The organism is Burkholderia sp. Bp8994 (genome assembly GCF_003853805.1).
GTDB lineage: Bacteria > Pseudomonadota > Gammaproteobacteria > Burkholderiales > Burkholderiaceae > Burkholderia.
Map to the genome: position 1 here is coordinate 1 of NZ_QTQH01000019.1, position 55,752 is coordinate 55,752.

Annotated in this window: 58 protein-coding genes and 1 riboswitch (1 of these 59 only partly in view); of the genes, 51 read left to right on the top strand and 7 right to left on the bottom strand. The window is 66.9% G+C overall.

Features of this window, described 5'->3' with window-relative positions; translation table 11 throughout:
- The 3 genes from ccsA to msrQ form a co-directional block, all read left to right on the top strand.
- Positions 1-180 (top strand): cytochrome c biogenesis protein CcsA (ccsA, locus tag DIE04_RS20990; RefSeq protein ID WP_171928181.1); only part of this gene is annotated, 180 nt, incomplete at its 5' end.
- A 158-nt stretch (positions 181-338) separates the two neighbouring features.
- The gene (gene msrP / locus DIE04_RS20995; RefSeq protein ID WP_124522256.1) at positions 339-1,334 is read left to right on the top strand and encodes a protein-methionine-sulfoxide reductase catalytic subunit MsrP; all 996 of its coding nucleotides are present in this window, start codon (positions 339-341) and stop codon (positions 1,332-1,334) included.
- 20 nt (positions 1,335-1,354) lie between these two features.
- Positions 1,355-2,044: a protein-methionine-sulfoxide reductase heme-binding subunit MsrQ gene (gene msrQ / locus DIE04_RS21000; protein WP_124522254.1), complete on the top strand. Its 690-nt coding sequence runs from the start codon at positions 1,355-1,357 to the stop codon at positions 2,042-2,044.
- 85 nt (positions 2,045-2,129) lie between these two features.
- Here the strand turns inward: msrQ and lptM are convergent, their stop codons facing one another.
- A complete protein-coding gene (gene lptM / locus DIE04_RS21005) occupies positions 2,130-2,411 on the bottom strand; it encodes an LPS translocon maturation chaperone LptM (RefSeq protein ID WP_124522252.1) in 282 nt (93 codons plus the stop codon).
- A gap of 36 nt (positions 2,412-2,447) precedes the next feature.
- Here lptM and cyaY point away from each other — a divergent pair, with 36 nt between their 5' ends.
- Positions 2,448-2,774, top strand: a complete 327-nt coding sequence (cyaY, locus tag DIE04_RS21010; protein ID WP_124487840.1) for an iron donor protein CyaY — start codon at positions 2,448-2,450, stop codon at positions 2,772-2,774.
- Positions 2,775-2,874: 100 nt separating this feature from the next.
- Here cyaY and DIE04_RS21015 read toward each other — a convergent pair whose 3' ends face one another.
- The gene (locus DIE04_RS21015; protein WP_082088581.1) at positions 2,875-5,262 is read right to left on the bottom strand and encodes a penicillin-binding protein 1A; all 2,388 of its coding nucleotides are present in this window, start codon (positions 5,260-5,262) and stop codon (positions 2,875-2,877) included.
- A 226-nt stretch (positions 5,263-5,488) separates the two neighbouring features.
- Between DIE04_RS21015 and DIE04_RS21020 the strand changes: the two genes are divergently transcribed.
- The 12 genes from DIE04_RS21020 (at position 5,489) to ugpQ (ending at position 17,637) form a co-directional block, all read left to right on the top strand.
- Complete coding sequence (locus DIE04_RS21020; protein ID WP_124522250.1) at positions 5,489-6,412, top strand: competence protein ComA; 924 nt, start codon at positions 5,489-5,491, stop codon at positions 6,410-6,412.
- On the top strand, positions 6,409-7,044 hold the full coding sequence (locus DIE04_RS21025; RefSeq protein WP_124487842.1) for a fimbrial protein: 636 nt from the start codon (positions 6,409-6,411) through the stop codon (positions 7,042-7,044). The genes DIE04_RS21020 and DIE04_RS21025 overlap by 4 nt, the downstream gene beginning before the upstream one ends.
- A complete protein-coding gene (locus DIE04_RS21030) occupies positions 7,041-7,907 on the top strand; it encodes a pilus assembly protein (RefSeq protein ID WP_124522248.1) in 867 nt (288 codons plus the stop codon). Before DIE04_RS21025 ends, DIE04_RS21030 begins: the two co-directional genes overlap by 4 nt.
- On the top strand, positions 7,904-9,556 hold the full coding sequence (locus DIE04_RS21035; RefSeq protein WP_124522246.1) for a type IV pilus secretin PilQ: 1,653 nt from the start codon (positions 7,904-7,906) through the stop codon (positions 9,554-9,556). The genes DIE04_RS21030 and DIE04_RS21035 overlap by 4 nt, the downstream gene beginning before the upstream one ends.
- Positions 9,557-9,596: 40 nt before the next feature.
- Positions 9,597-10,151, top strand: a complete 555-nt coding sequence (locus tag DIE04_RS21040) for a shikimate kinase (RefSeq protein WP_082088580.1) — start codon at positions 9,597-9,599, stop codon at positions 10,149-10,151.
- Positions 10,148-11,227: a 3-dehydroquinate synthase gene (aroB, locus tag DIE04_RS21045; protein WP_044845981.1), complete on the top strand. Its 1,080-nt coding sequence runs from the start codon at positions 10,148-10,150 to the stop codon at positions 11,225-11,227. Before DIE04_RS21040 ends, aroB begins: the two co-directional genes overlap by 4 nt.
- A 41-nt stretch (positions 11,228-11,268) precedes the next feature.
- Positions 11,269-12,477: a deoxyguanosinetriphosphate triphosphohydrolase gene (locus tag DIE04_RS21050; protein ID WP_044845980.1), complete on the top strand. Its 1,209-nt coding sequence runs from the start codon at positions 11,269-11,271 to the stop codon at positions 12,475-12,477.
- Between the two features lie 90 nt (positions 12,478-12,567).
- On the top strand, positions 12,568-13,902 hold the full coding sequence (ugpB, locus tag DIE04_RS21055; RefSeq protein ID WP_124522244.1) for a sn-glycerol-3-phosphate ABC transporter substrate-binding protein UgpB: 1,335 nt from the start codon (positions 12,568-12,570) through the stop codon (positions 13,900-13,902).
- Positions 13,903-14,000: 98 nt separating this feature from the next.
- Positions 14,001-14,885: a sn-glycerol-3-phosphate ABC transporter permease UgpA gene (ugpA, locus tag DIE04_RS21060; protein WP_044845978.1), complete on the top strand. Its 885-nt coding sequence runs from the start codon at positions 14,001-14,003 to the stop codon at positions 14,883-14,885.
- Positions 14,882-15,727: a sn-glycerol-3-phosphate ABC transporter permease UgpE gene (ugpE, locus tag DIE04_RS21065; protein ID WP_044845977.1), complete on the top strand. Its 846-nt coding sequence runs from the start codon at positions 14,882-14,884 to the stop codon at positions 15,725-15,727. The genes ugpA and ugpE overlap by 4 nt, the downstream gene beginning before the upstream one ends.
- 31 nt (positions 15,728-15,758) lie before the next feature.
- Entirely contained in the window at positions 15,759-16,844 is a 1,086-nt protein-coding gene (locus DIE04_RS21070; RefSeq protein WP_124487847.1) for a sn-glycerol-3-phosphate import ATP-binding protein UgpC, read from the top strand.
- Positions 16,845-16,872: 28 nt separating this feature from the next.
- Positions 16,873-17,637: a glycerophosphodiester phosphodiesterase gene (gene ugpQ, locus DIE04_RS21075; protein WP_124522260.1), complete on the top strand. Its 765-nt coding sequence runs from the start codon at positions 16,873-16,875 to the stop codon at positions 17,635-17,637.
- A gap of 163 nt (positions 17,638-17,800) precedes the next feature.
- Here the strand turns inward: ugpQ and DIE04_RS21080 are convergent, their stop codons facing one another.
- Positions 17,801-18,526 carry an OmpW family protein gene (locus DIE04_RS21080; protein ID WP_044845975.1) on the bottom strand — a complete coding sequence of 242 codons (726 nt, stop codon included), beginning with the start codon at positions 18,524-18,526 and terminating at the stop codon, positions 17,801-17,803.
- 193 nt (positions 18,527-18,719) lie between these two features.
- On the opposite strand from DIE04_RS21080, the gene DIE04_RS21085 reads away from it, so the two are divergent.
- The 3 genes from DIE04_RS21085 to DIE04_RS21100 all read left to right on the top strand — a co-directional run bounded on the left by DIE04_RS21085 (position 18,720) and on the right by DIE04_RS21100 (position 25,978).
- Positions 18,720-19,433, top strand: coding sequence for a transposase (locus tag DIE04_RS21085; RefSeq protein ID WP_006752972.1), 714 nt, complete (start codon positions 18,720-18,722; stop codon positions 19,431-19,433).
- Between the two features lie 289 nt (positions 19,434-19,722).
- The gene (locus DIE04_RS21095; protein ID WP_044845974.1) at positions 19,723-24,426 is read left to right on the top strand and encodes a glutamate synthase-related protein; all 4,704 of its coding nucleotides are present in this window, start codon (positions 19,723-19,725) and stop codon (positions 24,424-24,426) included.
- 85 nt (positions 24,427-24,511) lie between these two features.
- A complete protein-coding gene (locus tag DIE04_RS21100; protein WP_044845973.1) occupies positions 24,512-25,978 on the top strand; it encodes a glutamate synthase subunit beta in 1,467 nt (488 codons plus the stop codon).
- A 268-nt stretch (positions 25,979-26,246) separates the two neighbouring features.
- Here DIE04_RS21100 and DIE04_RS21105 read toward each other — a convergent pair whose 3' ends face one another.
- A complete protein-coding gene (locus tag DIE04_RS21105) occupies positions 26,247-26,621 on the bottom strand; it encodes a hypothetical protein (RefSeq protein WP_124487848.1) in 375 nt (124 codons plus the stop codon).
- Positions 26,622-26,680: 59 nt separating this feature from the next.
- Positions 26,681-28,006, bottom strand: coding sequence for a lipid II-degrading bacteriocin (locus tag DIE04_RS21110; RefSeq protein ID WP_260426266.1), 1,326 nt, complete (start codon positions 28,004-28,006; stop codon positions 26,681-26,683).
- 230 nt (positions 28,007-28,236) lie between these two features.
- On the opposite strand from DIE04_RS21110, the gene DIE04_RS21115 reads away from it, so the two are divergent.
- Positions 28,237-29,727, top strand: a complete 1,491-nt coding sequence (locus DIE04_RS21115) for a sodium:alanine symporter family protein (RefSeq protein ID WP_124573262.1) — start codon at positions 28,237-28,239, stop codon at positions 29,725-29,727.
- Positions 29,724-30,272 carry an RNA 2',3'-cyclic phosphodiesterase gene (thpR, locus tag DIE04_RS21120; protein ID WP_124522238.1) on the top strand — a complete coding sequence of 183 codons (549 nt, stop codon included), beginning with the start codon at positions 29,724-29,726 and terminating at the stop codon, positions 30,270-30,272. Before DIE04_RS21115 ends, thpR begins: the two co-directional genes overlap by 4 nt.
- Before the next feature lie 73 nt (positions 30,273-30,345).
- Here the strand turns inward: thpR and DIE04_RS21125 are convergent, their stop codons facing one another.
- Positions 30,346-32,115, bottom strand: a complete 1,770-nt coding sequence (locus DIE04_RS21125; protein WP_124522236.1) for an ABC transporter ATP-binding protein/permease — start codon at positions 32,113-32,115, stop codon at positions 30,346-30,348.
- Between the two features lie 268 nt (positions 32,116-32,383).
- Positions 32,384-32,507: riboswitch (TPP riboswitch) on the top strand.
- A gap of 234 nt (positions 32,508-32,741) precedes the next feature.
- On the opposite strand from DIE04_RS21125, the gene DIE04_RS21130 reads away from it, so the two are divergent.
- From DIE04_RS21130 to tatC, 29 genes are all read left to right on the top strand, one after another.
- Entirely contained in the window at positions 32,742-33,878 is a 1,137-nt protein-coding gene (locus tag DIE04_RS21130; RefSeq protein ID WP_124487852.1) for an FAD-dependent oxidoreductase, read from the top strand.
- A gap of 32 nt (positions 33,879-33,910) precedes the next feature.
- Positions 33,911-34,108 (top strand): sulfur carrier protein ThiS, encoded by a 198-nt coding sequence (thiS, locus tag DIE04_RS21135; RefSeq protein ID WP_014898319.1) that lies wholly within the window; start codon positions 33,911-33,913, stop codon positions 34,106-34,108.
- A gap of 38 nt (positions 34,109-34,146) precedes the next feature.
- Complete coding sequence (locus tag DIE04_RS21140) at positions 34,147-34,962, top strand: thiazole synthase (RefSeq protein WP_039322226.1); 816 nt, start codon at positions 34,147-34,149, stop codon at positions 34,960-34,962.
- Complete coding sequence (gene thiE / locus DIE04_RS21145) at positions 34,959-36,083, top strand: thiamine phosphate synthase (protein WP_124522234.1); 1,125 nt, start codon at positions 34,959-34,961, stop codon at positions 36,081-36,083. The genes DIE04_RS21140 and thiE overlap by 4 nt, the downstream gene beginning before the upstream one ends.
- Positions 36,084-36,167: 84 nt before the next feature.
- Positions 36,168-36,989, top strand: a complete 822-nt coding sequence (locus tag DIE04_RS21150) for an ABC transporter ATP-binding protein (RefSeq protein ID WP_044845966.1) — start codon at positions 36,168-36,170, stop codon at positions 36,987-36,989.
- Entirely contained in the window at positions 36,986-37,753 is a 768-nt protein-coding gene (gene mlaE, locus DIE04_RS21155) for a lipid asymmetry maintenance ABC transporter permease subunit MlaE (protein WP_006762098.1), read from the top strand. The genes DIE04_RS21150 and mlaE overlap by 4 nt, the downstream gene beginning before the upstream one ends.
- Before the next feature lie 24 nt (positions 37,754-37,777).
- Positions 37,778-38,338, top strand: a complete 561-nt coding sequence (gene mlaD / locus DIE04_RS21160; protein ID WP_124487854.1) for an outer membrane lipid asymmetry maintenance protein MlaD — start codon at positions 37,778-37,780, stop codon at positions 38,336-38,338.
- 32 nt (positions 38,339-38,370) lie between these two features.
- Positions 38,371-39,336, top strand: a complete 966-nt coding sequence (locus DIE04_RS21165) for a VacJ family lipoprotein (RefSeq protein ID WP_044845963.1) — start codon at positions 38,371-38,373, stop codon at positions 39,334-39,336.
- Between the two features lie 110 nt (positions 39,337-39,446).
- A complete protein-coding gene (locus tag DIE04_RS21170) occupies positions 39,447-40,076 on the top strand; it encodes a phospholipid-binding protein MlaC (protein ID WP_044846000.1) in 630 nt (209 codons plus the stop codon).
- Positions 40,073-40,348 (top strand): lipid asymmetry maintenance protein MlaB, encoded by a 276-nt coding sequence (locus tag DIE04_RS21175; protein WP_044845962.1) that lies wholly within the window; start codon positions 40,073-40,075, stop codon positions 40,346-40,348. The genes DIE04_RS21170 and DIE04_RS21175 overlap by 4 nt, the downstream gene beginning before the upstream one ends.
- A 192-nt stretch (positions 40,349-40,540) precedes the next feature.
- Complete coding sequence (locus DIE04_RS21180) at positions 40,541-41,467, top strand: ABC transporter ATP-binding protein (protein WP_124522232.1); 927 nt, start codon at positions 40,541-40,543, stop codon at positions 41,465-41,467.
- On the top strand, positions 41,464-42,219 hold the full coding sequence (locus DIE04_RS21185; protein WP_044845960.1) for an ABC transporter permease: 756 nt from the start codon (positions 41,464-41,466) through the stop codon (positions 42,217-42,219). Before DIE04_RS21180 ends, DIE04_RS21185 begins: the two co-directional genes overlap by 4 nt.
- A 50-nt stretch (positions 42,220-42,269) precedes the next feature.
- Entirely contained in the window at positions 42,270-42,509 is a 240-nt protein-coding gene (locus tag DIE04_RS21190; RefSeq protein WP_006477131.1) for a BolA family protein, read from the top strand.
- 14 nt (positions 42,510-42,523) lie between these two features.
- Entirely contained in the window at positions 42,524-43,873 is a 1,350-nt protein-coding gene (murA, locus tag DIE04_RS21195) for a UDP-N-acetylglucosamine 1-carboxyvinyltransferase (protein ID WP_124522231.1), read from the top strand.
- Complete coding sequence (gene hisG, locus DIE04_RS21200) at positions 43,870-44,523, top strand: ATP phosphoribosyltransferase (protein WP_006751807.1); 654 nt, start codon at positions 43,870-43,872, stop codon at positions 44,521-44,523. The genes murA and hisG overlap by 4 nt, the downstream gene beginning before the upstream one ends.
- Before the next feature lie 24 nt (positions 44,524-44,547).
- Positions 44,548-45,864, top strand: a complete 1,317-nt coding sequence (gene hisD / locus DIE04_RS21205; protein ID WP_124522230.1) for a histidinol dehydrogenase — start codon at positions 44,548-44,550, stop codon at positions 45,862-45,864.
- A gap of 122 nt (positions 45,865-45,986) precedes the next feature.
- Positions 45,987-47,060: a histidinol-phosphate transaminase gene (hisC, locus tag DIE04_RS21210; RefSeq protein ID WP_124522229.1), complete on the top strand. Its 1,074-nt coding sequence runs from the start codon at positions 45,987-45,989 to the stop codon at positions 47,058-47,060.
- Positions 47,061-47,125: 65 nt separating this feature from the next.
- The gene (hisB, locus tag DIE04_RS21215) at positions 47,126-47,713 is read left to right on the top strand and encodes an imidazoleglycerol-phosphate dehydratase HisB (protein WP_006751804.1); all 588 of its coding nucleotides are present in this window, start codon (positions 47,126-47,128) and stop codon (positions 47,711-47,713) included.
- Between the two features lie 62 nt (positions 47,714-47,775).
- The gene (locus DIE04_RS21220; protein ID WP_044845956.1) at positions 47,776-48,396 is read left to right on the top strand and encodes a YchE family NAAT transporter; all 621 of its coding nucleotides are present in this window, start codon (positions 47,776-47,778) and stop codon (positions 48,394-48,396) included.
- A complete protein-coding gene (gene hisH / locus DIE04_RS21225; RefSeq protein WP_044845955.1) occupies positions 48,393-49,034 on the top strand; it encodes an imidazole glycerol phosphate synthase subunit HisH in 642 nt (213 codons plus the stop codon). Before DIE04_RS21220 ends, hisH begins: the two co-directional genes overlap by 4 nt.
- A 163-nt stretch (positions 49,035-49,197) precedes the next feature.
- Complete coding sequence (hisA, locus tag DIE04_RS21230; protein ID WP_034183653.1) at positions 49,198-49,953, top strand: 1-(5-phosphoribosyl)-5-[(5-phosphoribosylamino)methylideneamino]imidazole-4-carboxamide isomerase; 756 nt, start codon at positions 49,198-49,200, stop codon at positions 49,951-49,953.
- 104 nt (positions 49,954-50,057) lie between these two features.
- Positions 50,058-50,831 carry an imidazole glycerol phosphate synthase subunit HisF gene (hisF, locus tag DIE04_RS21235; protein WP_044845999.1) on the top strand — a complete coding sequence of 258 codons (774 nt, stop codon included), beginning with the start codon at positions 50,058-50,060 and terminating at the stop codon, positions 50,829-50,831.
- Complete coding sequence (hisI, locus tag DIE04_RS21240) at positions 50,831-51,247, top strand: phosphoribosyl-AMP cyclohydrolase (RefSeq protein WP_124522228.1); 417 nt, start codon at positions 50,831-50,833, stop codon at positions 51,245-51,247. The genes hisF and hisI overlap by 1 nt, the downstream gene beginning before the upstream one ends.
- Complete coding sequence (locus tag DIE04_RS21245) at positions 51,244-51,609, top strand: phosphoribosyl-ATP diphosphatase (RefSeq protein ID WP_044845953.1); 366 nt, start codon at positions 51,244-51,246, stop codon at positions 51,607-51,609. Before hisI ends, DIE04_RS21245 begins: the two co-directional genes overlap by 4 nt.
- 71 nt (positions 51,610-51,680) lie before the next feature.
- Complete coding sequence (locus DIE04_RS21250; RefSeq protein ID WP_124487859.1) at positions 51,681-52,073, top strand: hypothetical protein; 393 nt, start codon at positions 51,681-51,683, stop codon at positions 52,071-52,073.
- A 29-nt stretch (positions 52,074-52,102) separates the two neighbouring features.
- Complete coding sequence (locus DIE04_RS21255; protein WP_044845951.1) at positions 52,103-52,468, top strand: histidine triad nucleotide-binding protein; 366 nt, start codon at positions 52,103-52,105, stop codon at positions 52,466-52,468.
- A gap of 93 nt (positions 52,469-52,561) precedes the next feature.
- A complete protein-coding gene (gene tatA / locus DIE04_RS21260) occupies positions 52,562-52,792 on the top strand; it encodes a Sec-independent protein translocase subunit TatA (protein ID WP_044845950.1) in 231 nt (76 codons plus the stop codon).
- Between the two features lie 26 nt (positions 52,793-52,818).
- Positions 52,819-53,349, top strand: a complete 531-nt coding sequence (gene tatB, locus DIE04_RS21265; RefSeq protein ID WP_044845949.1) for a Sec-independent protein translocase protein TatB — start codon at positions 52,819-52,821, stop codon at positions 53,347-53,349.
- 41 nt (positions 53,350-53,390) lie between these two features.
- Positions 53,391-54,173 (top strand): twin-arginine translocase subunit TatC, encoded by a 783-nt coding sequence (gene tatC, locus DIE04_RS21270; protein WP_044845948.1) that lies wholly within the window; start codon positions 53,391-53,393, stop codon positions 54,171-54,173.
- Positions 54,174-54,415: 242 nt separating this feature from the next.
- Here the strand turns inward: tatC and DIE04_RS21275 are convergent, their stop codons facing one another.
- Positions 54,416-55,621 (bottom strand): Do family serine endopeptidase, encoded by a 1,206-nt coding sequence (locus DIE04_RS21275; protein WP_044845947.1) that lies wholly within the window; start codon positions 55,619-55,621, stop codon positions 54,416-54,418.
- Positions 55,622-55,642: 21 nt separating this feature from the next.
- Between DIE04_RS21275 and DIE04_RS21280 the strand changes: the two genes are divergently transcribed.
- Positions 55,643-55,752, top strand: partial view of a Nif3-like dinuclear metal center hexameric protein gene (locus DIE04_RS21280; protein ID WP_044845946.1) — the beginning only. It continues 637 nt past the right edge of the window; only the first 110 of its 747 coding nucleotides appear in the window; the start codon lies at positions 55,643-55,645; its stop codon lies beyond the right edge, outside the window.

The window sequence follows — 55,752 nt, forward strand, 5'->3', positions numbered from 1 at the left end:
GAAACCTGGGCGCTGATCGTGTGGCTCAACTACGCGGCCTGGCTGCACATGCGCCTGATGAAGGGCCTGCGCGGCGCCGTTGCCGCCTGGTGGGCGCTCACCGGCCTGCTCGTGACGACGTTCGCGTTCCTCGGTGTCAACATGTTCCTGTCCGGGCTGCACAGCTACGGCAAGCTGTAAGATTTCCGACGCGGGTCCGACAAAAGACCGCCGGCGCACTGCGTGCCCGGCGGTTTTCTTTTGTAACGGGCGGGCGGTCCGGGCGTCGAACGGCGCAGGATGGGTCGGGTCGAACGCTCATGAAGCGTGCGCGCCGCGCATGCAGGAGGAGCAGCACGATGTGGATCAAACACCCTTTGCGCACCGTACTGACCGGCGGTGACATCGCGCAGAGCCAGATTACGCCGCGCGCGGTGTTCGAGAACCGGCGGCGCGTCTTGCAGGCCGCCGGCCTGGCGGCGGCGGGCGGATTGCTCGGCGGCAGCGGCGCGGCGTTCGCCGCCTATGCGTCGCCCGACGCGCGGGCCGCGAAGCTCGTGGCGAAAACCAACCCGAAGTTCGTTGCGGCCGACCGGGTCACGCCGTTCAAGGACATCACGTCCTACAACAACTTCTACGAATTCGGCACCGACAAGGGCGACCCGGCGCAGAACGCCGGCACGCTGCGGTCGCGCCCGTGGCGCGTGAGCGTCGAAGGCGAGGTGCTGCACCCGAAGGTGTTCGATCTCGACGAACTGCTGAAGCTCGCGCCGCTCGAAGAGCGCGTGTACCGGCTGCGTTGCGTCGAAGGCTGGTCGATGGTGGTCCCGTGGATCGGCGTGCCGCTGTCCGAGCTGATCAAGCGCGTGCAACCGACCGGCAACGCGAAGTACGTGCAGTTCGTCACGCTGGCCGATCCGTCGCAGATGCCGGGGCTGTCGACGCCGGTGCTCGACTGGCCGTACTCGGAAGGGCTGCGGATGGACGAGGCGATGAATCCGCTGACGCTGCTGACGATGGGCGTGTACGGCCAGGTGTTGCCGAACCAGAACGGCGCGCCGGTGCGGATCGTCGTGCCGTGGAAGTACGGCTTCAAGAGTGCGAAGTCGCTCGTGAAGATCCGCTTCGTCGACAAGCAGCCGAAAACGAGCTGGAACACGTACGCGTCGAACGAATACGGCTTCTATTCGAACGTGAACCCGAACGTCGATCACCCGCGCTGGAGCCAGGCGACCGAGCGCCGGATCGGCGAGGACGGCTTCTTCACGCCGAAGCGCAAGACGCTGATGTTCAACGGCTACGGCGATCTCGTCGCGTCGATGTATCAGGGCATGGACCTGAAGAAGAACTTCTGAGTGCGCCGGTGAGAAACGACATGCCTCCTTCGACGCTGACGCCCGCGCGCGCGTCCGGCACGCGCACGGCTGCCGCCGGCAGTTCCCGGGGCGGCGCAGCGCGTGCTGCCGCGCCGCGCTGGCTTGCCCCCGCCAAGGTGCTGGTTTTCGCGGCCGGACTCTATCCGCTCACCCGTCTCGTGCTGTTCGGGCTGACCGACCGGCTCGGCGCGAACCCGGTCGAATTCATCACGCGTTCGACGGGCCTCTGGACGCTGGTGATGCTCTGCCTCACGCTCGGCGTCACACCGCTTCGGCGCGTGACGGGCGTTCCCGCGTTGCTGCGCTTTCGCCGGATGATCGGCCTGTTCGCGTTCTTTTACGCGACGCTGCATTTCACGACGTATCTGTGGTTCGACAAGTGGTTCGACGTGCTTGCGATCCTGACGGACGTCGGCAAGCGTCCGTTCATCACGGTCGGCTTCGCCGCGTTCGTGCTGCTGATTCCGCTGGCCGCGACCTCGCCGCGCGCGATGGTGCGCCGGCTCGGCCGTCACTGGGCGACGCTGCATCGCGCGATCTATGTGATCGCGCTGTTCGGCGTGCTGCATTTCTGGTGGATGAGGGCCGGCAAGCACAATCTCGCGCAGCCGAAGCTCTACGCGGTGATCGTTGCGGTGCTGCTCGGCTGGCGCCTGCTCGAATGGGGCTGGCGGCGCATCCGCGCGTGACGAGGCGGGCCCGGAAAAACAAAAGGCGATGACAGGCAGTCATCGCCTTGGTCGCGAAGGAAGCCGCGCGAGCGGCGGCGCGCGCTTACTGCGTGGCGGCCGGGCCGGATGCCGGCGTCACGGCCTTCGATGCATCGCTCGACAGCTCCGGTGACAGCGTGAGCGGCGTGCCGGAAGAATCGGGAATGCTGTCGGACGACGCGTTTTCATCGGTCGGCGTGACGTCGGACGGCGCCGTGTCCTGCTGCTGGATGGGCTTCGCCGGCAACGGGGGCACGGTGGGCAGATAGAGCGGACCGCGTTGACCGCAGCCGGCAAGAATCGCCAAAGCCGCTACAATCGCGCTCATCCGGAAAACGACTCGCATGATCGTCCCTGAACAATTTAACCGATAGAGTTTAGCATGTCCGATACTGAATACCTGGCCCGTGCCGAGGCCGTGCTGGCGGCCGTCGAGCGTACCGTGGATGCCGCGAACGACGGCGATCACGACATCGATCTGGAGCGCAACGGCAGCGTGCTGACGCTGACGTTCGAGAACGGCTCGAAGATCATCGTCAACCTCCAGCCGCCGATGAAGGAGCTGTGGATCGCCGCGAAGGCGGGCGGGTTCCATTACCGTTTCGTGGACGGCGAATGGCGCGATACGCGCACCGGCACCGAGTTCTTCGCGGCGCTCACCGAGTACGCGACGCAGCAGGCCGGCCTGCCGATCACGTTCGGCGCGTAACGCGTCCGGCGCTTGCTTGGCCGGGCGGCCGATACGCCGGATCGAAGCACAACGAAAAAGCGCCCCGCAGGGCGCTTTTTTCATGCTCGGGCCGTTCGTGTCAGTGGCCGCGGAACAGGTTCATGATGTCCTGCTTCTCCTGTTCGTCGACATGCGGCACCGCTTCGTCGGTGCTCTGCACCGCCGGCGCCTGCGGCACGCCGACCGTCGACACGAAGCCGTGCCCCGGCGTGAAGTCGGTGAAGTACAACTCGCTGCCGAGCGCCTGGACGTCGTCCGGCATCGTCGGCTTGAACTCCGGCACGCCCTTCAGCGCCGCGCCCATATAGTCGATCCAGACCGGCAACGACAGGCCGCCGCCGGTTTCGCGATCGCCGAGGCTGCGCGGGTTGTCGTAACCGATCCACGCGATCGCCGCGAGCGTGTGCTGGTAGCCGGCGAACCACGCGTCGTGCGAGTCGTTCGTCGTGCCGGTCTTGCCTGCGAGGTCGGTGCGCTTCAGCACGTTGGTGCGCGCGCCCGTGCCGCGCTGCGCGACGCTCTGCAGCAGGCTGTTCATCACGTATGCGTTGCGCGCGTCGATCGCGCGCGGCGCGTTTTGCTCGGCGATGAGCGGCTGCGCGCGGGCGACGACAGCGCCGTTCGGATCGGTCACTTCGGCGATCAGGTACGGATTCACGCGGAAGCCGCCGTTCGCGAACACCGAGTACGCGCCGGCCATCTGCAGCGGCGTGACCTGGCCCGCGCCGAGCGCCATCGGCAGGTAGGCCGGATGACGGTCGGCGTCGAAGCCGAAGCGCGTGATGTACTGCTGCGCGTACTTCGTGCCGATGTGGTTCAGGATCCGGATCGACACGAGGTTGCGCGAGCGCTGCAGCGCGGTGCGCATCGACATCGGGCCTTCGAAGCCGCCGCCGTAGTTCTTCGGTTCCCACGGCTGGCCGCCGGTTTCCGCTGCGCTGAAATACAGTGGGCCGTCGTTGATCACCGTGGCCGGACCGAGGCCCTTGTCGAGCGACGCCGAGTAGATGAACGGCTTGAACGACGAACCCGGTTGCCGCCACGCCTGCGTGACGTGGTTGAACTTGTTCTTGTTGTAGTCGAAGCCGCCGACCAGCGAGCGGATCGCGCCGTCCTGCGGAACGATCGAGATGAACGCGCCTTCGACCTGCGGCAACTGCGTGATCGACCACTTCCCGGCGTCGTTCTTCACGACCCGGACGATCGCGCCCGGGCGGATGCGGCGGTTCGGCTGCGCGCCGGCCGACAGCGCGCCCGACGCGAAGCGCAGGTTGTCGCCTTCGATCGTCGCGCTGCTGCCGTCGATGAAGGCGATGGTGATCTGGCGCGGGGTGGCTGCGGTGACGACCGCCGCGATCAGCTCGCCGTTGTCGGGGTGTTCGAGCAGCGCATCGTCGATCGCCTGCTCGCGATCGTCGGCGCCGGCCGGCAATTCGATGAAGCCTTCCGGCCCGCGATAGCCGTGGCGGCGCTCGTAATCCATGATGCCCTTGCGCAGCGAGGTGTAGGCAACCTGCTGGTCGGCGGAATCGATCGTCGTGACGACGTTGAAGCCGCGCGTGTAGGTTTCCTCGCGGTACTGCGCGTACATCATTTGTCGGACCATTTCCGCGACGTACTCGGCGTGCACGCTGAACTCGCGGCCCGCACCCTTGACGGCGAGCGGCTGCGCGACGGCTTGGTCGTACTGCTCGCGCGTGATGAAGTTCAGCTCGAGCATCCGCTGCAGGATGTATTCCTGGCGCACCTTCGCGCGCTTCGGATTGACGACCGGGTTGTACGCGGATGGCGCTTTCGGCAGCCCCGCGAGCATCGCCGCTTCGGCGAGCGTGATGTCCTTCAGGTCCTTGCCGAAATAGACCCGCGCGGCGCTCGCGAAGCCGTACGCACGCTGGCCGAGATAGATCTGATTCATGTAGACCTCGAGAATCTGATCCTTCGTCAGCGCGCGCTCGATCCGGTAGGCCAGCAGCATCTCGTAGATCTTGCGCGTGTAGGTCTTTTCGCTCGACAGGAAGAAGTTGCGCGCGACCTGCATCGTGATCGTGCTCGCGCCCTGCGACGCATGGCCATTCGTCAGTGCGACGAAGCCGGCGCGGGCGATGCCGGTGAGGTCGACGCCGCCGTGATCGTAGAAGCGTGCGTCCTCGATCGCGAGGATCGCCTTCTTGAGCGAGTCGGGCACGTCCTTGAAATGGACGATGTCGCGGCGTTCCTCGCCGAATTCGCCGATCAGCACGTGATCGGACGTATAGATGCGCAGCGGTACCTTCGGACGATAGTCGGTCAGCGCGTCGAGCGACGGCATGTTCGGCCACGCGACGACGAGCGCGTAGCCGAGCACGAGGCCGCCGGCCACGACGAGGGCCACGCACATCGCGGCGAGGCCGATCAGGACTTTCAGCCACCAGGACCGCTTCTTCGGCTCGGGCGCGGGAGGCGGGGACGTAGGAGACGTGGATTGCATAGGCATACCGGAAAACAGTCCCGCGATTATAGCTGCCCGGTAAGACCGGCCCTGACGCGGGGGGCGGCGGCCGGAAACCGGCTGATCGCGGTGCCGCCGGCATAGTGTCCGCGAGGTCGCCCCGTGCCACAACTGGCCGTCCGGCCGACTGTCGGGCACACGCGCCGCTTTGCAGAATCAGGCCTCGGAAACGCGGCGTGGGCCGCAACGATCGCGGGAGGCTGGGATGGCAGGACGATGGGCGGCGCGGTTCGCGCCGGGCAGGCACCGTTCGACGGGCATCGACGTCGGGGCGGACGAGGTGAGGGTGGCCGTGCTGAGCCGGCGCGGGCGGGCCCTGGAGGTGCGGGTCGAAGGACTCGAGCGGGAGCCGGTCGGATTGCAGGACGGGCCGGAGGAGGCGCGCTGGGCCGCGGTCGCACGCGCGCTGGCGGCGGCCGTGTCGCGATTGTCGGCGGCGGGCGTGCGCTGCGACACGCGCGGCGTGATGGCGCTGCGCGACGACGAAATGCGGACCGCGACGCTCGACCTGGCCGGGCGCGACGACGTCGCGGACGCCGCCCGGCAAGCCGCTGAACGGATCTCGGGGCTGCCGCCCGACAGTCTCGCGTTCGACTGGCGGCAGGACGACGGCGCGTGCCCGGGCGAGGTCGAGGTCGCCGTGGCGCCGCAGGCATTGCTCGAACGGCGGATCGACGTGGCCGCGCAGGCCGGCGTCGACCTGACGGCCGTCGACGGCGAGTCGGCCGCCGCGCTGCGCGCGTTGCGCTATGCCGCGCAGTTCGAACCCGACGCCCACGGCCCGTACGCCGCATTCTGGTTCTGCGACACGGGCGTACGCGGTTGGCGGGTCGACGGTGCGATCGCCGTACCGGTGCTCGCGGTGTCCGGCGACGTGCAGGCGGCGTTCCCCGACGCATTGCGCCAGTGCGTGTTCGAGCCGGTGCGCTGTGTGCTCGTGGCCGGCGACGCGCGCAGCATCGCCCGCTGCGGTACGTCGGCCGCCGATATCGGCGATGCGCTCGGCGTGGCCGCGGTGCCGTTCGACTGCACCGGATGGGACGGGCTGCCGGGCGCGCTCGCCGGAACGCAGGGCGGTCCGGCGTTTGCCCTCGCGATCGGGCTGGCGCTGCGCGGGGTGTGGGAATGATGGCCGATGTGGGGTTCGGGCGAACTGCCGCCGGCCACGCCGTGCTCGGCGGCTTCAATCTGCTGCCGTACCGTGAGCGGCTGGCGCAGGCGTTGCGGCGGCGCCGTGCCGCGCAGTGCGGGGCGGCGGTCGTGCTCGGCGTGCTCGGGGCCTGCGTTTGGACGGGTGCGGCGACGGCGTGGCGATGGCGCATGGATGCGGAGCGTACGCGTGTGGAGGCGCGGCTGCGGCAATTGCAGCCACGGATCGATGCCGCACGGCGCGCCGCCGGCGTGGCTGCCGACCTCGCGCGACGCGATGCACGGGCGGTCGTGCTTGCCGCGCCTTACCGGCGTGTCGCCGGGCTGCTCGCGACGCTGGCCCAGGTGCGCGACGACACCGTCCGGCTCGACGCATTGCGCACGACTGCGTCCGGCGCCGTGCTCGACGCGCGCACGACGAGTTACCGGGCGGCCGCGCGGTGGCTCGCACGGATTGCGGTCGAGCAGCGTGACTGGCGATTCGATGTCGGTGCGCTGACACCTGCTTCGGCCACGCCGGTCACGGGTTCGGCCGTGCCGTTCCGGTTTTCCGTGCAGGTGCGTTGGCACGACGCGCCGCCGCGGCAGAACGCAGCGGGAGGCGACGCATGACGGCGATCACGCATCGGTCCATGCCAGCCGGTGCCGGGCGGCGCGGCCGCATGGCGCGGATGTCGCCGGCTGCGGCGCATGCCATCGGCTGCGTGGCGGCGTTCGCGTGCGTGACGATGGGCACCATTCATCTGATGGATGCCGTCGACGCGAGCGGCCTCGCACGCAGTCGCGCGTTGCTGGCAACGGCACAAGTGCGTGCCGCCGACGCACAGCGGCTGCTCGCGACCGCGCCACGGCGCGACCCGGACCCGGCTGCCGGGCACGCCTCCAGCGTGCCGAGTGCGTCGGGGTGGCCCGCACTGATGCTCGAACTGGCGGACCTGGCCGGCGCGAGCGGACTGCGGATCGTGTCGATCGAGCCGCGGCGCACTGACGAAGCGGCGCCGGATGGCCGACGCACGGTGCGGATCGTCGCGGACGGCGGCTTTCCGGCGTTACTGCGGCTGATCGGCGGGCTGGCGAGTTTTCCCGCGCTGGTGGTGCCGTCGAGGCTGCATATTGAGCGCAAACCGCCCGCGTTGCGGGTGGACATGACGATCGACGTGCTTCCGGCGCTGTCGGGGGCTCGTGTTCCCGATGGCACGGTGCGGCTGCTTGCCGGCGTGCCGAGCGACGATCCATTCGGCGGCGATGGCTTGCCCGCGCAGGCCGACGATGCGACGCCGCGCCTGGCCGGCACGATTCGCGACGTACGCGCCGGGCTCGCGCTATTCGACGCGGGCGATGGCGCATTCGCGACCGTTGCGCCGGGCGAAGCGTTCGGGATGTCACGCGTGGTGAGCGTCGATGCCGGTGCGGTGACGCTTGCGACAGCTGATGGCGCGCGCCGGTTCGTCATGGATGACGGAGGTCGCCCATGACGAAGTACGGATGGCGGGCGATCGCATTCTGGGTCGGATCGGGCGTGGCCGCGGCACACGCGGCGCTGCCGCCGTTGCCCCTGTTGCCGCCTTTGCCGCCGGCCGGCTGGCCGATCGCATCGATGCAGGCGCATGCCCAGGACACACCGCTGCCGCAGGGCGCGCCCGACGGTGCGGACGGCGCAGCGCCCGCGCATGACGGCCCGCCGCCGTTCGATCGGGCAGTGCGCGCGGCGCTTCAAGCGGACACAACCGCACCGGTGCTCCGGCTGGAAGGGCCGCCGATTCCATTGCCGCCGCCGACGCGCATGAGCGACGCCGCGGCGCGGCACCCCGGCGATGCGGATGACGCGCGGCGGATCTCGCTGAATCTGCAAGGCGCCGGGCTCGCTGCCGCGTTCGACGCGCTCGCGCGATTCACCGGGCTGAACATCATCGTCGGCGAGCAGGTGCGCGGCACCGTGACGTTACGTCTGAACAATGTCCGCTGGCGCGATGCGTTCGACACGTTGCTCGACACGCACGGGCTGGCGATGTCCCGGCGCGGCAACGTGATCTGGGTCACGCCGGCGGCCGAGCTCGCCGCGCGCGAGCGCGAGCGCTTCGAAACGCATGCACGCGCGGCCGAGCTGGAGCCGCTCGCGAGCCGGACCTTCGCGCTGCATTACCCGCGCGCGCAGGACGTGCAGCGGCTGCTGGCCGGAGCGACCGGCCAGCGTCTGCTGTCGAAACGCGGCGCCGCGGCGGCCGACCCGCGCACGAACCTGTTGTTCGTCACCGATCTGGCGCCGCGCATCGCGCAGATCGCGGGCTTGATCGACGCGATCGACCGGCCATCGCGGCAGGTCCGGATCGAGGCGCGGATCGTAGAAGGCGAGCAAGGCTTCTCGCGCAACCTCGGCGCACGTGTCGCGCTGCGCGCGCAGGGACGGGCGCCCGCGGCCGACGGCGCGGCATTCGCGACGGACACGCGCAACGCGCTCGACCTGGCCGCACGACCGCTCGGCGGCTTCGAGGCGGCGACGGCCGGCTTCACGTTGTTCGCCGCGCCGCTCAGCCGCGTGCTCGACGTTGAATTGAGCGCGCTCGAGGCGCAGGGGCGGGGCCAGATCGTTTCCAGCCCGCGCGTTGTGACGGCCGACCGCGTGAAGGCGATCGTCGAACAGGGCTCGGAGCTGCCGTACCAGGCGAAGGTCGGCAACGGCGTGAGCGGCGTGCAGTTCCGCCGCGCGACGCTGAAGCTCGAGGTCGAGCCGCAGATCACGCCCGACGGACGCGTCGTGCTGGACCTGGACGTGACGAAGGACAGCATCGGCGAGCCGACGGCGGCCGGCCCGGCGATTCATACGAAGCACGTCCAGACACGCGTCGAGGTCGAGGACGGCGGAACGGTCGCGATCGGCGGGATTTACGAGCAGTTGAACCGGGACGATGTGACGCGGGTGCCGCTCTTGGGCAAAATACCGGTACTGGGCGCGCTTTTCCGGCACCGCGCACGGCGCGACCAGCGCAGCGAACTGGTCGTCTTCATCACGCCGACGGTCGTCGGCGCGCGTTGCGAAACGGCCGGCGCGGGCGACGCGGATGCGGGAAAAACGGGGCCGGAAGCTGGCGGCGCAGGCTCGACAAGGCAGCCGCTTTGCCAGTAAGCTGCGCCACACACCAGCAAGATTCAAGCAGAGGAAGCCGTTGCAAGCGCGGGACCCACATGCAAACGTATTTTTCGTCGGCCTTATGGGAGCGGGTAAGACCACCGTGGGCCGGGCGGTCGCGCGCCGGCTCGACAGGACGTTCTTCGACTCCGACCACGAAATCGAGGCCCGCACGGGTGCGCGCATTCCGGTGATCTTCGAGATGGAGGGCGAGGCCGGGTTTCGCGACCGCGAATCGCAGGTGATCGCCGATCTCACGCAGCGCGAGAACATCGTGCTTGCGACGGGCGGCGGCGCGGTGCTGCGGCCCGAGAATCGCGACTGCCTGAAAAGCAGCGGCATCGTCATCTATCTGCGCGCCAATCCGCACGATCTGTGGCTGCGCACCCGCAAGGACAAGAACCGCCCGCTGTTGCAGACCGACGATCCGAAGGCGCGTCTCGAAGCGCTCTACGAAGTGCGCGACCCGCTGTACCGCGAGTGCGCGGACTTCATCATCGAGACCGGCCGCCCGTCGGTCAACGGCCTCGTCAACATGGTGCTGATGCAACTCGAACTGGCAGGCGTCATCGCCAAGCCGCTACAAGCATGATTACCGTCAACGTCGATCTGGGCGAGCGCGCCTACCCGATTCATATTGGTGCCGGCCTGATCGGCCGCACCGAGCTGTTCGCCCCTCACATCACCGGTTCGTCGGTCACGATCGTCACGAACACGACGGTCGATCCGCTCTACGGCGACGTGCTGCGCGCGGCGCTCGCGCCGCTCGGCAAGCGCGTGTCGACGGTCGTGCTGCCGGACGGCGAGGCCTACAAGAACTGGGAAACGCTGAACCTGATCTTCGACGGCCTGCTGACCGAGCGCGCCGACCGCAAGACGACGCTCGTCGCACTCGGCGGCGGCGTGATCGGCGACATGACCGGCTTCGCCGCTGCGTGCTACATGCGCGGCGTGCCGTTCATCCAGGTGCCGACGACGCTGCTGTCGCAAGTCGATTCGTCGGTCGGCGGCAAGACGGGCATCAACCACCCGCTCGGCAAGAACATGATCGGTGCGTTCTACCAGCCGCAGGCCGTGATCGCCGATATCGGCGCGCTGACCACGTTGCCCGATCGCGAGCTGGCGGCCGGCGTGGCCGAGGTCATCAAGACGGGCGCGATCGCCGATGCGGCATTCTTCGACTGGATCGAGGCGAACGTCGAGGCGCTGAACCGCCGCGAGCCGGCCGCGCTCGCGCATGCGGTGAAGCGCTCGTGCGAGATCAAGGCGAGCGTGGTCGCAGCCGACGAACGCGAAGGCGGGCTGCGTGCGATCCTGAATTTCGGCCATACGTTCGGCCATGCGATCGAGGCCGGGCTCGGTTATGGCGAGTGGCTGCACGGCGAAGCGGTCGGCTGCGGGATGGTGATGGCGGGCGACCTGTCGGTGCGGCTCGGCCTGCTCGACGAAGCGTCGCGGCAGCGGCTCGACGCGGTGATCGCCGCCGCACATCTGCCGGTGCGCGGGCCGGCACTCGGCGATGCGCGCTACATGGACCTGATGCGCGTCGACAAGAAGGCTGAAGCCGGAGCGATCAAGTTCATCCTGCTGAAGCGATTCGGCGATACGCTGATCACCCAGGCGCCCGACGAAGCCGTGTTCGCTACGCTGGCGCAGACGACCCGGTAACGGCGCCCCGGATGCCCCGGCGCCCCTGACATGGAGGAGACGTGAGCGAGACATCCAGCAGCAAACCGACCCGAGCCGGCCGCGCATCTGCCGCGGCGCTGGCCGAGCCGCCGACGCTGGCGGCGCTGGAAGCCCATCTCGCTCCGTATGCCGCCCACGCGTCGCAGTCGCGCGGCCGCCGCCATCAGGAAACCCCGCCGGCGGCGCGCACCGAATTCCAGCGTGACCGCGACCGCATCGTTCATTCGACCGCGTTCCGCCGGCTCGAATACAAGACGCAGGTCTTCGTCAATCACGAAGGCGACCTGTTTCGCACCCGCCTCACGCACAGCCTCGAAGTCGCGCAGATCGCGCGTTCGGTCGCGCGCAACCTGCGCCTGAACGAGGATCTCGTCGAAGCGATCTCGCTCGCGCACGATCTCGGTCATACGCCGTTCGGCCATGCCGGGCAGGACGCGCTGAATGCGTGCATGCGCGAGCACGGCGGCTTCGAGCACAACCTGCAGAGCCTGGCGGTGGTCGACGAACTCGAGGAGCACTACGGCGCGTTCAATGGCCTGAACCTGTGCTTCGAGACGCGCGAAGGCATCCTCAAGCACTGTTCGCGCGAGAACGCCCGCAAGCTCGGCGCACTCGGCGAGCGTTTCCTGCAAGGCCGCCAGCCGTCGCTGGAAGCGCAGCTCGCGAACATTGCGGACGAAATCGCGTACAACAACCACGACGTCGACGACGGCCTGCGCTCCGGCCTGATCACGATCGAGCAGCTCGCCGAAGTCGAGCTGTGGCAGCGCCACTACGACGCGGCGCTCGCCGAATTCCCGCATCTCGAAGGCCGCCGCCTCGTGCACGAGACGGTGCGCCGCATCATCAACACGCTGATCGTCGACCTGATCGACGAGACCACGCGCAATCTCGCCCGTGTCGCGCCCGCGTCGCTCGACGACGTGCGCGCCGCGCCGCCGCTCGTCGCGCACAGCGAGCCGATCGCCGCGCAGGCGGCGGCCCTCAAGCGTTTCCTGTTCAAGAACCTGTATCGCCACTACAAGGTGATGCGCATGGCGAACAAGGCGCAGCGCGTCGTCACCGGGTTGTTCGACGCGTTCATCGACGATCCGCGCCTGCTGCCGCCGCCGTACCAGTCGGACGACGAAGCGCAGCAGCCGCGCCTCGTCGCGCACTACATCGCCGGCATGACCGACCGCTTCGCGCTGAAGGAATACCAGCGCCTGTTCGTCATCAACGACAACTGACTGTCACAAACGATCACTAGACTTCGCCGGTTCAATGGCGACGGGAATGTTGCACACGCTGTTGGTAACGTTTTCACAGGAGAGAGATCGATGAAGAAGAAGCCCGCGGGGACAATGGTTCGCTCGATCGCGCTGGGCGGCGCGCTCATGTTCGGTGTGCAGCATGCGGCGTTCGCCGCGACGGAGATCCAGTTCTGGCATGCGATGGAGTCGGCGCTCGGTGAGCGCGTCAACGAGCTCGCCACGCAGTTCAACGCATCGCAGAGCGACTACAAGATCGTGCCGGTCTTCAAGGGCACGTACGACCAGGCACTCGCGGCGGGCATCGCCGCCTATCGCAGCGGCAACGCGCCGGCGATCCTCCAGGTCTATGAAGTCGGCACCGCGACGATGATGCAGGCGAAGAAGGCTGTCGTGCCGGTCTACGACGTGTTCAAGCAGGCCGGCGTGCCGCTCGACGAAAAGGCGTTCGTACCGACCATCGCGAGCTACTACAGCGACGCGAAGACGGGCCATCTCGTGTCGATGCCGTTCAACAGCTCGACGCCGGTGCTGTACTACAACAAGGACGCGTTCAAGAAGGCCGGGCTCGACCCGAACCAGCCGCCGAAGACGTGGGCCGACGTGCAGGCCGCCGCGGAGAAGCTGCGCAAATCCGGGATGACGTGCGGCTTCACGACCGGCTGGCAGGGCTGGATCCAGCTCGAGAACTACAGCGCGTGGCATGCGCTGCCGTTCGCGAGCCGCAATAACGGCTTCGACGGCGCCGACGCGGCGCTCGAATTCAACAAGCCGCAGCAGGTCGCGCACATCGCGTTCCTGCAACAGATGCAGAAGGACGGCACGTTCACGTACGCGGGCCGCAAGGACGAGGCATCGGCGAAGTTCTACAGCGGCGACTGCGGGATCCTGACGACGTCGTCGGGCGCGCTCGCGAACGTGCAGAAGTTCGCGAAGTTCAGCTACGGCACGGGCATGATGCCGTACGACGCGAACGTGAAGGGCGCGCCGCAGAACGCGATCATCGGCGGCGCGAGCCTGTGGGTGCTGGCCGGCAAGGATCCGGCGACCTACAAGGGCGTCGCGAAGTTCCTCGCATTCCTGGCCTCGCCGCCGATCGCCGCGAAGTGGCACCAGGAAACCGGCTACCTGCCGGTCACGACGGCTGCGTACGACCTCACGCGCCAGCAGGGCTTCTATGCGAAGAACCCGAGCGCGGAAACCGCGATCAAGCAGATGATGAACAAGCCGCCGCTGCCGTATACGAAGGGGCTGCGCCTCGGCAACATGCCGCAGATCCGCACGGTCGTCGACGAAGAGCTGGAGCAGGTCTGGGCGGAGAAGAAGTCGCCGAAGGAGGCGCTCGACTCGGCGGCGTCGCGCGGCGACGAGCTGCTGCGCCGCTTCGAGAAGTCGGGCGGCTGAGCCTGCATCGCGTTCGTGCCGCCGGCCGCTGCATCGCGTATGCGCGCGTGCGGGCCGGCGGCACGGTTCCCTTCCCGTTTCGCCTCCGGACACCCGCGATGCAATCCCGTTCCCGTTTCGGCGCGAGCCTGCTGCCGTACCTGCTGATCGCGCCGCAGCTCGCGATCACCGCCGTGTTCTTCCTGTGGCCGGCCGGCGTCGCGCTGTGGCAGTCGACGCAGATGCAGGACGCGTTCGGCACGTCGAGTGAATTCGTCGGCTTCGCGAACTTCACGCACCTGTTCGCCGACCCGCTGTACCTCGACTCGTTCCGCACGACGCTGGTGTTCAGCTCGCTCGTCACGGTCAGCGGGCTCGTCGTGTCGCTGCTGCTCGCCGCCTGCGCCGACCGAGTGATCCGCGGCGCGCGCGTATACCGCACGCTGCTGATCTGGCCGTATGCGGTCGCGCCGACGATCGCGGCCGTGCTGTGGGCGTTCCTGTTCAACCCGAGCATCGGCCTCGTCACCTATGCGCTCGCGAAGGGCGGCATCGTGTGGAATCACGCGCTGAACGGCGGCCAGGCGATGTTCCTCGTCGTGCTCGCGTCGGTATGGAAGCAGGTGAGCTACAACTTCCTGTTCTTCTACGCAGGACTGCAGGCGATTCCGCGCTCGCTGATCGAGGCGGCGGCGATCGACGGTGCCGGGCCGGTGCGGCGCTTCTTCCACATCGTGCTGCCGCTGCTGTCGCCGACGAGCTTCTTCCTGCTGGTCGTGAACCTCGTCTACGCGTTCTTCGACACCTTCCCGGTGATCGACGCGGCCACCGCCGGCGGCCCCGCGCAGAGCACGAAGACGCTGATCTACAAGATCTTCACGGAAGGCTTCCAGGGGCTCGACATCGGCAGCTCGGGTGCGCAGTCGGTCGTGCTGATGATCATCGTCGTCGGCCTGACGGTGATCCAGTTCCGCTTCGTCGAACGCAGGGTGCAATACGCATGATCGAAAATCGCAAGGGCTTCGACCTGTTCTGCCACGCGGTGCTGATCGCGGGCGTCGTGCTGATCGTGTTCCCCGTGTACGTCGCGTTCTGCGCGGCGACCATGAACGCGCAGGAAGTGTTCACGATCCCGCTGTCGCTGGTGCCTAGCACGCACCTGCTGGAGAACGTCGCCTATATCTGGGGGCACGGCAGCGGCGGCACGACGGCGCCGTTCGGCCGGCTGCTCGTCAACAGCTTCGTGATGGCGCTCGCGATCGCGGTCGGCAAGATCGCGGTGTCGATCCTGTCCGCGTACGCGATCGTCTACTTCCGCTTCCCGTTCCGCAACACGGCGTTCTGGCTGATCTTCATCACGCTGATGCTGCCGGTCGAGGTGCGGATCTTCCCGACCGTGCAGGTCGTGTCGACGCTCCACATGACGAACACCTACGCGGGGCTCTCGCTGCCGCTGATCGCATCGGCGACCGCGACGTTCCTGTTCCGCCAGTTCTTCATGACGCTGCCCGACGAGCTGATGGACGCCGCGCGCATCGACGGCGCGGGGCCGCTGCGCTTCTTCCGGGACGTCGTGCTGCCGCTGTCGAAGACGAGCATCGCGGCGCTGTTCGTGATCACGTTCATCTACGGCTGGAACCAGTATCTGTGGCCGATCCTGATCACGACGGAGGCGTCGCTGTCGACGGCGGTGGTGGGCATCAAGACGATGATCGCGAGCGGCGACGCCGCGACCGAATGGCAATACGTAATGGCGGCGACGCTGCTGGCGATGATTCCGCCGCTCGTCGTCGTGCTGGCGATGCAGCGCTGGTTCGTGCGCGGCCTCGTCGATTCCGAGAAATAACCACGGACGGCAACCGGGAGAAGGACCAAGTATGGCTGCGCTGAGCTTGAAGGGCGTCAGGAAATCCTACGACGGCAAGCAGCACGTGCTGCATGGCATCGACGTGGAGATCGCCGACGGCGAATTCATCGTGCTGGTCGGCCCGTCGGGCTGCGGCAAGTCGACGCTGCTGCGGATGATCGCGGGGCTCGAGACGGTGACGGACGGCGAGATCGCGATCGGTGAGCGCGTGGTCAACGCGCTGGAGCCGAAGGATCGCGACATCGCGATGGTGTTCCAGAACTACGCGCTGTATCCGCACATGACGGTCGCGCAGAACATGGGCTACGGGCTGAAGATCCGCGGCATCGAGCGCGCGACGATCGACGCGCGGGTCGCTGCCGCCGCGAAGATCCTCGAGCTCGAGCCGCTGCTCGCGCGGCGGCCGCGCGAACTGTCGGGCGGCCAGCGGCAGCGCGTCGCGATGGGGCGCGCGATCGTGCGCGAGCCGTCGGTATTCCTGTTCGACGAGCCGCTGTCGAACCTCGACGCGAAGTTGCGCGTGCAGATGCGGCTCGAGATCCAGCGGCTGCATGCGCGGCTCGCGACCACGAGCGTGTACGTGACGCACGACCAGATCGAGGCGATGACGCTCGCGCAGCGCGTGATCGTGATGAACCGCGGCTATGCGGAGCAGATCGGCGCGCCGGTCGACGTGTACGAGAAGCCGGCGACGGTGTTCGTCGCGGGCTTCATCGGCTCGCCGGCGATGAACCTGATGCACGGCCGGCTGTCGGAGGATGGCGCGACGTTTACGGTCGCGGGCGGCGGCCCGGCGCTGCCGGTCGCCGGCGCGCCCGGCATCGGCACCGCGATCGCCACCGGGCGCGACTGGGTGCTCGGCGTGCGGCCGGAGCACATGACGCCGCAGCCGGGCGTCGCGCAGGCGACGCTGCCGGTCGACTCGTGCGAGCTGCTCGGCGCGGACAACCTCGCGCACGGCCGCTGGGGCAACCACGACGTCGCGGTGCGGCTGCCGCACGCGGATCGTCCCGCGCGCGGCACGGCGCTGGGTGCCGCGCTGCCCGCGCACCGGCTGCATTTCTTCGATCCCGAGACCGGCAAGCGGGCCGGCTGATCCTGACGAACCCGTTGCGAGGCGCATGATGACTTCCCGAACCGACTGGCCCTATCCGCGCGTCGTCGCCCATCGCGGCGGCGGCACGCTCGCACCGGAGAACACGCTCGCCGCGTTCGACGAGGGCGCGCGGCGCGGTCACCGGATGGTCGAGTTCGACGCGAAGCTATCCGCCGACGACGTGACGTTCCTCCTGCACGACGACACGGTCGACCGCACGTCGAACGGCCGCGGCCCGGCGGCGGGCATGCGTTATGCGGCGCTGGCCGCGCTCGACGCCGGTGCCTGGTTCGACGCGCGTTTCGCGGGCGAGCGGATGCCGACGCTCGAGGCGGCGGCGGCGCGCTGCGTCGCGCACGGGCTGGCGGCGAACGTCGAGATCAAGCCGTGCCCGGGCCGCGAGCGCGACACGGGGCAGCGGGTCGCGGCCGATGCGGCCGCGTACTGGCATGGCGCGGCGGTGCCGCCGCTCTTGTCGTCGTTCTCGTTCGAGGCGCTGCAACAGGCGCGCGCGAGCGCACCGGCACTGCCGCGCGGGATGCTGTACGAGGCGGTACCGGACGACTGGCACGCGCAGGTCGTCGGTGCGCTCGGCTGCGTATCGTTGCACGCAAGCCACAAGGAGCTCGACGAACCGCTCGTGCGCGCGATCAAGGCGGCCGGCCTGCGGATCCTGGTGTACACGGTCAACGACCTCGCCCGGGCGCGCGAACTCGCGCGCTGGGGCGTCGATGCGGTCTGCACGGACCGGATCGACCTGATCGCCGCCGATGCGCTGGACGACATCGCGTAGCGACCGGTCCCGCGCGATGCTGGTGGCGGGAAAACCCTGAGGCAAAAAAACGACGCCCCGGCGGGTTTCCGCCGGGGCGTTTTCCATCGTGGAGACGTTACGTCACGAAAAATCGGCTACAAATTGCAGCAGGATTAACCATTCCCCAAATATTCGACTACGCTTAGAAGCGGTAGCCGATGTTCAGGTACGTGACGATCGGATTGAGCGAGATCTTCGCTTTCGACGTTTCGGTCAGGGTGCCGACCGGCGTCCGGCGGGCCGTCGTGAAGGTCGCGGTGACGCTGATCGGGATGTACGAGATCGACAGGCCGCCGAACCAGTGTTTCGTGAAGTTGTACGTGAAGCCGGCGTTGAACACGGGCGCCCACTGGTTGCTGGTCGTCGCGCTGGTCGGGCCGCCGAGCACGCCGTTCTCGAAGCTGCTGTTCGTGATCTTTGCGCCGGTGAACCACGTATATGTCGCGCCGACGCCGACATACGGACGGAACTTCGCGTTGGCGTCGTTGAAGTGGTAGCGCAGCAATACGGCGGGGCTCCACTGGTACGCACGGCCGAGTACGCCGAAGTTTTCGAACCGACCCTTGCCGGTAATGTCGAACTTCGGCGGTATCCCCATCACGAGCTCGGTGGAGATATGGTCGGTGACGAAGTAGCCCGCTGCGAGACCGAGCGTATCGGCGTCGTTGATGCCGGCGCCGGTGTTGGGAATCGATTGGTTGATGGGCGTGCCGCCGACGCCGTAGACGAACAGCGGGTCGCTGCTGTCCTGCGGCGAAAAGTGCAGCCAGCCGGTGCTGACGTAGAAATCACCTGCGGATTGTGCGTGTGCCGTACCGCCCGCGAATGCGAGCGCCACGGCCCCCGTAATGGCCAGTTTTCGTTTCATTGTGTCTCCTCCGATCAAAGGCGTGCTCATTATGACGACTGCGTTTAAAACCAAACAAGCTCGCAAGTTAGAGCTTTCTCCCTAGGATTCGCACGACCGTACGCTTCCGCGCCCCGCCAGGACAGGCATTCTACGCAGGTGCGCATTTTCGGACCTTCGGGTATTTCCTAACGCGTTCAAACGGACATTCAGCATGGCACGGTTAGCACGACTCTACGTTCCCGACCAGCCGCAGCACGTGATACTGCGCGGCCTGGATCAGCAACCCGCGTTTGTCGACGACCAGGACTACGAACTCTTCATCGATTGTCTGAAGGCCGCGGCACGCGATCACCATCTTTCGGTGCATGCCTACGTGCTGCTGCCGCGTCAGGTGCAGCTCCTCGTGACGCCGAGCGACGAGGCGAGCCTGCCGAAGGCGATGCAGGCGGTGGGCCGCCGCTACGTCGCGCATTTCAACCGGCGCTATTCGCGGCGCGGCACCCTGTGGGAAGGCCGCTATCGCGCGACCGTGATCGAAGGCGAGCGCTATTTCCTGCTCGCGAGCCGCGTGGTCGAGATGAGCCCGGTGCGCGCGCAGCTGGTCGCGACGCCCGACGCCTATCGCTGGTCGAGCTACCGGCACCACGTCGGGCTCACCGTCGACAGCCTGATCACCGACCATCCGCTCTACTGGGCGCTCGGCAACACGCCGTTCGACCGTCAGCGCGCGTACAAGGAGCTGTGCGAGCAGCCGCTCGACGAGCGGCAGGCCGATCAGCTCCAGCAGGCGACACTCAAGGGCTGGGTGCTCGGCGGCGAGAACTACCGCGAGTGGGCGGCGCGCACGGCGAACCGCCGCGTGTCGCCGCTGCCGCGCGGACGCCCCAGAAAGGTGCGTGAAAACACGCCGCCGATCCAGCAGTAACGCGGGAAAGGCGGATCACGAGGCGGCGCCGCGGGTGCCGCTTCTTTTTGCACCAAAATGATACGGCCCCAATAAAACAGCACCAGATCCGAGCATCTGTTTAAATGGGGTTCTATCAAGCGGTTTTTGTTGCTATTCCTTTGATTCGTCGCGTATATTCCGAATTCCGGTGGCCCGGGTGAAGCTCGCCCAACCACTGTCGGCCGTGCCGTCTCCCGTCGGGAGCGGGATCGACGGCAACAAAAAAATGGTTCAACGGCCCTCGAGGCCCCTTTACGACGGTGTCCCCATGAACGACCACCAGCAGCCGCTCGCCGCGGTGCCCGCCGCACAAGGTCTGTACGACCCGCAAAACGAACACGACGCCTGCGGCGTCGGCTTTGTCGCTCACATCAAGGGCAAGAAGAGCCACGAGATCATTCAGCAGGGTCTGAAGATCCTCGAGAACCTCGATCACCGCGGTGCGGTCGGTGCCGATCCGCTGATGGGCGACGGCGCCGGCATCCTGATCCAGATTCCGGACGCGTTCTATCGCGAGGAAATGTCGAAGCAGGGCGTGACGCTGCCGCCGGCCGGCGAATATGGGGTCGGCATGATCTTCCTGCCGAAGGAAAATGCATCGCGTCTCGCGTGCGAGCAGGAGCTCGAGCGGACGGTGCGGGCAGAAGGGCAGGTCGTGCTCGGCTGGCGCGACGTGCCGGTCGACCATACGATGCCGATCTCGCCGACGGTCAAGGCGAGCGAGCCGCTGATCCGCCAGATCTTCATCGGCCGCGGCAAGGACATCATGGTGACGGACGCGCTCGAGCGGAAGCTGTACGTGATCCGCAAGACCGCGAGCCACCGCATCCAGGCGCTGAAGCTCAAGCACGGCAAGGAATACTTCGTGCCGTCGATGTCGGCGCGCACGATCGTCTACAAGGGGCTGCTGCTGGCGGGCCAGGTCGGCGTGTACTACCGCGACCTGCAGGACGCGCGCGTCGTGTCGGCGCTCGCGCTCGTGCACCAGCGCTTCTCGACCAACACGTTCCCGGCCTGGGAGCTGGCGCACCCGTACCGGATGATCGCGCACAACGGCGAGATCAACACCGTCAAGGGCAACGTGAACTGGCTGAACGCGCGTACCGGCGCGATCGCGTCGCACGTGCTCGGCGACGACCTGCCGAAGCTGTGGCCGCTGATCTACCCGGGCCAGTCGGACACCGCATCGTTCGACAACTGTCTCGAACTGCTGGTGATGGCCGGCTACCCGCTCGTGCACGCGGTGATGATGATGATCCCGGAAGCCTGGGAACAGCACACGCTGATGGACGAGAATCGCCGCGCGTTCTACGAATACCACGCCGCGATGATGGAGCCGTGGGACGGCCCCGCCGCGATCGCGTTTACCGACGGCCGCCAGATCGGCGCGACGCTCGACCGTAACGGCCTGCGCCCGGCGCGCTACATCGTGACCGACGACGACCTCGTCATCATGGCGTCGGAAGCCGGCACGCTGCAGATCCCCGAATCGAAGATCGTCAAGAAGTGGCGCCTGCAGCCGGGCAAGATGTTCCTGATCGACATGGAACACGGCCGCATCATCGACGACAAGGAGCTCAAGGACAACCTCGCGAACGCGAAGCCGTACAAGAGCTGGATCGACGCCGTGCGCATCAAGCTCGACGAGATCGAGCCGAAGGCCGAGGACGTCGCGGCCGGCCGCACGCAGGGCGCCGCGCTGCTCGACCGCCAGCAGGCGTTCGGCTATACGCAGGAAGACCTGAAGTTCCTGATGGCGCCGATGGCGCAGCAGGGCGAAGAGGCCGTCGGCTCGATGGGCAACGACTCGCCGCTCGCGGTGATGTCGAACAAGAACAAGACGCTCTATCACTACTTCAAGCAGCTGTTCGCGCAGGTCACGAACCCGCCGATCGACCCGATCCGCGAGAACATGGTGATGTCGCTCGTGTCGTTCATCGGCCCGAAGCCGAACCTGCTCGACACGAACAACATCAACCCGCCGATGCGTCTCGAAGTGTCGCAGCCGGTGCTCGACTTCAAGGACATCGCGAAGATCCGCGCGATCGACCAGTACACGGGCGGCAAGTTCAGCGCGTACGAACTGAACATCTGCTACCCGGTCGCATGGGGCAAGGAAGGCATCGAGGCGCGCCTCGCGTCGCTGTGCGCGGAAGCCGTCGACGCGGTCAAGTCGGGCTACAACATGCTGATCGTGTCGGACCGCAAGACGGACGCCGAGCACGTCGCGATCCCGGCGCTGCTCGCCACGTCGGCGATCCACTCGCACCTCGTCCAGCAAGGGCTGCGCACGAGCACGGGCCTCGTCGTCGAGACGGGCTCCGCACGCGAGACGCACCACTTCGCGCTGCTCGCGGGCTACGGCGCGGAAGCCGTGCACCCGTACCTCGCGATGGAAACGCTCGCGAAGATGGCCGAAGGCCTGTCGGGTGACCTGTCGCCGGAGAAGGCCGTCTACAACTTCACGAAGGCGGTCGGCAAGGGCCTGCAGAAGGTGATGTCGAAGATGGGCATCTCGACGTACATGTCGTACACGGGCGCGCAGATCTTCGAAGCGCTCGGCCTGTCGAGCGACCTCGTCGAGAAGTACTTCAAGGGCACGGCCTCGAAGGTCGGCGGCATCGGCCTGTTCGAAGTCGCGGAAGAAGCGATCCGCCTGCACCGCGATGCGTTCGGCGACAACCCGGTCCTGCGCGACATGCTCGACGCGGGCGGCGAGTACGCGTATCGCGTGCGCGGCGAAGACCACATGTGGACGCCGGACTCGATCGCGAAGCTCCAGCACGCGACGCGCAGCAACTCGTACCAGACGTACAAGGAATACGCGCACCTGATCAACGACCAGACCAAGCGTCACATGACGTTCCGCGGCCTGTTCGAGTTCAAGGTCGAGCCGACCAAGGCGATCCCGATCGAAAACGTCGAACCGGCGAAGGACATCGTGAAGCGCTTCGCGACGGGCGCGATGTCGCTCGGTTCGATCAGCACGGAAGCGCACGCGACGCTCGCGATCGCGATGAACCGGATCGGCGGCAAGTCGAACACCGGCGAAGGCGGCGAGGACGAGAAGCGCTACCGCAACGAACTGCGCGGCATTCCGATCAAGTCGGGCGAGACGCTGAAGTCGGTGATCGGCGACGAGATCGTCAGCGACATTCCGCTGAAGGATGGCGATTCCCTCCGCTCGAAGATCAAGCAGGTCGCGTCGGGCCGCTTCGGCGTCACCGCCGAGTACCTGGCATCGGCCGACCAGATCCAGATCAAGATGGCGCAGGGCGCGAAGCCGGGCGAAGGCGGCCAGCTGCCGGGCCACAAGGTGTCCGAATACATCGGCAAGCTGCGTTACTCGGTGCCGGGCGTCGGCCTGATCTCGCCGCCGCCGCACCACGACATCTACTCGATCGAGGATCTGGCGCAGCTGATCCACGACCTGAAGAACGTGAACCCGAGCTCGAGCATCTCGGTGAAGCTGGTGTCGGAAGTCGGCGTCGGCACGGTCGCGGCCGGTGTTGCGAAGGCGAAGGCCGACCACGTCGTGATCGCCGGCCATGACGGCGGCACGGGCGCGTCGCCGCTGTCGTCGGTCAAGCATGCGGGCACGCCGTGGGAACTCGGCCTCGCCGAAACGCAGCAGACGCTGGTGCTGAACCGCCTGCGCGGCCGCATCCGCGTGCAGGCCGACGGCCAGATGAAGACGGGCCGCGACGTCGTGATCGGCGCACTGCTCGGCGCGGACGAATTCGGCTTCGCGACGGCACCGCTCGTCGTCGAAGGCTGCATCATGATGCGCAAGTGCCACCTGAACACGTGCCCGGTCGGCGTCGCGACGCAGGATCCGGTGCTGCGTGCGAAGTTCAAGGGCCAGCCCGAGCACGTCGTGAACTACTTCTTCTTCGTCGCCGAGGAAGTGCGCGAGATCATGGCGCAGCTCGGCGTCGCGAAGTTCGACGACCTGATCGGCCGTGCCGACCTGCTCGATACGCGCAAGGGCATCGAGCACTGGAAGGCGAAGGGCCTCGACTTCTCGCGCGTGTTCTACCAGCCGGAAGAGTGCGAGGACGTCGCGCCGCGTCACGTCGACGTGCAGGATCACGGCCTCGAGCGCGCGCTCGACCACGTGCTGATCGAGAAGGCGAAGGCCGCGATCGAGAACGGCGAGCATGTGTCGTTCATCCAGCCGGTGCGCAACGTGAACCGGACGGTCGGCGCGATGCTGTCGGGCGTGATCGCGAAGAAGCACGGCCACGAAGGCCTGGCCGACGACGCGGTGCACATCCAGCTGAAGGGCACGGCCGGCCAGAGCTTCGGCGCGTTCCTCGCGAAGGGCGTGACGCTCGACCTCGTCGGCGACGGCAACGACTACGTCGGCAAGGGCCTGTCGGGCGGCCGGATCATCATCCGTCCGACCAACGACTTCCGCGGCAAGTCCGAGGAAAACATCATCTGCGGCAACACGGTGATGTACGGCGCGATCGAAGGCGAATCGTTCTTCCGCGGCGTCGCGGGCGAACGCTTCTGCGTGCGTAACTCGGGCGCGACGGCGGTCGTCGAAGGCACGGGCGACCACGGTTGCGAATACATGACGGGCGGCACGGTCGTCGTGCTCGGCGAAACCGGGCGCAACTTCGCGGCCGGCATGTCGGGCGGTCTCGCGTACATCTACGATCCGGAAGGCACGTTCGCGGCGAAGTGCAACAAGTCGATGGTCGCGCTCGAGCCGGTGCTGCAGCAGGCCGAGCAGGAGCGCACGGTCGACCGCGCGCTCTGGCATGCGGGCACGACGGACGAAGCGCTGCTCAAGGGGCTCGTCGAGCGTCATTTCCAGTTCACGGGTTCGCCGCGCGCGAAGTCGCTGCTGGAAAACTGGGACGCGGCGCGCCGCCAGTTCGTGAAGGTGTTCCCGCACGAATACAAGCGCGCGCTGGGCGAGATCGGTGCGAAGAAGGCGGCGAAGGAAGTGCTGGCCGCCTGAGCGACGAACGACATAGCGAATGCCGCGCGCGCCTGACGGCCGCGCGCGGCTCCCCCACCCGATACACCGAACAGAAGAGCACCTTATGGGCAAGGCAACCGGTTTTCTGGAGTTCGAACGCCGCCACGAGGCGTACGAAGCACCGCTCACGCGCGTGAAGCACTACAAGGAATTCGTCGCGGCGCTGACCGACGCGGACGCGAAGGTCCAGGGCGCACGCTGCATGGACTGTGGCATCCCGTTCTGCAACAACGGCTGCCCGGTCAACAACATCATTCCGGACTTCAACGATCTCGTTTACCGCCAGGACTGGCAGCAGGCGATCGAAGTCCTGCATTCGACCAACAACTTCCCCGAGTTCACGGGCCGCATCTGCCCGGCGCCGTGCGAGGCAGCCTGCACGCTCGGGATCAACAACGATCCGGTCGGCATCAAGTCGATCGAGCACGCGATCATCGACAAGGCCTGGGCGGAAGGCTGGGTGAAGCCGCTGCCGGCCGAACACAAGACCGGCAAGAAAGTCGCGGTCGTCGGTTCTGGCCCCGCGGGCCTCGCCGCTGCGCAGCAGCTCGCGCGTGCCGGCCACGACGTGACGGTGTTCGAGAAGAACGATCGCGTCGGCGGCCTGCTGCGTTACGGGATCCCCGACTTCAAGCTCGAGAAGTGGCTGATCGATCGCCGCATGCGCCAGATGGAAGCGGAAGGCGTGACGTTCCGCACCAGCGTGTTCATCGGCAAGGATCCGCTGCCCGAGTCGATCGGCAGCCTCGCGAAGGAAACCATTTCGCCGGACACGCTGAAGGAGGAATTCGACGCGGTCGTGATCGCGGGCGGTTCGGAAACGCCGCGCGACCTGCCGGTGCCGGGCCGCGAACTCGCGGGCGTGCATTTCGCGATGGACTTCCTGCCGCAGCAGAACCGCGTGAACGCGGGCGACAAGCTCGCCGACCAGCTGCTCGCGAAGGGCAAGCACGTGATCGTGATCGGCGGCGGCGATACGGGTTCGGACTGCGTCGGCACGTCGAACCGTCACGGCGCGAAGCAGGTCACGCAGTTCGAGCTGCTGCCGCAGCCGCCGGAAGAGGAAAACAAGCCGCTCGTGTGGCCGTACTGGCCGATCAAGCTGCGCACGTCGTCGTCGCACGAGGAAGGCTGCGAGCGTGACTGGGCGGTCGCGACGAAGCGTCTCGAAGGCAAGAACGGCAAGGTCGAGAAGCTGATCGCGGTACGCGTCGAGTGGAAGGACGGCAAGATGCAGGAAGTGCCGGGCTCCGAGTTCGAGATGAAGGCCGACCTGGTGCTGCTCGCGATGGGCTTCACGCAGCCGGCAGCCACCGTGCTCGAGGCGTTCGGCGTCGCGAAGGACGCACGCGGCAACGCGCGTGCGGCGACCGAAGGCGATCGTTCGTACTACACGTCGGTCGACAAGGTGTTCGCGGCAGGCGACATGCGTCGCGGCCAGTCGCTCGTCGTGTGGGCGATCCGCGAAGGCCGCCAGTGCGCGCGCTCGGTCGACGCGTACCTGATGGGGCATTCGGAACTGCCGCGCTGAGTATCATCGCGAGCGGGTTTCGATGAAAGCCGGGCGTCCGAGAGGGCGCCCGGTTTTTTTGTGTAGCAGCCGTTGACGATCGTGTGCCCATCATCGCGTCGCGACGGGGCTTGCCGCATGGCGACAAACATTGTCAGGACGGTTTGGAGTATGTCAACGAGCGTCATTCGATGCCCCCATGTCGATTTGTCCGTCCAATCGGTCGCGCGATAGAGCCAAAGCGCCGTTTTTTTCGAACGTGCCGAGTGCTTTATGTTCCGATGTGCGATCAATTGCCAGGAGATGGGGGGGCGTGCGGTGATTCCTTGACTCGCCAATAGCTTGCTAGTTGTTCGTTGCAATCGATCATCGCGATGTACTTTGTTCCGTCGACGAGCAGGGGGAATTCCCAGACCCCGAGTTTCCATGCGTGATATCGCGGGGCACCATCGAATTGGATGCGATTGGACTGCACCCCTTGGTCTTCGATGTATGCGAGGATCTTTCCGCGGAGTACCTCGATGGATGCATCGGGGCAACTGCCTTCCGTCCTCTCGTACCGAGAAAACGCCACGACGACGAACAGCAATACGAACGTGCCAATGGCGGCGGCGATAATCCAGAGGATCCAACGCATCACGAAGCACAAGACTGTCGAAAGCATGATCGGATTCGGCGTGTGTTTGGTTGTCGAGATTGCGCGCGCGACAGGAATTCTCGATCCTAGAAGCGGCCGGGGCGCATCAAGCCGCCAAATGATGGCCTATGAACGGCCTCCGGGGGGCGCATTTCGGCATTTCGCACGGGTCTTTGGCCAGAAAATGAGATATTCTTTTCGCCGGTGAAGATTATCTGATAGTCCGTATGCCCTAGCACCGAACCGAGTTTCGCCAGAAACGTGGTGGCTGCCTCTTGAAGAAATGGTCGATTTGATGGATCGGCATCAAACCTGTCTGGATTGAGTGTGTAATACCCGTTGAATCGATATGTGTTGTCGGCGAGTAGTTCCAATGTTCCGTGAACTCGGCCGGATATTCGTCCCAAGACGGTTGCGCTCCACAGATCCTGAGTTCCATGGTTGAAGATGTTGGTGCTGAATCCGCTGTCGATTGGATAAATGCCAGGGCCATATCCTTGGTTTTCGATGGCTCGCGATATTTCTCCGAAATCGCTAACATTCATTTTTAAGTTTAGAGATTCGATGTTGATGGATCGTTGGACTCCGTTTCCGTGTATCCAGTGATTGACTGCCTCTATGAACATCAGTGGGTTGCCATAAAAATCGAATTTCGATGTGGGCAGGGCTTTGTCCAGTTGGCCGACGTAGATGCCAAATAATGCGGAAATGTTTGCATAATGCCCGGGTGCGAAATTAAACCCATATTGGTTGGCGCCGGGCAAATACTTGTAGCCGCCTATGGCCAGCCATGGCGTGAATCCGCCGACCAGCACAAGCTGATTGCGCCAGAAGTTTGTGTCGTTGCGTCCGATTGCCGGCAAATACCTGAAGAACATTTCGGTCGCGCGAACCATGTTGCCCGTGTTCGCAAAAAGGAGCATGTAGTTGGACGCGCAATATTGATTGAAGCAGACCGATGGGGGTGGTATTCCTGCCCCGATATTGGCGCCGGGTATTTCGTTCGAGTTGATTTTGAAATCGCCAAAGTTGAAATCAGGCGGTCGTGGTGCGGTAACCGAAATCGGTGGTAGGACATTTGATTGCGCCGCGCTCGTTGTATGTTTCAGCAAGGTTCCGAGCGGTAGCGCGGTCGAAGCAATCAGGAAGCGGCACCTGTTCTGGTGTTGCCGTTTGTTGTCGCCATTCATGACATTTTCAGATGCCAGCGTGTCGTGCTTGAGCATTTCACACCCCGTTTGGTTGTCTTTCGGTAATTGATTCGTATTGCGAAAGACACAGCGTTTGCCTTTTTGGATTGTTCTGCAAGAATTTTGTATGGTTCTTATCCGCGCGCCAGCCTCGAGCGGAACCCCCTTGTGAGCCGAGCGTGAGGCGCGGCAACGTCCAATCGAAGCAGTTCCGCGAGACATGTCCTCCTCGTTCGGCGGTTCGAACAACGTTTCCAAACGTCAAAGTTCATTGCGCAGAACATGGTTCTGCGTGTGGCGAGTCGCATAATCTTGAAGCGTTGGCAGTCCGGCCAGCGTCGCGCCACAGTCCTTTCGTTTTGTAAGATTTCTTGCGAATTGTCATATCATGTCGTCCTTCCGGCGCGCCACGCGCAGCCGACCATGATCGACCCCATTTGAAAGGACTCTGGATGGAAGCACTCGTGCTTGGGCTGATCGACGCCGTCAACGGCGTGCTGTGGAACTACGTGCTGATCGCGCTGCTGCTCGGCGCCGGCGCGTGGTTCACGTTGCGGTTCCGGATGATCCAGCTGAAGGCGCTGTTCCTCAGCATGAAACTGGTCGGCAGCAAGGGCGAGCCGGGCAGCATCTCGTCGTTCCAGGCGTTCGCGACCGGGCTCGCGAGCCGCGTGGGCACCGGCAACATCGCCGGTGTCGCGGTCGCGCTGACGGTCGGCGGGCCGGGCGCGATCTTCTGGATGTGGATGACGGCGCTTGTCGGGATGTCGTCGGCGTTCGTCGAGGCGACGCTCGCACAGATCTTCAAGGTGTCGCATCCGGACGGCAGCTATCGCGGCGGCCCCGCGTACTACATCCAGACGGGCCTGCGCTCGCGCGGCTTCGGCGTGCTGTTCTCGCTGTCGCTGATCCTCGCGTTCGGTTTCGTGTTCAACGCGGTGCAGGCCAATGCGATCGCCGACGCGTTCCATACGTCGTTCGGCTGGAGCCGCGAGACGGTCGGCCTCAGCCTCGTGCTGCTCACCGCGCCGCTCATCTTCGGCGGGATTCGCCGCATCGCGTCGGTCGCGCAGGTGATCGTGCCGGTGATGGCGATCGGCTACCTCGCGCTGGCGGTCTACGCGGTCGCGACCCACATCGCGATGGTGCCGGCCGTGATCGCGCTGATCGTGAAGAGCGCGTTCGGGCTCGAGCAGGCGGCGGGCGGCCTGACCGGCTATGCGGTCAGCCAGGCGGTCGCGATGGGCGTGAAGCGCGGGCTGTTCTCGAACGAGGCCGGCATGGGCAGCGCGCCGAACGCGGCCGCGACCGCGAGCGTGCGGCATCCGGTCGTGCAGGGGCTGATCCAGATGCTCGGCGTGTTCGTCGACACGATCGTGATCTGCAGCGCGACCGCGTTCGTGATCCTGCTGTCGGGCCAGTACGAACTCGGCACCGGCATGGAAGGCGCGGCGCTCACGCAGCGCGCGATCGCGAGCCACGTCGGCGGCTGGGGCGGCATCTACATGGCCGTCGCGATCTTCTTCTTCGCGTACTCGTCGGTGATCGGCAATTACGCATACGCGGAAGGCAACGTCGATTTCATCACGAAGCGGCGCGGCGTGCTGCCGCTGTTCCGCATCGCGGTGCTCGGGATGGTGATGTTCGGCAGCGTCGGGCAACTGCCGCTCGTGTGGGCGATGGCCGATACGAGCATGGGGCTGATGGCGATCATCAACCTGGTTGCGATCCTCGCGCTCGGCAAGTATGCGCATGCCGCGTGGCGCGACTATCGCCGCCAGCGCGCGCAGGGCATTGCCGATCCGGTGTTCACGCGCAACACGATTCCCGAGCTCGCGCGCGTGCTGCCGGCCGACGTGTGGGGCGAGCACGGCCCGCTGCCGCAGCGTCCGGTGTCGGCCGATGCGGTGGCCGAAGCGCGCGTGGCGGTGCGCGAGTCGTGAACGGCGACCGGCTTCGTGCGTTCGTCGCGCTGATGCCCGACACGGCATCGCGCGACGCGCTGCATGCGCTGCCGGTCACCCGCGGCGCGCGGCGCACGTTGCCCGCGCAACTGCACGTGACGCTCGCGTTCATCGGCGCGATCGAACGCGCGCGTTGCGACGCGCTGGCCGCGCGCCTGCCGGCGCTCGCGGCCGCGCATGCGCTGCCGTTGCAGCCGGTCGAGCGGATCGCGTGGTGGCCGAGCCTGCCGCGAGCGAGGCTGATCGTCGCGGAACTCGCGCCCGATCCTGCCTGTACGGCGCTGAATGCCGACTTATCCGCGCTGTTGCGCGAACTGGGCGTGCCGGCCGACCGCCGGCCGTTCAGGCCGCACGTCACGCTCGCGCGGTTGCCGCGCGACGCGGACGGGCAGCCCGCGCACGGCGGCGCGACCGGGCGGCCGTGCGCGCTGCGTTTCGCCGCGCTGACGCTATTCGAAAGCCGGCTGTCGCACGACGGCGTGTCGCATGTGCCGATCGTGTCGGTGCCGGTCGTGCCGGCGTAGCGGGAAGGCGGGAAGGCAGGAAGAACGAGGAAGAGAAGGCCGGCGCGGCATGCACCGGCCTTCTGTTGAGCGGTTACGCGGCGACCTTGTCGCTGTCGTTCACGCGTTCGACGTTGATCGTGCCGACGTGGAACGCGGCCAGCGACTCGCGGTGCGCGATGCTGACGATCGCGGCCTTCGGCAGCCGTTCGGCGAACAGGTGATAGAGCCGCGCTTCGTTGTCGGCGTCGAGCGCGCTCGTCGCTTCGTCGAGGAACAGGAAGTCCGGCTTGTGCAGCAGCACGCGCGCGCCGGCGAGACGTTGCTGTTCGCCCGGCGACAGCACGCGCGTCCAGTGGCCGGTCTCGCCGAGGCGCTCGACGTAGTCTTCGAGGCGGCACGCGCGCAGCGCGTCGCGGCACGCGTCGTCGGCGAACGTGTCGGGCGCGGCCGGATACGTGAGCGCTGCTTTCAGCGTGCCGATCGGCAGGTAACTTGTCTGCGGCACGAACATCATCCGCGCGCCGACCGGCGCGTCGATCGCGCCGTCGCCGAACGGCCAGAGGCCCGCGAGCGCGCGCATGAACGTGCTCTTGCCGGAACCCGACTTGCCGATCACGAGCCAGCGCGAGCCGGGTTCGATCGTCACGTTGCCGATGTTCGCGAGCGCGTTGCCGTTCGGCAGCGCGAGCTTCAGCGACGACGTCGACAGCTTCGCGGCATCGACGTAGTGCAGGTTGATGCCGCCGTGCTCGGTCGCGGGCGACAGGCTTTCCTTCAGGTGCGACGTGCCCATCACGCGCTTGAATTCACGCAGACGGTTGACGGTGGCGCGCCATTCGACGAGGGTCGAGTAACTGTTGATGAACCACGAGAACGAATCGCTGACGGTGCCGAACGCGGACGAGATCTGCATCAGCACGCCGAACGAGAACGCGCCGGCGAAATAGCGCGGCGCCGCGACGACGAGCGGGAAGATGATCGCGATCTGCCCGTAGAAGCTCAGCACGAACGTGAGGCGCTTCGTGTACTTCATCACGCGCCACCAGTTGTCGCGAATGCGCGTGAACAGGCTCTGCGCGTTGGCGGTCTCGGTTTTCTCGCCGTCGTAGAACGCGATCTGCTCGGCGTTCTCGCGCACGCGGATCAGCCCGAAGCGGAAGTCGGCCTCGACGCGCTGCTGCTGGTAGTTGATCGACACGAGCGGGTGACCGACCTTCTGGATGATCAGCGAGCCGACCACCGCGTACAGCGCGGCCGCCCACACCATGTAGCCGGGGATCGTGATCGGCGTCGCGCCGAGCGAGAGCGTCAGCGCGCCGGCGAGCGACCACAGGATCGTGATGAACGACACGAGCGTGACGACCGTCGACAGCAGGTCGAGCGACAGCGCGAGCGTCGTCGTCGCGAACGACTGGAGGTCGTCGGTGATCCGCTGGTCGGGGTTGTCGGCGAGGCGGTCGCGTTCGATCCGGTAGAACGCGCGATCGCCGAGCCACTGGCCGAGAAACCGGTCGGTCAGCCACTGGCGCCAGCGGAACCCGAGCATCTGGCGCAGGTAGCGGCCGTACACCGCAAGGATGATGAAGCCGAACGCGAGCGCGGAGAACTGCATCAGCAGGTTCGGGAAGTCGTGGACGTCCTTCGACTGCAGCGCGTTGTAGAACTGCGCGTTCCACTTGTTCAGCTTGACGTTGATCCAGACCACGCAGAGGTTGATCGCGATGATCGTGACCAGCAGCCCCCACGCGACTTTCCATTCGGACGACACCCAGTAGGGCTTGATGAGGCTCCACGCGGATACCGGGCGCTCGTCCTGCGGCGCGTCGGAGGCGGAGCGGACGGGATCGATCGATTGGGTCATGTGCTTCCTGATGAGTAGCCGGCGCGCGGGCCGGGCGGAGCCGGACGCGCGCCGCGATACGGCATGCCGGGACGAGGTGCCGACTGACGGCGGGCGTCCGGATGGTGGCCCGCGCGTCTTAAACGGCACTTAAGGCCGGCGGTGACGCGGCAACCGGCCGCTCGCGCGGCCGGCCTGCGGGCATTGTGCCAGAGCGGCGCGGCGCGACGGCGAATTTGCCGCAAGGGGACAGTTTGCGGCGCTTTCCGCTTTTATGGTCTAATGGCCGACGACGAAACAGGGGTGCTTCGAGCGCGGCCGACGGACAGTTCCGGGCAACGCGGCGAGGCTGAGAAAGACCCTTCGCACCCGATCCGGGTAATACCGGCGAGGGAAGTTTCTGATCCCGCCGGGCCGCGCTGGCCGCCATCCCACATGGTCAGCGCCCGAGTCCCGCCCGGCCGGCCTTTGCTGCCGGTTTCGTCCTTTTGGGTACGCGCGTCGCGCGTTACGGAAGGAATGATGACCGCTCAATCTTCAGTCTTTTGCGCTGTTCCCGATCCGCTGTCGCGTGCGTCTGCACGGGACCGTGTGCGCGCGTCGACGTCCGTCGCATGCGCCCGCCTGGTTCGCGGGGAGGGGGCGCGATGAACCTCCATGCTTCCCGGCCGGATTTCGCGGTACTCGGCGGCGGCCTCGTCGGCCGCCTGATCGCGTGGCGGCTCGCGGGCGACGGGCATCGCGTCGCACTGTACGAACGCGGCGGCCCGGACGGCGAGCAGTCGGCCGCGTGGGTCGCGGCCGCGATGCTCGCGCCGCTCGCCGAGGCGGCGAGTGCCGAGCTGCTGATCACCGAGCTCGGCGCCGCATCGCTCGCGCGCTGGCCGCAATGGCTCGCGGAACTGCCCGAACCGGTGTTCTTCCAGCAGCACGGCACGCTCGTCGTCTGGCATCACGCGGATCGTGCCGAGGCGCCGTTGTTCGAGCGGCGCGTGCGCGCGAACGCGCCGGCCGAGCTGTTCGACGGCGGCTTCGTCGCGCTGGCCGGTGGCCAGGTCGACGCGGCCGAGCCCGCGCTCGCGGGACGCTTCGCGCGCGGCCTGATGCTGCCGCGCGAAGGGCAGCTCGACAACCGGCAGGCCCTGCGCGCGCTCGCGGCGGGCCTCGCGCAACGCGGCGTCGAGCTGCACTGGCACGCGACGATCGACGACGCGAACCGGCCCGACGCGCATTTCACGATCGATTGCCGTGGGCTCGGCGCGAAATCCGCGCTGCCCGCGCTGCGCGGCATCCGCGGCGAGGTCGCGCGCGTGCATGCGCCCGGCATCGGGCTCACGCGGCCCGTGCGGCTGCTGCATCCGCGCTATCCGCTGTACATCGCGCCGAAACAGGACGACCTGTACGTGATCGGCGCAACCGAGGTGGAGGGCGAGGACATGTCGCCCGTCAGCGTGCGCTCGGCGCTCGAACTGCTGAGCGCGGCGTTCTCCGTGCACCCGGCATTCGGCGAGGCGCGCATCCTCGAACTCAACGCACAGTGCCGCCCGACGCTGCCCGACCATCGCCCGGCGGTGATCTGGGACGGCGCGACGACGCTCGCCGTCAACGGCCTGTACCGGCACGGCTTCATGATCGCGCCGGAAGTCGCGCATGCGGCGGTCGCGTTCGCGCACGCCGCGCTCGGCGGCACGTTCGCCGATGCCGACGCGTTCGCCGCGTGGCGCGATGCCGCGCGCTGGCCGACGCTCCTTCATCACCGCGACGACGCGCGCCAGCCGGCCTGATGCGCGCCGCCGACCGAATTCGATCAAGCCTCATGGATATCCAGATCAACCAACAGACGCTGACGCTGCCCGACGGCGCGACAGTGGCCGACGCGCTCGCCGCGTACGGCGCGCGTCCGCCGTACGCGGTCGCGCTGAACGGCAATTTCGTCGCGCGCACGCAGCATGCGGCGCGCGCGCTCGCGACGGGCGACAAGCTCGACGTGGTGCACCCCGTCGCGGGCGGCTGAGCGCCGCCGGTTCGCCCCCGCTCTTCCAGGAAAACGACATGACGTCCCTCACTTCCGCCGACGCGCTGACGCTGTATGGCGAAACCTTCGCAAGCCGCGTGCTGCTCGGCACGTCGCGCTATCCGTCGCTGCAGTCGCTGTCCGACTCGATCGCCGCGTCGCGCCCCGGGATGGTGACGGTCGCGCTGCGCCGCCAGATGACCGGCGGCACGGCCGAGGCCGGCTTTTTCGACCTGCTCAAGCGTCACGCGGTGCCGCTGCTGCCGAACACGGCCGGCTGCCAGACCGTCGCCGAGGCGGTGACGACCGCGCACATGGCGCGCGAGGTGTTCGACACCGACTGGATCAAGCTCGAGCTGATCGGCGACGACTACACGCTGCAGCCCGACCCGGTCGGGCTGATCGAGGCGGCCGCGCAACTGGTCAAGGACGGCTTCAAGGTGCTGCCTTACTGCACCGAGGATCTCGTGATCGGCCGGCGCCTGCTCGACGTCGGTTGCGAGGCGCTGATGCCGTGGGGCGCGCCGATCGGCACCGGCAAGGGCGTCGTGAACCCGTACGGGCTGCGCGTGTTGCGCGAGCGGCTGCCGGACGTGCCGCTGATCGTCGACGCGGGGCTCGGGGTGCCGTCGCACGCGTGCCAGGTGATGGAGTGGGGTTTCGACGGCGTGCTGCTGAACACGGCCGTGTCGCAGGCCACGCACCCGGAGATCATGGCGCGCGCGTTCGCGCAGGGCGTCGAGGCCGGCCGTGCGGCCTACCTCGCCGGGCCGATGGATGCGCGCGAGACCGCGCATGCGAGCACGCCGGTCGTCGGGATGCCGTTCTGGCACCAGGACGGAGGCGGCGCATGAGCGTGCGCTTCGCCGATGCCTTCTGGCCGCCGGCCGACGAGCTGGCCGAAGCGGCCGAGCGGATTCGCGCGCGCCTCGGCGACTGGCCGGCCGGCACGACGCCGTGGCGGCTCTGCGTCGCGGCGCCCGACGTGCCGGCCGACGGCGACGTGCTGATCGTGTCGGCCGGCGACCGTGCCGCGCAGGCGCGCGCGTCGGCTGCATCGCGCCCCGCATCGCCGGACGCGGTCGCGATCGAATTCGACGAGCGCGGCGCCGTGCTGCATGCCGTGGGCGTGCGCCACGCGCTGGAAGCCGCGCATCCGCTCGCCGACGACTGGATCGCGGCGCTCGCCGCGTTCCTCGACTGCGGTTTCGCGCCGATCGACGCGCTGGTGCTCGCGCTGGCGTGGCGCGACGGCGACGAAACGCGCGATGCCGATGCGTGGCCGGTCGACGCGGCACGGTTCCCGCGTGTCGCCGGCCTGGCCGCCGCACCGGAGCCGGCATTCCCGCCGTGCCCCGCGCAACTGGGCCTGTATCCGGTCGTCCCGGATGCCGAATGGGTCGAGCGCGTGTTGGATTGCGGCGCGCGGACCGTGCAGCTGCGCGTGAAAGGCGCGGAGCCGGACGCATTGCGCCGTGAAATCGCGCGCGCGGTCGCGGCAGGGCGCCGCTATCCCGATGCGCGTGTGTTCATCAACGATCACTGGCGGATCGCAGTAGAAGAGGGTGCGTACGGCGTACATCTGGGCCAGGAGGATCTGGAAACGGCCGATCTGGCCGCGCTCGCGCGCGCCGGCCTGCGGCTCGGGCTGTCGAGCCACGGTTATTACGAGATGTTGCGGGCCTTGCACGAGCGCCCGAGCTATCTGGCGCTCGGTCCCGTCTACGCGACCGCGACCAAGGCAGTCGCGGCGCCGCCGCAGGGCCTGGCGAGGATTGCCCGCTATGCGCGCTTCGCGGGGGCGCGGGCGCCGCTCGTCGCGATCGGCGGCGTGGGGCTCGACGCGTTGCCGGACGTGCTGGCGACGGGCGTCGGCAGCGTCGCGGTGGTCAGCGCGATCACGGGCGCCAACGATTATCGGGCGGCGATTGTTGCGTTGCAGCAATGCTTTGCCCGACAATTTGACAATCATTGACCGCAGGGCCCGGAACGGCGTCACGACATCATTCCAATGCAGGCCCTATAATTCGGCGTTCTGCGTAAAAGGACTGTCAGCTCCGTGAGCCCCACTCCTACCGAGACCCTGCTGGAACTTCGCGACGTCGACTTTGGCTACGGCGACCGCCTCGTCCTGTCGAACCTGAACATGCGCTTCGGGCGCGGCCAGGTCGTCGCCGTCATGGGCGGGTCGGGTTGCGGCAAGACGACCGTGCTGCGCCTGATCGGCGGGCTGGTGCGCGCACGCCGCGGCCAGGTGCTGTTCGACGGCGCCGACGTCGGCGCGCAGACGCGCGACGGCCTGTACGCGCTGCGCCGCAAGATGGGCATGCTGTTCCAGTTCGGCGCGCTGTTCACCGACATGTCCGTGTTCGAGAACGTCGCGTTCGCGCTGCGCGAACACACCGACCTGCCCGACGACCTGATCCGCGATCTGGTGCTGATGAAGCTCAACGCGGTCGGCCTGCGCGGCGCGCGCGACCTGATGCCGTCCGAGGTGTCGGGCGGGATGGCGCGCCGCATCGCGCTCGCGCGCGCGATCGCGCTCGACCCGCAGCTCATCATGTACGACGAACCGTTCGCGGGCCTCGATCCGATCTCGCTCGGCATCACCGCGAACCTGATCCGCACGCTGAACGAGGCGCTCGGCGCGACGTCGATCCTCGTCACGCACGACGTGCCGGAATCGTTCGCGATCGCCGACTACGTGTATTTTCTGGCCAACGGCGGCGTGCTCGCGCAGGGTACGCCCGACGAGCTGCGCGCATCGACCGACCCGAGCGTGCGCCAGTTCATCGACGGCGCGCCGGACGGCCCGTTCAAATTTCATTACACGAGCCCGCCGCTAGCAGCGGATTTCGGGCTCGGCGGAGGGCGCGCATGATCAGCGCGATCGGACGTTACGTCATCGGCGGCCTCGAGCGCGCGGGCTACGGCACGCGGCTGTTCGTGCGCCTCGTGCTGGAATTCTTCCCGCTGTTGCGCCGGCCGCGGCTGGTCACGAAGCAGATCCACTTCCTCGGCAACTATTCGTTCGTGATCATCGCCGTGTCGGGCCTGTTCGTCGGCTTCGTGCTCGGCCTGCAGGGCTACTACACGCTGAATCGCTACGGGTCCGAGCAGGCGCTCGGCCTGCTGGTCGCGCTGTCGCTCGTGCGCGAGCTCGGCCCGGTCGTGACCGCGCTGCTGTTCGCGGGCCGCGCCGGCACGTCGCTGACGGCCGAGATCGGCCTGATGAAGGCCGGCGAGCAGCTCACCGCGCTCGAGATGATGGCCGTCGACCCGGTCAAGACGGTGATCGCGCCGCGCCTGTGGGCCGGCATCATCGCGATGCCGCTGCTCGCCGCGATCTTCAACGCGGTCGGCGTGCTCGGCGGCTATTTCGTCGGGGTCGTGCTGATCGGCGTCGATCCGGGCGCGTTCTGGTCGCAGATGCAGGGCGGGGTCCAGGTATGGGCCGACGTCGGCAACGGCGTGATCAAGAGCATCGTGTTCGGGTTCGCCGTGACCTTCATTGCGCTGTTTCAAGGGTATGAAGCGAAGCCCACGCCCGAGGGCGTGTCGCGCGCGACGACCAAGACGGTCGTGTTCGCGTCGCTCGCCGTACTCGGCCTCGATTTCCTGCTGACCGCGCTGATGTTCAGCTAAGCCTCAGCCAAGCCAAATTTTGGGATGACGATGAAAAAGACTGCTCTCGACTTCTGGGTCGGCCTGTTCGTGGTGGTGGGCTTCCTTGCGGTGCTGTTCCTGGCGCTCAAGGTCGGCAACATGAGCTCGCTTTCGTTTCAGCCGACCTACTCGGTGCGGATGAAATTCGACAACATCGGCGGGCTGAAGGCGCGCGCGGCCGTGAAGAGCGCGGGTGTCGTGGTCGGTCGCGTGAAGGCGATCGGCTTCGATCCCAACACCTACCAGGCGCTGGTGACGATCGATATCGACGGCCAGTATCCGTTCCCGAAGGATTCGTCCGCGAAGATCCTGACGTCGGGCCTGCTCGGCGAGCAGTACATCGGCCTCGATCCGGGCGGCGACACCGAAATGCTGAAGGCGGGCGATACGATCACGATGACGCAGTCGGCGATCGTGCTCGAGAACCTGATCGGCCAGTTCCTGTACAGCAAGGCAGCCGACGCGGGTGGCGCGAAGCCGGCATCCGGCGCCTCGGCTGCACCGGCGGCGCCCGCACCGGTCGCGGTGCCGGCCTCCGCGGTGTCCGGTTCGGCCGCCCAATAACCACACGAGAGAAAGACAAGAGGGTAATGACCATGCAGACGATCCGCATCAGGCACGCCGCGCTCGCGGTGGCGGCAGTCGCCGCATTGAGCGGTTGCGCGACCGTGCAGACGCCGACCAAGGGCGATCCGCTCGAAGGCTTCAACCGGTCGATGTACAAGTTCAACGACACGGTCGACACGTACGCGCTGAAACCGGTCGCGAAGGGCTACCAGTACGTGGTGCCGCAGCCGGTGCGCGACAGCGTGACGAACTTCTTCTCGAACATCGGCGACGTCTACATCGCGGCGAACAACATCGTGCAGCTGCGGATCGCGGACGGCGTCGGCGACATCATGCGCGTCGTGATCAACACGGTGTTCGGCGTCGGCGGCCTGTTCGACGTCGCGACGATCGCGAAACTGCCGAAGCACACGGCCGACTTCGGGATCACGATGGGTCGCTACGGCATGCCGTCGGGTCCGTATCTCGTGCTGCCGCTGCTCGGCCCGAGCACGCTGCGCGACACGGCCGGCCTCGGCGTCGACTACGTCGGCAACCCGCTCACCTACGTGAAGCCGGACGGCCTGAGCTGGGGCCTGTTCGGCGTGAACCTCGTCAATACGCGTGCGAACCTGCTCGGCGCGGGCGACGTGCTGGATGCCGCGGCGCTCGACAAGTATTCGTTCGTGCGCAACGCGTACCTGCAACGCCGCCAGATGCTGATCGACAACGCGCGCGGCGAGGCCTCGACGACGTCGAGCAACGATGCGCTGCCGAAGTACGACCTGCCGGACGACGGCGCGGCACCGGCGGCAGCCGGTGCGGCCGGGACGGCGGGCGCCGCGGCAGTCGGTGGCGCGACGGCGCCGGCCGGCGCATCGGGCGCGGCCGTTGCCGCACCGGCGTCGGGTGCCGCCCAGGCGCCGAACCCGGCCAGCGCGACGACCGTGCCGCCGATGCAGGTGGCGCCGCCGTCGCCGGGCGGATTCCGCTTCCCGAGCATCCGGCTGCACTGACGCGCTTACATTCGTTACAGCCGGAAACGATTCAGTCGGTAGCGCACGCGAACCTTCGCGTAATCTACCGGCTCCAACCTTCGCATCGACTCTTCATGCAGGTCTCCATGATGAAAAAACTGTTCCTGATTCCCGTTTTCGCGGCGCTGTTCTCGTTCGGCAGCGCAGCTCACGCGCAAGTCGACCAGTCGAACCCGCAGGCGCTGATCAAGACGGCGACGCAGCAGGTGCTCGACGAGGTCAAGCAGCAGACAATCAAGCAGGGCGACACCAACCGCATCATTACGATCGTCAACAAGGACATCCTGCCGTACACCGATTTCCGCCGCACCACGCAGCTCGCGATGGGCCGCAACTGGCGCACGGCGTCGGCCGAGCAGCAGCAACAGGTTCAGGAGCAGTTCAAGCTGCTGCTGATCCGCACGTATTCGGGCGCGCTTGCGCAGCTGAAGCCGGACCAGCAGATCCAGTACCCGCCGTTCCGTGCCGATCCGGCCGACACCGACGTCGTCGTGAAGACGGTCGCGATGAACAACGGCCAGCCGGTCCAGATCGATTACCGCCTGTACAAGACGGCCAACGGCTGGAAGGTGTATGACCTGAACGTGCTGGGCGCATGGCTGATCCAGACGTACCAGCAGCAGTTCAACGAGAAGATCCAGCAAAGCGGCGTGGACGGCCTGATCAAGTTCCTGACGCAGCGCAACCAGGAACTTGCCGCCGGCAAGCAGGCGTCGTGAGCGGCTTCGCGGCCGGCTCCTCGCTGACCGTCGCGAGCGCGAAGTCCGCGCTCGCGGACGGTCTCGCGCGCATCGACGCGGGCGAAACCGCCGTCGACTGCGCGGCGCTGACGCAGTTCGACTCGTCCGCGCTCGCCGTGCTGCTCGCATGGCAACGTGCCGCCAAAGCGCGCGGTGCGACCCTCGACATCCTCAATCTCCCCTCGAAGCTCGCCAGCCTCGCGCGCGCCTACGGCGTCGACGCGCTCATCGACGGCACCGGGCGACATTGACCCTGTCCGACCGAAGCCTGCCGCGCCAGCCGGCGCGCGCACGCTTCAGGCCGCGCGCCTTAGGCGCCGGCTCCACCAGCCGGTTTGCCCTATAATCAAGCGTTTTGCGGGGCAGCCAATCGGCGTCCGGCCCCCATTTTCTTTCGCAGCACGCACAGAATAGGCGTCGCGGCCCCTGCGCCGCGCACAGTCATGTCAGCCATAGAAATCCGTCACGTCAGGAAGCGCTACAAATCGCTTCAGGCGCTCAAGGGCGTCAGCCTGTCGGTCGAGGAGGGCGAGTTTTTCGGTCTGCTCGGCCCGAACGGCGCAGGCAAGACCACGCTCATCAGTATCCTCGCCGGGCTCGCCCGGGCCGATGAAGGCAGTATCTCGGTGCGCGGCCACGACGTCGTCAAGGACTTCCGCGGTGCGCGCCGCGCGCTCGGCGTCGTGCCGCAGGAACTCGTGTTCGACCCGTTCTTCACCGTCCGCGAGACGCTGCGGATCCAGTCCGGCTATTTCGGGCTGCGCCGCAACGACGACTGGATCGACGAAGTGATGGCCAATCTCGACCTCACCGAGAAGGCCGACGCGAACATGCGCGCGCTGTCGGGTGGCATGAAGCGCCGCGTGCTGGTCGCACAGGCGCTCGTGCACCGGCCGCCCGTGATCGTGCTCGACGAGCCGACGGCCGGCGTCGACGTCGAACTGCGCCAGACGCTGTGGAAATTCATCTCGCGGCTGAACCGCGAAGGCCACACGATCGTCCTGACCACGCATTACCTCGAGGAAGCCGAGTCGCTGTGCGACCGCATCGCGATGCTGCGCCGCGGGGAGGTCGTCGCGCTCGACCGCACCGACGCGCTGCTGCGGCGCTTCGCGGGGTTGCAGCTGTACCTGCGACTGGCAACGGGCGCGCTGCCCGCCGAGCTGCGCGGGCTGGAGACCGATCCGGCCGCACGCGCGCCGGGCGAGCATCTGCTGCGTCTCGCGAGCTACGACGATGTCGAACGGATTCTCGCGCAGTGTCGCGCGGCGGGCTGCACGTTCGACGAGATCGAGGTCCGCAAGGCGGACCTCGAGGATGTGTTCGTCCAGGTGATGAACGGAGCAGAAGTCGTCGAGGGATTGGCATGAGCGGTTTTCAAACGCTGTTCTACAAGGAACTCTTGCGTTTCTGGAAGGTGTCGTTCCAGACGGTGTGCGCACCGATCGTGACGGCGCTGCTGTACCTGACGATCTTCGGCCACGCGCTGTCGGGCCGAGTCGAGGTGTATCCGGGCGTCGAGTACGTGAGCTTCCTGGTCCCCGGCCTCGTGATGATGAGCGTGCTGCAGAACGCATTCGCGAACAGCTCGTCGTCGCTGATCCAGTCGAAGATCACCGGCAACCTCGTGTTCGTGCTGCTGCCGCCGCTGTCCTACAAGGATATCTTCGGCGCGTACGTGCTCGCGTCCGTCGTGCGCGGGCTCTCGGTCGGCGCGGGCGTGTTCGTCGTGACGATCTGGTTTATCCCGATGCATTTCGCGGCGCCGCTGTTCATCATCGCGTTCGCGCTGCTCGGCTCGGCGATCCTCGGCACGCTCGGGCTGATCGCCGGGATCTGGGCCGAGAAGTTCGACCAGCTCGCCGCGTTCCAGAACTTCCTGATCATGCCGCTGACGTTCCTGTCCGGCGTGTTCTATTCGACGCACTCGCTGCCGCCCGTGTGGCGCGAGATCTCGCGTCTCAACCCGTTTTTCTACATGATCGACGGCTTCCGTTTCGGGTTCTTCGGCGCGTCCGACATCAACCCGCTCGCAAGCCTCGCGATCGTCACCGGTTTCTTCGTGCTGCTCGCGATGTTCGCGATGCGGCTGCTCGCGACCGGCTACAAACTGCGTCATTGATATCGACGGCGGCGGCCGCCACGGGCGGCGCGCGCCGACAGGAGCCCCTCATGTTGCCGACTCCCGAACAGGTCAAGCAATACATCGCCGGCGGTCTCGCCTGCACTCATCTGGAAGTCGAAGGCGACGGCCAGCATTTCTTCGCGACGATCGTGTCGGCGGCCTTCGAAGGCAAGCGGCCGATCCAGCGGCACCAGCTCGTCTATGCGGCGCTCGGCGATCGCATGAAGCAGGAAATTCACGCGCTCAGCATGAAGACGCTGACGCCCGCCGAATGGCAGAACGCATAAACCGGAACCACTGAGTGCAAGTCACCGTCAACGAGCGCGACGCCGTCCAGAGCGTCGCCACGGCACACCCGGCCGCCAACGGGGAATCGCAGGGACATGGGATGGACAAGCTGGTGATCGAAGGCGGTCGCCGGTTGTCGGGCGAGATCGTCGTGTCGGGCGCGAAGAACGCCGCACTGCCGATCCTGTGCGCGGGGCTGCTCAGCGCCGAGCCGGTCGAACTCGACAACGTGCCGAACCTGAAGGACGTGCGCACCACGCTGAAGGTGCTGAACCAGATGGGCGTGAAGAGCGAAACGGACGGCTGCCGCGTGCAGCTCGACGCATCGCGCGTCGACAACCTCGTCGCGCCGTACGAGCTCGTCAAGACGATGCGCGCGTCGATCCTCGTGCTCGGGCCGCTGCTCGCGCGCTTCGGCGAGGCCAAGGTGTCGCTGCCGGGCGGCTGCGCGATCGGCGCGCGGCCGGTCGACCAGCACATCAAGGGCCTGCAGGCGATGGGCGCCGAGATCAGCATCGAGCACGGCTTCATCGAGGCACGCGCGAAGCGCCTGAAGGGCGCGCGCATCGTGACCGACATGATCACGGTGACGGGGACGGAAAACCTGCTGATGGCCGCGACGCTGGCCGACGGCGAGACGGTGATCGAGAACGCGGCACGCGAGCCGGAAGTGAGCGATCTCGCACACTTGCTGGTCGCGATGGGCGCGAAAATCGACGGCATCGGCACCGACCGCCTCGTGATCCAGGGCGTCGAGCGGCTGCACGGCGCACGCCATTCGGTGATTCCCGACCGCATCGAGGCCGGCACGTTCCTGTGCGCGGTCGCGGCGGCGGGCGGCGACGTGATGCTGACGGGCGTGCGCACGCACATCCTCGACGCGGTGATCGACAAGCTGCGCGAGGCCGGCGTGTCGATCGAGGAAGGCGACAGCTGGTTGCGCGTGAAGATGGACCGCCGCCCGCAGGCGGTGACGATCCGCACGTCGGAATACCCGGCGTTCCCGACCGACATGCAGGCTCAGTTCATGGCCCTCAATTCGGTCGCGACGGGCACCGCGCAGGTCGTCGAGACCATCTTCGAGAACCGCTTCATGCACGTGCAGGAGCTGAACCGGCTCGGCGCGAACATCACGATCGACGGCAACACGGCGCTCGTGACGGGCGTCGACAAGCTGTCCGGCGCGAACGTGATGGCGACCGACCTGCGCGCGTCGGCGAGCCTCGTGATCGCCGGGCTGCGCGCCGAAGGCGAAACGCTCGTCGACCGCATCTATCACCTGGACCGCGGCTACGACCGCATGGAAACCAAACTGACCGCCGTCGGCGCGAACGTGCGCCGCCTCTCCGGGAGCCAAGCATGACCGCGCCGCTGACCCTCGCCCTGTCGAAGGGCCGGATTTTCGAGGAAACCCTGCCGCTGCTGGCGGCCGCCGGCGTGCAGGTGGCCGAGGATCCGGAAACGTCGCGCAAGCTGATCCTGCCGACGACCGACCCGAACCTGCGCGTGATCATCGTGCGCGCGAGCGACGTGCCGACCTATGTCGAATACGGCGCGGCCGACTTCGGCGTGGCCGGCAAGGACGTGCTGGTCGAGCACGGCGGCTCGGGCCTCTACCAGCCGATCGATCTGAACATTGCACGCTGCCGGATGTCGGTCGCCGTGCCGGCCGGTTTCGACTACGCGAACGCGGTGCGCCAGGGCGCGCGCCTGCGGGTCGCGACCAAGTACGTCGAAACGGCACGCGAACACTTCGCCGCGAAGGGCGTGCACGTCGACCTGATCAAGCTGTACGGCTCGATGGAGCTGGCGCCGCTCGTCGGGCTGGCCGACGCGATCGTCGACCTCGTCAGCTCGGGCGGCACGCTGAAGGCGAACAATCTGGTCGAGGTCGAGGAGATCATGGCGATCTCGTCGCGCCTCGTCGTGAACCAGGCTGCGCTGAAGTTGAAGCGCGCGGCGCTCAAGCCGATTCTCGACGCGTTCGAACGCGCGTCGCAGAATGGCAATTGAGCGCATCACCGTAACGGAACTTCCATGGCCATCACCATCCGCAAACTCGATTCGACCAGCGACGGCTTCGACGCCGCGCTGCGTGCGGTGCTCGCGTTCGAGGCGAGCGAGGACGAAGCGATCGAGCAGTCGGTCGCGCAGATTCTCGCCGACGTGAAGTCGCGCGGCGACGCCGCGGTGCTCGAGTACACGAACCGCTTCGACCGGCTGGACGCCAGCAGCGTCGCCGCGCTCGAACTGCCGCAGGACGCGCTGCAGACGGCGCTCGACGGCCTCGCGCCGAAGGCGCGCGCGGCGCTGGAAGCCGCCGCCGCACGCGTGCGGGCGTATCACGAGAAACAGAAGATCGAGTGCGGCACCCATAGCTGGCAGTACACGGAAAGCGACGGCACGGTGCTCGGCCAGAAGGTCACGCCGCTCGACCGCGTCGGCCTGTACGTGCCGGGCGGCAAGGCCGCCTATCCGTCGTCGGTGCTGATGAACGCGATTCCCGCGCGGGTCGCGGGCGTCGGCGAGATCGTGATGGTCGTGCCGACCCCGGACGGCGTGAAGAACGACCTCGTGCTCGCCGCGGCGCTGCTCGGCGGCGTCGATCGCGTGTTCACGATCGGTGGCGCGCAGGCGGTCGGCGCGCTCGCGTTCGGCACGGCCACGGTGCCGGCGGTCGACAAGATCTGCGGGCCGGGCAATGCGTACGTCGCGTCCGCCAAGCGCCGCGTGTTCGGCACGGTCGGCATCGACATGATCGCCGGACCATCGGAAATCCTCGTGCTGTGCGACGGCACGACCGATCCGAGCTGGGTCGCGATGGACCTGTTCTCGCAGGCCGAACACGACGAACTCGCGCAGTCGATCCTGCTGTGCCCGGACGCCGCGTTCCTCGAGCGCGTCGAGAAGGCGATCGACGAGCTGCTGCCGACGATGCCGCGCCAGGACGTGATCCGCGCGTCGCTCGAAGGCCGCGGCGCGCTGATCAAGGTGCGCGACATGGCCGAAGCGTGCCGGATCGCGAACGACATCGCGCCCGAGCACCTCGAGATTTCCGCGCTGGAGCCGCAGCAATGGGGCCAGCAGATCCGCCACGCCGGCGCGATCTTCCTCGGCCGCTACACGAGCGAAAGCCTCGGCGACTACTGCGCCGGCCCGAACCACGTGCTGCCGACCTCGCGCACCGCGCGCTTCTCGTCGCCGCTCGGCGTGTACGACTTCATCAAGCGCTCGAGCCTGATCGAAGTCAGCGCCGAAGGTGCGCAGACGCTGGGCGAGATTGCTTCCGAACTCGCATACGGCGAAGGGTTGCAGGCGCACGCGCGCAGCGCCGAACTCCGGATGAAGGGGTGACCCGCGCGCCGGAGCCGATGCCGACGCATCGACTCCGGACGACGAGGAGACCAAGCGCAGGGCGGCAGCCGCCGCCTTGCCGACCAATTTGACGCCGGCGCGACGCACGCCGGCTTGAGACCATGACGACGCCACAAGACATCATCCGCCGCGACGTGCTCGCAATGACGAGCTACCCGGTGCCCGACGCGAGCGGGTTCGTGAAGCTGGATGCGATGGAGAACCCGTATTCGCTGCCGGCGCCGCTCGCGGCGGCGCTCGGCGAGCGCCTCGCGCAGGTCGCGCTGAACCGCTACCCGGCGCCGCGCCCGGGCGCGCTGCTCGACAAGCTGCGCCGTGCGATGGGCTTGCCGGCCGCGTGCGACGTGCTGCTCGGCAACGGTTCGGACGAAATCATCAGCATGATGTCGGTGGCCTGCGCGAAGCCGGGCGCGAAGGTGCTCGCGCCGGTGCCGGGCTTCGTGATGTACGAACTGTCCGCGAAGTTCGCGCAGCTCGAATTCGTCGGCGTGCCGCTCAAGGCCGACCTGACGCTCGACGCCGACGCGATGATCGCGGCGATCGCCGAGCACCGGCCCGCGATCGTCTATCTCGCATACCCGAACAACCCGACCGGTACGCTGTACGACGAAGCCGACGTCGAGCGGATCATCGCGGCCGCGCGGCACAGCCTGATCGTGATCGACGAGGCGTACCAGCCGTTCGCGGAGCGCTCGTGGCTGCCGCGTGCCGCCGAGTTCGACAACGTCGTCGTGATGCGCACGGTCTCGAAGCTCGGCCTCGCGGGAATCCGCCTCGGCTATCTCGCCGGGCTGCCGACGTGGCTGACCGAGTTCGACAAGGTGCGCCCGCCGTACAACATCAACGTGCTGACCCAGGCGACCGCCGATTTCCTGCTCGACCACCTCGACGTGCTCGACGCGCAGGCGGCCGAACTGCGTGCGGAACGCACGCGCCTCGCGCAGGCCGTGGCCGCGCTGCCGGGCGCGACGGTGTTCCCGAGCGCCGGCAATTTCCTGCTGGTGCGCGTGCCGGACGCGGCGGCCGTGTTCGATGCGTTGCTCACCGAGCGGGTGCTGGTCAAAAACGTGAGTAAAATGCATCCGTTGCTGGCCGAATGCGTGCGGCTGACCGTCGGTTCTCCCGACGAAAACGCGCGCCTGCTGGCTGCCTTGAAACTCGCGCTGCCCGGTTGACCCCAGGGCGCGGCGGCGCGCGACGATCAATCCCCATTTACATCAGACTCAATCAAGGAATTGCCATGCGTGTGGCGGAAGTCGTTCGCAATACCAGCGAAACGCAGATCCGTGTGAAGCTCGATCTCGACGGTACGGGCCGGCAGAAGCTGGCCACCGGCGTGCCGTTTCTCGACCATATGCTCGATCAGATCGCGCGACATGGTCTGATCGATCTCGAGGTCGAAGCGCATGGCGATACGCATATCGACGACCACCATACGGTCGAGGACGTCGGCATCACGCTCGGTCAGGCCGTCGCGAAGGCGATCGGCGACAAGAAGGGCATCCGCCGCTACGGCCATTCGTACGTGCCGCTCGACGAGGCGCTGTCGCGCGTCGTGATCGACTTCTCGGGCCGGCCGGGTCTCGAATTCCACGTGCCGTTCACGCGCGCGCGGATCGGCACGTTCGACGTCGACCTGTCGATCGAATTCTTCCGCGGGTTCGTGAACCACGCGGGCGTCACGCTGCACATCGACAACCTGCGCGGGATCAACGCGCACCACCAGCTCGAAACGGTGTTCAAGGCCTTCGGCCGGGCGCTGCGTGCGGCGGTGGAGCTCGACGAGCGCGCGGCGGGGCAGATTCCGTCGACGAAGGGCAGCCTCTAACTTTCGAACGGACAGGACGCCACGGACAACCTCACGGCTTCGGCGCGGCGCGCCGGCTTGCGATGGATCTGCTCAAATCGTTCATTTCCCTGCTCGCGCTGATCAATCCGGTCGGCGCGGTGCCGTTCTTCCTGAGCCTGACGGCGCAGCAGACGGACGACGAGCGGCGCCGCACGATCCGGATCGCGTCGGTGTCGGTGTTCTGCGTGATGACGGTGACGACGCTGCTCGGGCAGCAGATCATCGACTTCTTCGGCATATCGGTCGGCTCGCTCGAAGTGGGCGGCGGGATCATCATGCTGCTGATGGCGATCAGCATGCTGAACGCTCAGGCCGGCAACACCCGCTCGACGCCGGAGGAGCGCCATGAAGCCGAGCAGAAGGACAACATCGCGGTCGTGCCGCTGGCGATTCCGCTGCTCACGGGCCCCGGCTCGATCAGCACGGTGATCATCTATGCGGCGAACTCGCATCACTGGTATGAGCGAGCCGGGCTCGTCGCGATCGGCGCGGCGCTGGCTCTGCTGTGTTTCTTCGCGATGCGGCTTGCCGAGCCGATCGCGAACTGGATCGGCCGCACCGGCATCAACATCGCCACGCGGCTGATGGGTTTGATGCTGTCGGCGCTGGCGGTGGAATTCATCGTCAATGGACTGAGGGCGCTACTGCCTGCACTGAGATGAAAACTTCGATTGCGATTGTGGATTATGGGATGGGCAACCTGCGCTCGGTCGCGCAGGCGCTCAAGAAGGCCGAACCGGCCGCCGACGTGGCGATCGTCGACACGCCGGCCGCGATTCGCGCGGCCGACCGTGTCGTGCTGCCCGGCCAGGGCGCGATGCCCGACTGCATGCGCTGCCTCGGCGAATCGGGGCTGCAGGAAGCGGTGATCGAGGCGTCGCGCACGAAGCCGCTGCTCGGCGTGTGCGTCGGCGAGCAGATGCTGTTCGACTGGAGCGCGGAAGGCGACACGAAGGGCCTGGGCCTGCTGCCCGGCAAGGTCGTGCGCTTCGAGCTCGACGGCCGGCTGCAGGACGACGGCTCGCGCTTCAAGGTGCCGCAGATGGGCTGGAACCGCGTGCGCCAGTCGCAGCCGCACCCGCTGTGGGACGGCGTGCCCGACGACGCGTATTTCTACTTCGTTCACAGCTATTACGTGAGCCCGGACAACCCGGCGCACACGGTCGGCGAAACGGCCTACGGCGCGCCGTTTACGTCAGCGGTCGCGCGGGACAATCTCTTCGCGACCCAATTCCACCCCGAGAAAAGCGCGGAAGTCGGGTTGCGTCTGTATCGCAACTTCGTACACTGGAAGCCGTGAACGTGGTGCGCGAGCCACAGTCGACAGGGCGCAAACGCCTGTCGTGCGGGGCTCGCACGCTTAAGCACCGAAAGAGTTGTACTAAACTAGCGAGACGGCGCGGCACCGGTTTGGCCGGTGCGCGCCGGATTCTTTTCATTTTCCACGACGACACCCGATTGCTATGTTGCTGATTCCGGCCATCGATCTCAAAGACGGTCAGTGTGTGCGCCTCAAACAGGGCGATATGGACCAGGCCACGATTTTCTCCGAGGACCCGGCGGCGATGGCCCGCAAGTGGGTCGATCTCGGCGCCCGGCGGCTGCATCTGGTCGACCTGAACGGCGCATTCGCCGGCAAGCCGAAGAATCTCGAGGCGATCGAAGCGATCCTCGACGAAGTCGGCGACGAAATCCCCGTTCAGCTCGGCGGCGGCATCCGCAGCCTCGAGACGATCGAGAAGTATCTCGACGCGGGCCTGTCCTACGTGATCATCGGCACCGCGGCCGTGAAGGATCCGGGCTTCCTGCAGGACGCGTGCACCGCGTTCGCGGGCAACATCATCGTCGGCCTGGACGCGAAGGACGGCAAGGTCGCGACCGACGGCTGGAGCAAGCTGACGGGCCATGAGGTGATCGATCTCGCGCAGAAGTTCGAGGACTACGGCGTCGAGTCGATCGTCTACACGGACATCGGCCGCGACGGGATGCTGCAGGGCATCAATATCGAGGCGACCGTGAAGCTCGCGCAGGCGGTCGGCATTCCGGTGATCGCCAGCGGCGGCCTGTCGAACCTCACGGACATCGAGAACCTGTGCGAAGTGGAAGAGCACGGCGTCGAAGGCGTGATCTGCGGCCGTGCGATCTACTCCGGCGATCTCGATTTCGCGGCCGCGCAAAAGCGCGCGGACGAACTGAACGGCGAACTCGACAACGCGTAACCGCGGTGTCCCGTTCGCCGGGGCTGCCCGCAGGCGGCCCCGACCGGAAGCCTCGCGCGAGGCTTCCGCAACCGGCCGTTCCACCGCGGCCTATGGCGTACATCATGGCTCTAGCTAAACGCATCATCCCCTGCCTGGACGTGACTGCCGGGCGTGTCGTCAAGGGCGTCAACTTCGTCGAGCTGCGCGATGCCGGCGACCCCGTCGAAATCGCCCGCCGCTACGACGACCAGGGCGCCGACGAACTGACGTTCCTCGACATCACCGCGACCTCCGACCAGCGCGACCTGATCCTGCCGATCATCGAAGCCGTTGCGTCGCAGGTGTTCATTCCGCTGACCGTCGGCGGCGGCGTGCGCGCCGTCGAGGACGTGCGGCGCCTGTTGAACGCCGGCGCGGACAAGGTCAGCATGAATTCGTCGGCGGTCGCGAACCCGCAGCTCGTGCGTGACGCGGCCGACAAGTACGGCTCGCAGTGCATCGTCGTCGCGATCGACGCGAAGCGCGTGTCGGCCGACGGCGAGGCGCCGCGCTGGGAAGTCTTCACGCACGGCGGCCGCAAGGGCACTGGCCTGGATGCGATCGAATGGGCGCGCAAGATGGCCGAACTCGGCGCGGGCGAGATCCTGCTCACGAGCATGGACCGCGACGGCACGAAGTCGGGCTTCGACCTCGCGCTCACGCGCGGCGTGTCGGACGCGGTGCCGGTGCCGGTGATCGCATCGGGCGGTGTCGGCTGCCTGCAGGATCTCGCGGACGGCATCAAGGACGGCCGCGCGGACGCGGTGCTGGCCGCCAGCATCTTCCACTACGGCGAGCACACGGTCGGCGAGGCGAAGCGCTTCATGGCCGAGCAGGGCATCGCGGTGAGGCTGTGATGAATACGCAAACGAAATCCTTGCCCGCGTGGCTCGACAAGGTCCGCTGGGACGACAACGGCCTCGTGCCGGTGATCGCGCAGGAAGCGTCGACGAACGACGTGCTGATGTTCGCGTGGATGAACCGCGAGGCACTGGCGAAGACGATCGAGACGCAGCGCGCGGTCTACTATTCGCGCTCGCGCAAGCGCCTGTGGTTCAAGGGCGAGGAGTCGGGCCACGTGCAGCACGTGCACGAGGTGCGGCTCGATTGCGACGAGGACGTCGTGCTGCTGAAGGTCGAGCAGGTGTCGGGCATCGCCTGCCACACCGGCCGGCATTCGTGCTTCTTCCAGAAATTCGAAGGTACGGTGGACGGCGGCGACTGGGTCGCGGTCGATCCGGTGCTGAAAGACCCCGAACACATCTACAAATGACGCAATCGACCGAAGACACGCTGCTGCGCCTCGCGGCCGTGATCGATAGCCGCAAGGGCGGCGACCCCGAACAATCGTACGTATCGCGCCTGTTCCACAAGGGCGACGACGCGGTGCTGAAGAAGATCGGCGAAGAGGCGACCGAAGTCGTGCTGGCCGCGAAGGACGTACGCCAGGGCGGCGCGCCGACGGCGCTGGTCGGCGAGGTGGCCGATTTGTGGTTCCACTGCCTCGTGATGCTGTCGCATTTCGACCTGAGCCCGGCCGACGTGATCGCCGAACTCGAGCGCCGCGAAGGGTTGTCGGGCATAGAGGAAAAGGCGCTGCGCAAGCGCCGCGAGCGCGAGGAAAACGGCGGTTGACGGCTCGCGGCCTGCCGCGCCGGCGACAGTGCGGTAAGCTGTAAGAATTGTCATCCAACGGGGGTAGCATCATGACCGATACGCCGAGCCAGCTTCCGACGCCGTCGGTGCCGGGTGCAGCGGACGCCGAGCGGCTGAACGGTTTGCGCACGTTGACGCACGTGCTGTACGGCCTCTACGCGATTCATTGGCTGACGGGCGGCGTCACCGGCCTCATCGCGATCATCATCAACTACGTGAAGCGCGGCGACGTGGCCGGCACGCCGTACGCCGACCATTTCGAGTGGCAGATCCGCACGTTCTGGCGCGCGCTGATCGCTTACGTGATCGGCTTCGCGCTGATGTTCGTGGGCGTGGGATTCGTCATCATGTTTGTCACGTGGATTTGGACGCTGTACCGTATCATCAAAGGTTGGCTGTACCTGAACGACAACAAGACGCTCGATCCGCAGGCCTGGTTCTGACCGGCGCGCGGGCGTTTCGCAGGAGCAACATGAGTCACGATCCGAATTGCCTGTTCTGCAAGATCGCGGCGGGCGAGATCCCGAGCACGAAGGTGCACGAGGACGACGAATTCGTCGCGTTCCGCGACATCCGCCCCGCGGCCGAGACGCATGTGCTCGTGATTCCGCGCCGGCACGTGCCGACGCTGTCGGCGGCGAGCGAGGCCGACGCGCCGATGCTCGGCCGGCTGATGCTGCTGGTCGCGCGTCTGGCCGACCAGCTCGGCGTCGCGTACACGGGCGGCGAAACCGGTTTTCGCACGGTGATCAACACGGGCCCCGGCGGCGGGCAGGAGGTTTACCACCTGCACGCGCACATTCTGGCCGGCCCGCGCCCGTGGCTGCGGATGGGTTGACGTCGCGGGGCGTTTCCCCGCATCGATAGTCGAAGCCGGCGTGCCGCCGGCGATTTGCGCCGCGACGCGGCGTGGTTGAGGAGAGGTTTCATCATGGGTGGATTGAGCATTTGGCACTGGCTGATCGTGCTGCTGATCGTCGCGCTGGTTTTCGGTACGAAGAAGTTGCGCAACATCGGCAACGACCTCGGCAGCGCCGTGAAGGGTTTCAAGGACGGCATGAAGGACGGCGAGACGCCGGCGGATGCGCAGCAGCTGCCGCGCAACGGCTCGGTCGACGTCAACGCGAAGGAAACGACGCGTTCCGACTCGAACAAGGCGTAACGCCGGCACGCTGACAGGCATTCGCGATGCTGGATCTCGGTCTTTCGAAGATGGCGCTGATCGGCGTCGTCGCGCTCGTGGTGCTCGGCCCCGAGCGCCTGCCGCGCGTTGCGCGTACGGCCGGCGCACTGTTCGGCCGCGCGCAGCGGTACATCAACGACGTGAAGGCCGAGGTCTCGCGCGAAATCGAACTCGACGCGTTGCGGACGATGAAGACCGATTTCGAGACGGCCGCGCGCAATGTCGAGACGACGATTCACGACAACCTGCGCGAGCACGAGAAGGAACTGAACGACACGTGGAACTCCGCGGTCGGCGGCCTTAACGAAGGCTCGGTCGATGCCGGTACGTACGGCTCCGACACGCCCGCGGCGCCGTCGTGGCGCGGCAGCACGGCCGCGCTCGCGCCGAAGCGTCGCAACTGGCGTGTGAAACAGGCGGCGACGCCTGTCTGGTACAAGCGCGCGACGACCCGCCGCACGCACGTGCAGTCGGGCGCCGCGCGTGTCGCGCGCCACCAGCCGGCCAGCCTGCGCCGGCCGACGCGCTTCTTCTGAGCCGAGCGCATGCTCGCTCGTCAATCCTACCGAGGGCCGGTGTGAGCGACCCCCAGCAGAACCCGGGCGACGCCCCGGAAGAAACCTTCATTTCCCATCTCGTCGAGCTTCGCGACCGCATCATTCGCGCGGGGCTGGCCGTGATCGTCGTGTTCCTCGGGCTCGTGTACTGGGCGCCCGACATCTTCCGGCTGCTCGCGCGGCCGCTGATGGAAAACCTGCCGAAGGGCGGCAGGATGATCGTGACCGACGTCACCGGCTCGTTCTTCGTGCCGATGAAGGTCACGATGCTCGTCGCGCTCGTGATCGCGTTGCCGATCGTGCTGTACCAGATCTGGGCGTTCGTCGCGCCGGGGCTGTACCAGCACGAGAAGAAGCTCGTCGCGCCGCTCGTCGGCAGCAGCTATGTGCTGTTCCTGTGCGGGATGGCGTTCGCGTACTTCCTCGTGTTCCCGACGATCTTCCGCGTGATGGCGCACTACAACGCACCGCTCGGCGCGGAGATGTCGACCGATATCGACAACTACCTGAGCTTCGTGCTCGGGATGTTCATCGCGTTCGGCGTCACGTTCGAGGTGCCGATCGTCGTCGTGCTGCTCGTCCGGATGGGCGTGCTGACGTTGAAGAAGCTGAAGGAGATGCGGCCGTACGTGATCGTCGGCGCGTTCGTCGTCGCGGCGGTCGTGACGCCGCCGGACGTGTTCTCGCAGCTGATGCTCGCGTTGCCGCTCGTCGTGCTGTTCGAGATCGGGCTGCTGGCCGCGCGATTCTTCGTGCCGAAGCCGACGGAAGAACCCGAGGCGGAGAACGGCGCCGCGAGTTGATGCGGGACCGGTGCGCGGCGGCCGGCATGATCGCGGTCGTCGATACGGCCCCTCGACAGCGTTGAAGCCGCGCGCGCCGACCGGATGGCGCAGATCGCGAGGGTGCCCGCAGCTTCTTCACCGTGAAGAAGGCATGCCGGAGCAACGCCGCCGGACCAAAGCAACAGGGCAGCCGATCAGGCTGCCCTTTTTTGTTTCCGTCCTTGGCCGGCAAGCGGCGCCGGTACGCCGCCCGCCGGAGATCATTCGCTGTCGCTGTCCTGTTCGTCGAGCGCCTGCTTCGGCGGCGGCGGGCGCTTGCCGATCACGACCTTCACGTCGAACTCCTTGCCCTTGCGCACGACATGCACCTTGGTCGGCGTGCCCGGCTTGATCTGCGCGACGGTGTTCAGCAGCTTCGTCGTGTCGGTGATGTCGTCGCCGTTCACGCTCACGAGGATGTCGCCCGGCTTGATGCCGGCCTTGTCGGCCGGCCCGCCCTGCAGCACGCCCGCGACGATCGCGCCCGACTTCTGCTGGAGCCCGAACGATTCGGCGATTTCCGGCGTGACGTCCTGCGGCTCGACGCCGATCCAGCCGCGCGTGACCGAGCCCGTCGTGATGATGCTTTCGAGCACGGTGCGCGCGGTCGACACGGGAATCGCGAAGCCGATGCCGAGCGAGCCGCCCGAGCGCGAGTAGATCGCCGTGTTGATGCCGAGCAGGTTGCCGTTGACGTCGACCAGCGCGCCGCCCGAGTTGCCCGGGTTGATCGGCGCGTCGGTCTGGATGAAGTTCTCGAACGTGTTGATGCCGAGGTGATTGCGGCCGAGCGCGCTGATGATCCCCATCGTGACCGTCTGGCCTACGCCGAACGGGTTGCCGATCGCGAGCACGACGTCGCCGACCCGCGACTGGTCGGAACGGCCGAGCGTGATCGTCGGCAGGTTCGTCATGTTGATCTTCAGCACGGCGAGGTCGGTTTCCGGGTCGCTGCCGATCACCTTCGCGGTGCCCGTGCGGCCGTCGGCGAGCGCGACTTCGATCTGGTCGGCGCCGTCCACGACGTGCTGGTTCGTTAGAATGTAACCTTCAGGGCTCACGATAACGCCCGAGCCCAGGTTGGCGGCCGGTTCGTCGTGCTGCTTGCGCGCATTGCGGTCGCCGAAGAAGTAGCGGAACAGCGGATCCTTCGCGCGCGGATCGGGCGGCAGCGAGCCGTCCTTGCTGGAGAAGACGTTGACGACGGCGGGCATCGCCTTTTGCGCGGCCTCGGCGTACGACGTGGTCGCGGGGGCGCCGCCGATGCCCGGTGCGACTTCGCGCAGCGCGACGATCGGCGTGGCGAGCTGCTTGCCGAGCTGTCCTTGCCGTTGCAGCCATTGCGGCTTGAGCGTCACGACGATGAACATCAGCGCGAGCAGTACGGTCACCGCCTGCGCGAAGAACAGCCAGAAGCGTCTAAGCATCTGAAAGGATTAGAGGTTTATATGGATCGGATCGAACTTGAATTGTACTTGAACAATACCCTTGAAATCGCGCGCTTCAAGGACTATTGCCCGAACGGCCTCCAGGTCGAGGGGCGCCGCAAGATCGAGAA

Coding starts and splice junctions, on each gene's coding strand:
- hisB (WP_006751804.1), top strand. CDS start 47,126: ATGCGTGTGGCGGAAGTCGTTCGCAATACCAGCGAAACGCAGATCCGT.
- DIE04_RS21115 (WP_124573262.1), top strand. CDS start 28,237: ATGGAAGCACTCGTGCTTGGGCTGATCGACGCCGTCAACGGCGTGCTG.
- hisF (WP_044845999.1), top strand. CDS start 50,058: ATGGCTCTAGCTAAACGCATCATCCCCTGCCTGGACGTGACTGCCGGG.
- DIE04_RS21100 (WP_044845973.1), top strand. CDS start 24,512: ATGGGCAAGGCAACCGGTTTTCTGGAGTTCGAACGCCGCCACGAGGCG.
- mlaD (WP_124487854.1), top strand. CDS start 37,778: ATGACGATGAAAAAGACTGCTCTCGACTTCTGGGTCGGCCTGTTCGTG.
- DIE04_RS21070 (WP_124487847.1), top strand. CDS start 15,759: ATGGCTGCGCTGAGCTTGAAGGGCGTCAGGAAATCCTACGACGGCAAG.
- DIE04_RS21105 (WP_124487848.1), bottom strand. CDS start 26,621: ATGCTTTCGACAGTCTTGTGCTTCGTGATGCGTTGGATCCTCTGGATT.
- ugpE (WP_044845977.1), top strand. CDS start 14,882: ATGATCGAAAATCGCAAGGGCTTCGACCTGTTCTGCCACGCGGTGCTG.
- DIE04_RS21025 (WP_124487842.1), top strand. CDS start 6,409: ATGATGGCCGATGTGGGGTTCGGGCGAACTGCCGCCGGCCACGCCGTG.
- hisH (WP_044845955.1), top strand. CDS start 48,393: ATGAAAACTTCGATTGCGATTGTGGATTATGGGATGGGCAACCTGCGC.
- DIE04_RS21110 (WP_260426266.1), bottom strand. CDS start 28,006: ATGTCTCGCGGAACTGCTTCGATTGGACGTTGCCGCGCCTCACGCTCG.
- DIE04_RS21185 (WP_044845960.1), top strand. CDS start 41,464: ATGAGCGGTTTTCAAACGCTGTTCTACAAGGAACTCTTGCGTTTCTGG.
- DIE04_RS21190 (WP_006477131.1), top strand. CDS start 42,270: ATGTTGCCGACTCCCGAACAGGTCAAGCAATACATCGCCGGCGGTCTC.
- DIE04_RS21020 (WP_124522250.1), top strand. CDS start 5,489: ATGGCAGGACGATGGGCGGCGCGGTTCGCGCCGGGCAGGCACCGTTCG.
- msrQ (WP_124522254.1), top strand. CDS start 1,355: ATGCCTCCTTCGACGCTGACGCCCGCGCGCGCGTCCGGCACGCGCACG.
- DIE04_RS21095 (WP_044845974.1), top strand. CDS start 19,723: ATGAACGACCACCAGCAGCCGCTCGCCGCGGTGCCCGCCGCACAAGGT.
- msrP (WP_124522256.1), top strand. CDS start 339: ATGTGGATCAAACACCCTTTGCGCACCGTACTGACCGGCGGTGACATC.
- tatA (WP_044845950.1), top strand. CDS start 52,562: ATGGGTGGATTGAGCATTTGGCACTGGCTGATCGTGCTGCTGATCGTC.
- DIE04_RS21275 (WP_044845947.1), bottom strand. CDS start 55,621: ATGCTTAGACGCTTCTGGCTGTTCTTCGCGCAGGCGGTGACCGTACTG.
- DIE04_RS21030 (WP_124522248.1), top strand. CDS start 7,041: ATGACGGCGATCACGCATCGGTCCATGCCAGCCGGTGCCGGGCGGCGC.
- DIE04_RS21080 (WP_044845975.1), bottom strand. CDS start 18,526: ATGAAACGAAAACTGGCCATTACGGGGGCCGTGGCGCTCGCATTCGCG.
- DIE04_RS21015 (WP_082088581.1), bottom strand. CDS start 5,262: ATGCAATCCACGTCTCCTACGTCCCCGCCTCCCGCGCCCGAGCCGAAG.
- DIE04_RS21245 (WP_044845953.1), top strand. CDS start 51,244: ATGACGCAATCGACCGAAGACACGCTGCTGCGCCTCGCGGCCGTGATC.
- DIE04_RS21165 (WP_044845963.1), top strand. CDS start 38,371: ATGCAGACGATCCGCATCAGGCACGCCGCGCTCGCGGTGGCGGCAGTC.
- hisC (WP_124522229.1), top strand. CDS start 45,987: ATGACGACGCCACAAGACATCATCCGCCGCGACGTGCTCGCAATGACG.
- cyaY (WP_124487840.1), top strand. CDS start 2,448: ATGTCCGATACTGAATACCTGGCCCGTGCCGAGGCCGTGCTGGCGGCC.
- DIE04_RS21140 (WP_039322226.1), top strand. CDS start 34,147: ATGACGTCCCTCACTTCCGCCGACGCGCTGACGCTGTATGGCGAAACC.
- DIE04_RS21085 (WP_006752972.1), top strand. CDS start 18,720: ATGGCACGGTTAGCACGACTCTACGTTCCCGACCAGCCGCAGCACGTG.
- DIE04_RS21220 (WP_044845956.1), top strand. CDS start 47,776: ATGGATCTGCTCAAATCGTTCATTTCCCTGCTCGCGCTGATCAATCCG.
- DIE04_RS21035 (WP_124522246.1), top strand. CDS start 7,904: ATGACGAAGTACGGATGGCGGGCGATCGCATTCTGGGTCGGATCGGGC.
- aroB (WP_044845981.1), top strand. CDS start 10,148: ATGATTACCGTCAACGTCGATCTGGGCGAGCGCGCCTACCCGATTCAT.
- DIE04_RS21180 (WP_124522232.1), top strand. CDS start 40,541: ATGTCAGCCATAGAAATCCGTCACGTCAGGAAGCGCTACAAATCGCTT.
- ugpA (WP_044845978.1), top strand. CDS start 14,001: ATGCAATCCCGTTCCCGTTTCGGCGCGAGCCTGCTGCCGTACCTGCTG.
- thiS (WP_014898319.1), top strand. CDS start 33,911: ATGGATATCCAGATCAACCAACAGACGCTGACGCTGCCCGACGGCGCG.
- DIE04_RS21130 (WP_124487852.1), top strand. CDS start 32,742: ATGAACCTCCATGCTTCCCGGCCGGATTTCGCGGTACTCGGCGGCGGC.
- thiE (WP_124522234.1), top strand. CDS start 34,959: ATGAGCGTGCGCTTCGCCGATGCCTTCTGGCCGCCGGCCGACGAGCTG.
- DIE04_RS21170 (WP_044846000.1), top strand. CDS start 39,447: ATGAAAAAACTGTTCCTGATTCCCGTTTTCGCGGCGCTGTTCTCGTTC.
- hisA (WP_034183653.1), top strand. CDS start 49,198: ATGTTGCTGATTCCGGCCATCGATCTCAAAGACGGTCAGTGTGTGCGC.
- hisI (WP_124522228.1), top strand. CDS start 50,831: ATGAATACGCAAACGAAATCCTTGCCCGCGTGGCTCGACAAGGTCCGC.
- hisD (WP_124522230.1), top strand. CDS start 44,548: ATGGCCATCACCATCCGCAAACTCGATTCGACCAGCGACGGCTTCGAC.
- mlaE (WP_006762098.1), top strand. CDS start 36,986: ATGATCAGCGCGATCGGACGTTACGTCATCGGCGGCCTCGAGCGCGCG.
- ugpQ (WP_124522260.1), top strand. CDS start 16,873: ATGACTTCCCGAACCGACTGGCCCTATCCGCGCGTCGTCGCCCATCGC.
- hisG (WP_006751807.1), top strand. CDS start 43,870: ATGACCGCGCCGCTGACCCTCGCCCTGTCGAAGGGCCGGATTTTCGAG.
- DIE04_RS21125 (WP_124522236.1), bottom strand. CDS start 32,115: ATGACCCAATCGATCGATCCCGTCCGCTCCGCCTCCGACGCGCCGCAG.
- DIE04_RS21255 (WP_044845951.1), top strand. CDS start 52,103: ATGAGTCACGATCCGAATTGCCTGTTCTGCAAGATCGCGGCGGGCGAG.
- lptM (WP_124522252.1), bottom strand. CDS start 2,411: ATGCGAGTCGTTTTCCGGATGAGCGCGATTGTAGCGGCTTTGGCGATT.
- ugpB (WP_124522244.1), top strand. CDS start 12,568: ATGAAGAAGAAGCCCGCGGGGACAATGGTTCGCTCGATCGCGCTGGGC.
- tatB (WP_044845949.1), top strand. CDS start 52,819: ATGCTGGATCTCGGTCTTTCGAAGATGGCGCTGATCGGCGTCGTCGCG.
- DIE04_RS21250 (WP_124487859.1), top strand. CDS start 51,681: ATGACCGATACGCCGAGCCAGCTTCCGACGCCGTCGGTGCCGGGTGCA.